This window comes from Ruegeria sp. CJ9 (assembly GCF_056536625.1).
In genome coordinates this window covers 56831-114501 of record NZ_JBQFPY010000009.1, presented here as the reverse complement: position 1 = coordinate 114501, position 57671 = coordinate 56831, and the positions used below count along the sequence as shown (strand labels likewise).

The following is a 57671-nucleotide window of genomic DNA, read 5'->3' as shown; positions in this document are numbered from 1 at the left end:
GGGGCGCTCAACACGGCCGGTTGGACCAGCGTGCAATCGACGCCGTTACCGTTGTTGTTCGTGTGCGAGGATAACGGGATCGGAATCTCGGTAAAGACACCGAAGGGCTGGATTCAATCGTCGATGGAGCATCGGCCGGGCGTCAAGTATTTCCAAGCCAATGGGTTAGACATATTCGAGACTTACGCCGTGGCCAAGGAAGCCGCTGATTACGTGCGAACCCGCCGAAAACCCGCCTTTCTGCACCTGAAAACAGTGCGCCTCTACGGTCACGCCGGGGCGGATGTGCCGACCACCTATCTGTCTAAAACCGAGGTCGAAGCTGATGAGGCCAACGACCCGCTGCTGCATACTGTGCGTTTGTTGGATCAAGCGGGCGCGTTGCAGCCGGATCAGGCGTTGAAGATTTACAATGACACCTGCGCCCGCACGGATCGCATCGCCGCCGAGGCCGCCACCCGCCCTCACTTGTCAGATGCCGCCGAGGTGGTGGCCAGTCTGGTTCCACCGAAACGTATCTGCAAACCCACCAACGGCCCAGATGCCGAGGCGCGCGCCAAAGCCTTTGGCGGCGATTTGCGGGCGATGAATGACCCCCAGCCCATGAGCCGCCTGATCAACTGGGCGCTGACAGATCTGATGCTGGAACACGGTGAAGTCGTCTGTATGGGTGAAGACGTGGGCCGTAAGGGAGGCGTCTATGGTGTGACGCAGAAATTGCAACAACGCTTTGGTCCGGATCGGGTGATCGACACGCTGTTGGACGAGCAATCCATACTTGGGCTGGCGATAGGAATGGGGCACAACGGCTTTATTCCGATCCCCGAAATTCAGTTCCTGGCCTACCTGCACAATGCCGAGGATCAGATCAGGGGCGAGGCCGCGACGCTGCCGTTCTTCTCGAACGGGCAGTTCACGAACCCGATGGTGCTGCGGATTGCGGGGCTGGGGTATCAGAAAGGGTTCGGCGGGCATTTCCACAACGACAATTCCCTGGCGGTGCTGCGCGACATTCCCGGCGTGATCATTGCCTGTCCGTCCTCTGGTGCAGATGCGGCACAGATGCTGCGTGAATGCGTGCGGTTGGCGCGGGAAGAGCAAAGGGTGGTGGTGTTTCTAGAGCCCATCGCGCTGTATCCGATGCGCGATTTGCACGGGGCGCAAGATGGCGGATGGATGACCACCTACCCTTCGCCGGATCAACGTATTTCGTTGGGTGAGGTTGGCGTGCATGGGGATGGCACCGATCTGGCCATCGTGACCTATGGCAACGGGCATTATCTGTCGCAACAGGCGCTGCCCAATCTGGACGCAGCCGGTATAAAGACGCGCATCATCGACATGCGCTGGCTGGCGCCTTTGCCAGTCGAGGCCCTGCGCGAGGCCACCAAGCCCTGCGCACATGTTCTGGTCGTGGATGAATGCCGCCGCACCGGCAGCCAGTCCGAGGCGCTGATGACGTTCTTCGCCGAAGAAAATCCCGCAACGCCAACCGCACGCGTTGTGGCCGAGGATTGCTTTATCGCCACGGGTCCGGCCTATGCCGCGCCACTGCCATCCAAGGGCGGTATCGTTGCCGCCGCGCTGAAACTGGCCGGAGGCCGCCAATGACCCGCACAGCCGTCGTCATCTGCCCCGGTCGGGGCACCTATAACAAGCCCGAGCTGGGTTATCTGCACCGCCATCACGCGCAGCGGATAGACCTGTTCCACAGCTTCGACGCCATCCGTGCCGAGACGGGGCAGGACGCCGTGACCGCCCTGGATGGTGCAGGCCGGTATACGATGTCCAAGTATTCGCGGGGCGATGTGGCCTCGCCCTTGATCTATGCGGCCTCGTTTGCCGATGCGCAGGCTTTGGCGGACGATATCGAGGTTGTCGCAGTCACCGGTAATTCGATGGGCTGGTATATTGCCCTGGCCGCTGGTGGTGCGCTGTCGCCGCAGGATGGTTTTCGGGTGGTGAACACGATGGGCACGCTGATGCAGGAACAGCTTATTGGCGGGCAGCTTGTCTATCCATATGCGGGCGACGATTGGCGGGATGCTCCGGCGCGCAAGGCCGAGTTGCTGGCGGATGTGGCGCGGATCAACGCAACCGACGGGTGTGATCTGGCGCTGTCCATTGATCTGGGTGGGATGTTGGTGCTGGCTGGGAACGAAGCGGGGTTGAAGGCGTTCGAAGCTTCTCAGCCTGTTGTACAGGAACGCTTTCCGATGCGGTTGGCGAACCACGCGGCGTTTCATACGTCCTTGCAGACTCCGGTCGCTGCAGAAGGGCGCGCGCGACTGGCACCGGATCTGTTTGCGCAGCCTGATCGCCCCTTGATCGATGGGCGCGGCAAAATCTGGTGGCCGGGCGCGACAGATACGCAGGCGCTGCGGGACTACACTCTGGGCCATCAGGTGACCGAGACCTATGATTTTACCCGCGCCATCCAGACCGCTGCGCGCGAGTTCGCCCCTGACCTGTTCATCGTCACCGGCCCGGGCGCGACCCTGGGGGGTGCCGTGGCGCAATCACTGGTTCTGGCCGATTGGAAGGGCATGTCGGACAAGGCGGCGTTTCAGGCGCGGCAACAGGTCGAGCCGTTTCTGATCGCAATGGGCCGTGATGATCAAAGGGCACTTGCAACCGGCTGAGTCCACCGCAATGATCCGCGCAAAATTCTGGAGCCCAGCGTGAGTGACCACGACCAATCCCTGTGGTTGAAAACCTGCCGCGAGCATGTGGAAGACCGCCCCCTAAGCGGTGATCTAACGGTTGATCTGGCCGTAATCGGCGGCGGCTATACTGGCTGTTCCGCAGCATTGACGGCAGCGCAGGCCGGGGCGTCGGTCTGCCTGTTGGAGGCGCAAGGCATTGGCCACGGCGGTTCAGGCCGAAACGTCGGTCTGGCGAATGCGGGGCTGTGGTTGCCGCCCGAGGATATCCGCGCGCATCTGGGCAAGCGGGCCGGGGATCGGTTGATCGATCTTTTGGCCGCGGCACCTGCGGATGTGTTTGACCTGATCGAGCGGCATGGCATCGACTGTGATCCTGTTCGCAATGGGACGTTACACTGCGCGCATTCCGCCTCGGGCCTGCAGGATTTGCAGAGGCGTCACGCCCAGTTGAGCGCCACGGGAGCCCCAGTTAAATTGCTGCCCGCCGATCAGGCCACGCAACGGACTGGCAGCGCGGCATTCCATGGCGCGCTGTTTGATCCGCGTGCGGGGACGATTCACCCATTGGGCTATGTGCGTGGTCTGGCCCGTGCCGCTGCCGAGGCCGGGGCGCGGATTGTCACCCAATGCCCGGTGCAGTCGATGAAGTACGACAATGGTCAATGGGTGCTGAAAACCCCGCATGGCTCGGTGCGGGCGAAATCGGTAATTCAGGCCACCAATGCCTATCATCAGGGTCTTCAAGATACCGCCCCGGACTATGTTCCGGTCTACTACTTCCAGTTCTTTACGGCTCCGCTGTCGGACAATCTGCGGGCCAGTATTCTGCCGGGGGGTGAGGGGTGCTGGGACACCGGGTTGGTCATGACCTCTTTCCGTATGGATGCCGAAGGGCGGCTGATCATCGGGGGCATGGGCGATCTGGGGCAGGCGGGCCGGGCGGTTCACGCGGCATGGTGCAGGCGCAAACTGGCCGAGTTGTTTCCTCAACTTGCAGATCAGCCGTTGACCGAGGGGTGGCATGGGCGCATCGCCATGACCTCGGACCACATCCCCAAGATCACGCAGATCGGTCCCAATGCCCTTTCAGCACACGGATATTCTGGACGGGGCATCGGTCCGGGTACGGTTTTTGGCCGCTTAATGGCAGAAAGCCTGCTGCAGGACGACCCGAGCCTGCTGCCTGTGCCTGCGGTTCCTGAATACCGCGAAAGCTGGACCGCCCTGCGACGTGCTTATTTCGAGACGGGCGCGACGTTGATGCATCTGATCAAGGCACGGTTCTGATCCGCGACCGCCCCGGTGATCAATTCTGCAGCGTCGTGGCAATGGCCTCGATCCGTGCGCGCAACCAGCGATGGGCCGGGTCATTGGCCGAGCGTTGATGCCAGACCATGTAGATCGAGACCGGCTCGCACTCGAACGGCAGTGGCGCGCAGTCCAGTGCCGCCAACGGCCCGTGTTTCATCAGCACAGTGTCCGTCGATATCAGGTCGCTGCCCTTCACAAAGGACGGAATCGCGTGGAAATGCGGCAGGGTGACGGTTGGTGGCCGGATCTGGCTTTGGTCCACACCACGCATCACAGCGCGGGAACTGCGTCCGTCGGTAAATCGCACTTCAATATGCTCAGACTGGCAATAGGCCTGCCAACTGTCTGGCGGATTGCGCTGATCGGCATCGTAGAAAATCATTAGCGGGCTGATCAGTACGCGTTTTTGAAAAATATCCGGCCCATCGGGCGGCAGCGGGGTCAGCATCAACTGACACCGGTCGCTGCGCAGCAGGTCGGGGTCGGGGACGCCGGACGGGATGAACCCCAGCCGCAGGCGCACGCCTTCGGCCCGAAGCGCGTGCAGCAATGGCGGAAAGATCAGGTCGCGCGGCATGTCGTTGGTGGCGATCTGGATGCTGATCTCATCGGCCAGCGGATCAAACGGACGCTCGTCAGTCAGCGCCCGCATGCCGTCCAGCACCTGTTGTACCGGCTCTTTCAGCGATAAGGCGCGCTCGGTCGGGGTCAGGCCCTGACCCGAGCGCACGAACAACGGATCCCCCAGAACCTGCCGCAGTTTGGCCAGCGTGTGGCTGATTGCCGATTGCGTCACACCCAACCGGTCGGCAGCCTTTGAGACCGAGCTTTCCTCGAGGATCGTCAGAAAGGTGCGCAAGACTTTGCCGTCCAGATCGGTGAAATCAGTTTTGCTCATATCATCTATGACTATTCATGAATGGATTTGCTGTCTACGGCGCATTAGGTGACAGTCAGCAACAGGAGGCGCGCAATGGGAATCCGCTTTTTCTCGGATAAGAACAGACCTGTCCATATGGGCCGGTATCCGCTGGAGCGGTTGGAGCGGCAGATCGAGATGCCGGATCTGTCTGTGGTGCCCCCGATGCCAAAGCTGAGATTTCGCCAACCGGACCAGCCCGAAAGCATCGTCAACGCGATGGGTGAGTTTCAGGCGATGATGGACGCCATCCGCGACGGGTTCGTGAATCCGGTGAGATCAGAGATTCCGGCGGACCCGTCCGAGCGCGCCAACCACCTTAAGGCATTTGGCTATTTCAATGATGCCTCGATGATGGGCTGCGGCCCGTTGCCGTCTGAGGCGTTGTTGTCTGAGCCACGTCGCAACCCCGATATCGACCGGTTGTCCCATGCGCTGAAGACGCGACAGACCAAGACGTTGGCTTCGGGAATCGACCTGATCATGGCGGACCTGAAGGAAAGCATGGAGGCCGCGCCCAAACCGATGGAAACGCATCGCCACGCCATCGTTTTTCTGTACGAACACAATCGTGATCCAGACCCGACCGAGCCAGGGGCCGAGTGGATCATCGACGCGCAGGATCATCGCGCCTGTCTGCTGGCGACCGAGAATGCGGTGGTGATTGCCAATTACATCCGCCTGCTGGGCTATGACGCGCGGGCGCATACCGCGATGTCGTCCGAGGTTGATCTGGGCCGGCTGGCAGTAGCGGCGGGTCTAGCCACGGTTGAGGGTGGCGACATAGTGGCCCCGTGGTTGGGCAAACGGTTCGGTCTGGCCGCCGTAACGACCGAGTTAGAGATCACGCATGACCAGCCTCTGATGCCCATGGCGCAACAGCCGTGGTTTCACACACAGGGTCCGGCCTGGTGGTTGGGCACCGGGTTTGCCAAGAACGCCTTGAACCGCGACGTTTACGCCAAACGGCGCTATGTGGACGGCGCACATCCGTTCGAAAAGCTTAAACGCGTTGAGAGCCCTACCACTTATATCGACGAAGAAAATGTCGCCCGCGTCCCCAAGCGTGCTGACATGTTCGCCCGTGCGTTGTTTGGCGATATGGGCAAACCGCTGCAGGACGCGGCAAAGGGTGGGCATTATGTCCGCAAATCTGCCCCCAGCTTTGCGCAGCGCCGGGCGCTTGGGGCCTTCGTGCTTTTGCAGGATGGTGAAAGTGCTGAGGTGTCGCAGCCTACCGATGCCGCGCGCAATGCCGCGAATATTAAGGCCGCAAGCTATTTTCTAAGTGCCGATGCCGTTGGCCTCAGCCGGTGCCCTGAATGGAGCTGGTATTCCCACGACGCTGCTGGAGAGGAAATCAACCCCCCGCATGATCAGGCGATCAGTATGATCATCGACCAGGGGCGTGAAACCATGGAAGGGTCCAGTGGTGACGACTGGATCGCGGTCAGCCAGTCCATGCGGGCTTACTTGCGGTTTTCCCTTCTTGGCGGCGTGATTGCGCAGCAAATCCGTAACCTCGGATACAAGGCCAGAGCGCATACCGTCATGGACGGCGAAGTGCTGCAACCGCCGCTGTTGCTTCTGTCTGGTCTGGGTGAGGTCAGTCGGATCGGAGAGGTGATCCTGAACCCCTATCTGGGGCCGCGCCTGAAGTCCGGTGTGGTGACAACGGATATGCCGGTTGGCCACGACAAGCCCATCGATTTCGGTCTGCAGAGCTTTTGTGAGGCATGCAACAAATGCGCGCGTGAATGTCCTTCGGGGGCGATCACGGCCGGGCCGAAGCTGATGTTCAACGGCTATGAAATCTGGAAATCCGACAGCCAGAAATGTGCCACGTACCGGATCGGCACGTCAGGTGGGGCCATGTGCGGGCGGTGCATGAAAACCTGCCCGTGGAACCTTGAAGGTATATTTCAAGAGCGGCCCTTTCGCTGGGCCGCGATCAACCTGCCGCAAGCTGCGCCTGTATTGGCAAAGCTGGATGATGCGGTCGGAAATGGCGGTTTGAACGACGTCAAGAAGTGGTGGTGGGATATCGAACTGCAGACTGATGGTGCCTATCGCCCCACCACTCACCCGCTGAACCGGCGTGGTCTGCAAACAGACCTTGACCTGAAATACGAAGATCAGACTTTGGCCGTCTACCCCGCCTATCTGGCGCCGCACCCGTGGCCCTATCCCTTTGCGATGGACCGCGAGGCCGGGATTGCTGCCTATCAGGCGATGGTCACGGCTGAGGAATACAAGGCCCGCAAAGCGGCCGGTGATGTGTCGGTAATCCACCGCTACACTATTGCGGGCGACGCGCCAGTGATGCGGGTTGAGCTGACCAAAGTCGACAAGATGACGGCGGATGTGACCAAGTACGAATTTGCGGCCATCGACGGCGCGCCCTTGCCCGACTGGACCGCAGGGGCGCATTTGGACGTGCTGGTCGCGCCGGAATTCCTGCGGCAGTATTCTATGTCTGGCGATCCGTCTGACCGGTCCTCCTATCAAATCGGAGTGCTGCGCGAGGATGACGGGCGCGGCGGCTCAGCCCTTTTGCACCGCATCTTTAACGAAGGGCGCAAGGTGTTCATCTCAAAACCGATCAACCATTTCGAATTGGATGAGACGGCCACCAAGACCTTTTTGATGGGCGGCGGGATTGGCATTACCCCCATGATCGCCTTTGCCCACCGCCTGCACGCGCTGGGCAAGCCGTTCGCGCTGCATTATTCAGCCAGAACCCGCGCCAGTGCGGGGTTTCTGGACGATTTGGCGGCGATGCCCTGGGCGGAACATGTACATTTTCATTTCTCGGACGAAGGCACCCGCGCCGATCTGGATGCGGTTCTGTCAGGCTACCAACCGGGTTGGCACGTTTATACCTGTGGGCCGGACCGCTACATGGACAGTGTGATACAAGCGGCCGAGGCGCAGGGCTTCCCCGAGGACGCGCGGCATCTGGAGTATTTCTCGGTCCCTGAACAGCCTGAATATGAAAACCATCCGTTCACCTTACGGCTGGCAAAATCGGGTCGGGAATTGATCGTACCTGTGGAAAAGGACGCCGCACAGGTGTTGACCGAGGCGGGGATTCACGTGGACGTCAAATGCTCAGACGGCATATGTGGGGTTTGCAAATGCGGTGTGATTTCGGGAGACATTGAACATCGCGATTTCGTTCTGTCGAACCAGCAACGCGCGGATGCGATGATCCTGTGCCAAAGTCGCGCGGCGCAGCCAGACGGCGTGATCGAGATCGACCTCTGACCTCAGGTCTGGAAACGACATCGGGTAACATGAAATTTGGTCGCTCCTGCCATGGACGCGGCCATGCTGCTGCACTAACGTCCCCTCTGAACCCAGTGAATCCTGATCAACAGGTGCGAGGTATTTCATGGATTATCACAGCCCCGCCAGCTTTGCCGAAGCTTCGGCACTGGCCGCAAACGCGACGGGCATCACACGGTTTCTGGCAGGCGGCACCGATGTTCTGGTGCAACTGCGATCAGAACTTGTGACGCCCGATACGCTGATCGACATAAAGAAGATCGACGGCGTGCGCGATATCAACAGCAACGCCGACGGCAGTTGGACGCTGGGCGTCGCTGCCACTGGTGCCGAGATGAGCGAACATCTGGAACTGGGTCGCGACTGGCCCGGCGTGGTCGAGGCGATGGATCTGATCGGCTCGACCCAGGTTCAGGGGCGCGCGACGCTGACCGGCAACCTGTGCAACGGCTCTCCGGCGGCGGATTCGGTGCCTGCCATGGTTGCGGCGGGTGTCACGGTCACGGTGACCGGCCCGGATGGCGACCGTGAGGTAGCGGTCGAAGACATCCCAACCGGACCCGGTAGAACGTCGCTGGCCAAGGGCGAGTTGATCTCGGCCGTCCACATCCCCGCACGGGGCGACAATGGCGGCGACGCATACCTGCGCTTTATCCCGCGCACTGAGATGGACATTGCCGTGGTTGGCGTTGGCGTCAGCCTGCGTCTGGACGGGGACACCGTCACCGAGGCGCGCGTATCATTGGGCGCTGTCGCGCCGACCGTGCTGCTGGTTGAGGACTGTGCCAAGGCCATCATCGGCAGCGCGCTGGACGACGCTTCATTGGATGCACTGGCCGCTGCGGCATCCGCCGCCTGCAACCCGATTGACGACAAACGCGGCACTATCGAATTCCGTACCGAGGTCGCCGGCGTTCTGGCCAAGCGCGCCGCGAAAATCGCCTATGCCCGCGCCAAGGGAGAGGTAGCATGAGCAAGTTCCACGTATCCACCACCGTGAATGGTGACGCGGTCGATTACCTTTGCGATCCGCGCGAAACCCTGCTGGATTGTCTGCGCGACAAGCTGAACCTGACTGGTGCGAAAGAGGGCTGCGGCACCGGCGATTGCGGCGCATGCTCGGTCACGGTTGATGGCCGTTTGGTCTGTTCCTGCCTGATGTTAGGGGTCGAGGCCGATGGCAAGCAGATCGAAACCGTCGAAGGCATCGCGGAGGGTGACGTTCTGCATCCGCTGCAGAAAAAGTTCATCGAGCATGCCGCCCTGCAATGCGGTATCTGCACGCCGGGCATTTTGGTCGCGGCCAAATCGCTGCTGGAGAAGAACCCCAACCCGACCGAGGAAGAGGCCCGGTACTGGCTGGCAGGCAACCTGTGCCGCTGCACTGGGTATGACAAGATCATTCGCGCCGTGATGGAAACGGCCGAAGAACTGCGGGAGGCTTCATAATGGCACTCGACGATCGTAAAACGCAATTCACCTTCGTCGGCACGCGCCCGGATCGGCCCGATGGTCTGGACAAGGTCACTGGTCGCGCCAAGTTCGGGGCGGATGTTTCTGCGCCAGGCATGCTGCACGGCGCGATCCTGCGTTCGCCCCACGCCCACGCACGGATTGTGAAGATCGACACCTCGCAGGCCGAAGCGCACAAGGATGTCAAAGCCGTCGTCACCCGCGCGGATTTTGCCGAAGTGCCGTTCAAACCCGGCCTTGAGGGTGAATTCTGGAATGTTCTGGAAAACGTCATGGCGGGTGAAAAGGCGCTCTATGACGGGCACGCAGTTGCGGCTGTGGCGGCGACCTCGGCTTTGGCGGCGCGCGATGCGCTCAAGCTGATCGAGGTTGAATACGAGGTGCTGCCGCACGTCACCGACGTAGACAAAGCGATGGAGCCGGATGCGCCGGTCTTACGCGAGGGTGCTGCGGATTATTCCGTACCCGAGGGGATGCACCCAAACGTCGTGCGGTACCACGAAAGCGGGCACGGCGATGTAGAAGCTGGCTTTGCCGAAGCTGACTTGATCATCGAAGACAGCTTTGTCACCGAGGCGACCCATCAGGGGTACATCGAGCCGCATGCCTGTTTGGGCATGTTGGGCAACGACGGCAAGGGTGAGCTGTGGTGTACCACTCAAGGCCACTGGATCGCGCAAAAGACCTGCGCGGCGCTATTGGGTATCGAAACCTCGCAACTGCGCGTGACTGCGTCCGAGATTGGTGGTGGTTTTGGCGGTAAAACCACAGTCTTCATCGAACCTGTCGCGCTGGCACTGAGCCGCAAGGCGAACCGCCCGGTTAAGCTGGTGATGACCCGGTCCGAGGTGTTCCGGGCCACTGGCCCGACATCCTCGGCGTCGATGGATATCAAGATCGGGATGAAGAAGGATGGCACCATCTCGGCAGCCCAAGGCGTGTTCCGCCTGCAGGGCGGGGCGTTTCCGGGCGCCCCGGGTGACATGACCGCCATGTGTGCCTTTGCACCCTATAACCTGACCAATGTCAGCCAGATTGGGTATGACGTGATGGCCAACCGCCCGAAACAGGCCGCTTACCGCGCGCCGGGTGCGCCGATGGGGGCTTTTGCGGTTGAATCGGTGATTGACGAGCTGTGTAAGAAGCTGGGCCTCGATCCGATCGAAGTTCGTCTAAAAAACGCCGCCCATGAAGGCACCAAAGCCAGCTATGGCCCGACGTATGAGCGGATCGGTTTGGTGGAAACGCTTGAGGCCGCGAAGGCCCACCCGCATTACTCAGCCCCGCTGAAGCCGGGGCAGGGTCGTGGGATTTCCTGCGGGTTCTGGTTCAACCACGGGGGTGAAACGTCGGTTTCGCTGGCGCTGTCCGAGGATGGCTCGGCACAGTTGATGGTGGGCACGCCCGATATCGGCGGCTCACGCGCGTCAATGGCGCTGATGGCGGCCGAGGTTCTGGGCATTCCGTATGAGAACATCCGTGTGACCGTCGCCGATACTGCGACGCTGGGGTATAACGACGTTTCGCATGGTTCGCGCGTGACCTATGCAAGCGGCTTGGCAACCATCAAGGCAGCAAAACACGCGGTTGAAAAGCTGTGCGAACGAGCTGCCGCCAGCTGGGGAATTCCGGCGGATGCGGTGAAATGGGAAAACGGCTGCGCTGTACCTTCGGGTCCAAACGCGGGTGATTTCGACCCGCGCCCACTGGCCGATATCACCGCCCACATGGGTCAAACCGGCGGGCCTATCTCGGGCCATTTCGAGGCCACGCCAGAAGGCGCAGGCGTATCCTTTGGCACCCATATCGTTGATGCTGAGGTCGATCCGGAAACAGGCAAGACTGCGATTACCCGCTATACGGTCATTCAGGACGCGGGTAAGGCGATCCATCCTACCTATGTGGAAGGCCAGTATCAGGGCGGTGCCGCGCAAGGCATCGGCTGGGCACTGAACGAGGAATATATCTATGGCGAGGATGGCCGCCTGCAGAACTCGATCTTCCTGGATTACCGTATTCCTGTCGCCAGTGACTTGCCGATGATCGACACGGTGATTGTCGAAGTGCCCAACCCTGGCCATCCGTTTGGCGTGCGTGGTGTGGGTGAGACGGGCATCGTGCCACCTTTGGCCGCCATCGCAAATGCGGTGTCGCATGCGGCGGGCGTTCGGATGAAGCAACTGCCGATGTCACCGCCCCGCATTCTGGCGGCGCTAAAGGACAATGGTTGAGGTTCACCTCTGGTCCAGCCTCCGGTCACTGACCGGGGGCCAGCAGGTGGTGGAGGTTGAGGCCAAGACCACAGGCGAGTTGCTGCGAGAATTGGTGAAGATCCATCCGCAATTGCAGGCCCCGATTGATGCGGGGGTGTCCATCGCCATCGACGGGCGGGTTATCGCCAGCGGGTTAACCGAACCGATCCCCGAAGGCAGCGAAATCTATCTGATGCAACGGCTGAGGGGTGGCTAACCCTTAGGCGACCACGGTTCGCGCCCGACCATGCGGTCGGCTTCGGCGGTGATGTCGTTCATGTGCTGCTCAAGGCTTTGGCGCAGGGTTTCGATCTGTTCTTCGGACGCTTTCCGCGGCACGGTTTCAGTCCATTCCCGGCACAGAAAGACACCCTTATTCCGCCAGGGGCGCGGCATCAAAAGGCGATCCCATGTCCCCGCCTCGCGGCCATGTTCTGCCGAAAAGGTGATGCCGAACACCCGCTTGCCCGAGGTGCGCGCCCAGACCAGAGGCACAGTGGACAGTACCCGTTCGGGACCGCGCGGACCGTCCGCGGCGATGCCTATGGAAATGCCCTGCTTAATCTTGCCGATCACTTGGCGCGATATGGCAATGTTATTTGCGTTTTTGCTGGTCATGGCGATGGTATCCATGCCGAACAGTTTCTGCACTCGGCCCACCATACTACCCGCTCTTGCGGATGAGGTGATCGAACAGATCGGCCCTTTTTCCAAAGGAAAGAAATAGGGGGATTGCGCCAGCCTTTGGTGCCACAGCACCACGATCACCGGCTCACCCTGTTCGACCAGATGGTCCAGTTCGTCGTACCCGATGCGTTGCCATTTGGTGTTGCGATTGACCATCCGGATATAGCTTGCGATGCGGCGCGCAGCCCAGTTCAGAACGGCTTCGCTGTCGGCGATCTTTTTGCGGATACTCACGGATGGGGTCCCTCGTACTGACCAAACCGTGTCTTATAGAACTCAACGCCGCACGCAACTTGTTTGTCGAATGCAATTGTCGCGCGGAATCTGAAAAAGCCTCTTGAGTCCGTCGCGCGGCTGGCATATCTGAGGCCCACCTTAGGGGTATAGCTCAGTTGGTAGAGCGACGGTCTCCAAAACCGTAGGTCGCGGGTTCGAACCCTGCTGCCCCTGCCATTCCACTCAATTCGCTGTTTCAATGGATGCGCATGAGTCGTGCGACCTGCATATGGGGTGTTGTGAGAAGTGACAGCCTGCAGAAGTCTTACGCGCACTCTTGCACGCCGATGCTTATCAGATATTCACCGGACACATACAGAAACTCATCCGGGCCCGCAAACCTTGCCTTGGACATGAACCAGTTTCTTATCGGTCGCGGGTAGTACGTGGCAAGCGAAGTGCTTTTCTGGTCGAATTCCTTTTCGGTCATCTTTGTCCGGTTTACACGGTACGGGCCGTGAAACCCGAAAAGCGTTTCGGAGGATACACACACATCGTCTGCCCCCAACAGCATGGTGCAGCTGGAGTTACAGTAATCCCCGACAATGTGTATGCGCGCGTTGGTCCTGTTGGCGATTTCGATCTGAACCTTGCGGTCCAGAATCCGCCCGCCTGGATCATTGCCAACCTGTATTTCTTTCGATGCCAATGGCGTGCTCATTGTCAAGAGCACTGCCAACGCTGCGGTTAGACCTCTCATCTGCTCGTCTGCTCAAGGATGTTTTTTTGTTTTGTTTTTGTTTAGCAGGAATTCGAAGAGGTAGATACACAGCGCCGAGATGCATCGGGATGAGCGGGTAAGGAGGACACACCTTGATCCGAATATAAGAGCCTCCAGAGGCATAGCACGCGTGAATCGGCCACGCCACAGTCTCGGGTTCAGCAAGCCAGGCCATTGCCGCGCTTTTCGTGGTGGTGACAATTGGCCAATCCCGGTTTCCTACAGCGACGGAATGACATAATGTCCGACCACCACGAACACACGTAAGAGGACCCATGTCGCGCTTTGATGGATATTTCCTGCGGCAATTGCTGATTCTGTTCGGCTTTTTCACCTTGGTTCTGGTCGGTGTGTTCTGGATCACCCGATCGGTTAGCCTGTTTGACCGAGTCATCAGCGGTGGCCAATCGGCCATGGTGTTTCTGGAATTCTCGGCGCTGACATTGCCAACGCTGATCCGCACGGTAATGCCGATGGCGGTGTTTGCCGCCGCTGTTTATGCCACCAACCGGCTGAGCCGCGAAAGCGAGATGACGGTGATGCTGGCCACCGGTTCCAGCCCATGGCGGCTGGCCCGTGCGGTATTCCTGTTTGGGTTGGTGGCCGGGCTGATGATGGCAGTCATCAGCGTCTTTTTGCGCCCCGCATCGGTCGAACAGCTTGAGCAGCGCCAGGCCGAGGTTGCAGGGGACGTCACCGCGCAATTGCTGAACGAGGGCGAATTCCTGCACCCGGCGCATGGCGTCACAGTCTATATCGGCAAGATTGATCTGGACGGCACGCTGTCTGAGGTCTTCGTCTCTGACCGGCGGGATGCGCTGAACCCGGTCAGTTATTCCTCGAAGACAGCCTATCTGGTCAACAATGAATCTGGGATCCACTTGGTGATGTTGGACGGGATCGCGTTGCGTTTGGATCAGGAGGGCAGAACCTTGTCATCGACGCTGTTCGAGGACGCCTCATATGACATTTCCGCGCTGACGAATTCGAATATCATGGCCGAGCGCAGTCTCGAAGCCATTCCCACCATTGAACTTTTGCGAGACCGCGCCGCCATCAGCGTCGCCGAAGGCTTTCCCATCGGAGAATTGGTCGACGAATTGCATCAGCGGTTTTCGTGGGTTGCCATTTGTATCGCCGTGGCAATGGCCGGGTATGCCACGTTGATGTTGGGTAGCTTTTCGCGATTTGGTCTGTGGCCGCAGATTCTGGGGGCGTTTTCGATTCTGGTCGTGCTGGAAGGCGTGCGGGGCTTTGTTTCACCCGTTGTAATCGAAGAACCGAAATTGTGGATACTGTTGTATCTGCCGGCGGTCATCGGCATCGCGGTCGCCTGTCTGTTCTTGCTGGTTGCCGGGCGGCCGTTGCTGCGCAGGCGCCACAGAGATGCCTCGAGCGCGATCTCTCAAGCCTAGGCTGCGCGCAGCTCGGTCAGGCAGGTCAGAACATCGTCGCTGGTTGTGCTGTCACGGCGGGTCACCAGATGCAGCGGCAGCAGCAGGTCAATGGCCCCGGCCACGGGTGTCAGTTGACCCGCGGACAGATGATCTCGGATGACGTATTCCGGGAAATACCCGGTTCCGCCCCGCCGCAGGACATAACGCAGGGCCATCAGGCAATTGCCCAGAAACACCGTTTGCCCCGTGGCCTGCCGCGCAGCCGAACGGACGTGGTCCTGATAGACCTCTCCCAGTTCCAGATTGACGAAAACTGGATCGTCCGTTTCCGGAGTTTTGACAAGCAACAGGCGTTCGGGGTTTAACTCGTGCGATTGCACGCGCGGATCGTTGGGTGTTTCGTGGGTCAATGCGGCGTCCAGAACATGGGTGGCGACCGCGTCGACCATGTTCAGATCGTGGTCATAGTTCAACGTCAGCAAAAGTTGCCCGAGGCGCTGTTCGAACTGAACGGCCAGATCGACTAGCAGCGGGTCCCAGATGCTCAGTTGCGCACCAAGACGCAGCGCGATCCGGTTCTGCGTTTGGGCTGGCAGCTCGCGCGATGCAAATGACCAAAGCGACAGCATCTGTTCGGCATATGGTCGGAACTGTTGCCCGAATTCAGTCAGGCTGGTGCCGCCTGCACCGCGGGTGAACAACGCCTTGCCGGTTTCTTCTTCGATCAGCCGGATACGGGCGCTGACGGCGGTTTGTGTCACGTTCAGTTTGCGCGCGGCGGCATGGAAGCCCCCGGTCTCGGCCACGCATAGAAAGGTCTCGATTGCTTTGAATTGCATGGCGATACTATTTTTTCATCGGATTGATAAAATCAATTCATTTTTTTGAGTAGGAGGGATGCGTTACTCTGATTCCAACAGATCAGCCAAAGGACCGCGCCATGCTGGACAAAAGCCACAAACCCACCTGGACCAGTTTCGAAGAGGCCACCAAGGCCGACTGGGACGCGGTCATGGAGTATGAAGAGGCATACAATGCCGCTTTGCCCGACCGCATTCTGGACGCGATCCGGTCGCTGGACGAAGACTGGACGCCCTATCCCGTGAACCGCTATCAGCACAGCCTGCAGGCCGCGACGCGCGCTTTTGAAGACGGCGCGGACGAGGAAATCGTGGTCGCAGCACTGATCCACGACACCGGCGATATTCTGTCACCCTATAACCATGGTGAGCTGTCAGCGGCGATGATGAAGCCCTATGTCAGTGAGAAAACTTATTGGATTCTCAAACATCACTGTGTGTTTCAGGGGTATTATTACAACCATCATCTAGGAGGCGACCGCAACGCCCGCGACAAGTATCGCGACAGCCCTTATTGGGAGGACTGCCGCTATTTCTGCCATGAATACGACCAAAAGGCGTTCGACCCGGATTACCCGACCAAACCGCTGGAGTTCTTCGAACCCATGTTGCGTCGTGTCCTGAACAAGGGTGAGGGGCACATGGAGTTGAACGAGACCGCCGAGGGTTAACAGGCAGCCATCAGGCGATAGACGATCTGCGCTGCGGTAAAGTCCCAGGCGGCATTGCCATTGGGGGCCAGTTCGACCACGTCGAAGCCCACGCATTTGCGGCCTTTCAGGGTATGTTCGACCAACCGCAGCGCTTGATAGTAGCCCAGCCCGCCGGGCACCGGTGTCCCGGTGGCGGGCATGATGGCGGGATCCAGCCCGTCCACGTCAAAACTGACGTAGACCAGCTCAGGAAAACCCTCGGGCAGGTCGACGGCGTGGATATTACCGGTGACCAATTCCTCAGCATCCACGTGGAAAACGTGATTTTTCAGGCGGCTTTGCACTTCTTCGGTCGAAAGGGCGCGCACGCCAAACTGGGCCAATCGGATACCTTCTTCAGCGAGCAGATGCATGACCGATGCGTGGGAGTGTTTTTCCCCCTGATAGGCATTGCGCAGGTCGGCATGGGCATCGATCTGGACAATGCCTATGGGTTGACCCAAGGCGCGAGCCACACCCATCACAGCGCCGTAACTCAGCGAATGTTCGCCCCCCAAAGTGACCGGCACCTTGCCCGCGCGGATGGCGGCCTCGGTGCGCTGGGCAAGGCGCTCCATGATCTCGGACAGGGACGCATCGCAATCTACGGGCTCTTCGGTGAAAATCCCCTCGACGCAGGGCTCGGCGTGGCCGGTGGTACGTTCCAGCTCATTGCTGGCCTCAATGATGGCCTCGGGGCCTTTGGCCGTTCCCGAACCGTAAGATACCGTGCGCTCCAGCGGTACCGGGATCACGCGGAACCGGGCATCTTCGGTGCGCTCAGTTGCGGTCAGTTCACTGTCGAGGAAAATGCTCATGAGAGTCGGTCCTTAAAGTCGTCATAGCCGAACTGTTTGATGATCTTCAACTCGCCCGTTTCGCTGTTCCACAGGGCGATGGTGGGCAGGGGTACGCCATTGAACGTGTTGGTTTTCACCATTGAGTAATGCGCCTGATCAAGGAAGGCAAAACGCTGGCCGATCTCCAGCGGTTTGTCCCATGTGTAGTCTCCGATCACGTCACCGGCCAAACAGGACGGGCCGCCCAGACGGTAGGTGTGACCTGCCTCGGCCTCGTCCATCAGCGCGGGGCGATAAGGGGCTTCGATCACGTCAGGCATGTGACAGGTGGCCGAGATATCGGTGATGGCAAGGTTCATTCCGTTGGTGGGCAGGTCGAGGATTTCGCCGACCAGAATACCTGCATCCAGAGCGACAGCCTCGCCGGGTTCAAGGTAAACGTCGATGCCATAGGTTTCGCGGATGCTCTTGATGAAGCCCACCAGTCCCTCACGGTCATAGTCGTCGCGCGTTATGTGGTGGCCACCACCAAAGTTCAGCCATTTGAGTTGATTGATATAGGGCGCAATTTTTGGTTCTACGGCGGCCCATGTCCGCTGCAAGGGATCGAACCCCTGTTCGCAGAGTGTGTGCATATGTAGGCCATCGATGCCGTTCATGGTCTCGGCGGTCAACTGGCTAATCGGGGTACCCAGACGTGAACAGGGCGCGCAGGGGTCGTATTTGGCAATCTCGCCTTCGGAATGCTCGGGGTTGATGCGCAACCCAACCTGCACGTTTGCGGCCTGTGCTTTGGCCAAAAACCGGTCCTTTTGTGCCGGGCTGTTAAAGATGATGTGGTCGGACAGCGACAGGATTTCGTCCATGTCGGCATCTTTGTACCCGGCGCAGAAAGTGGCGACTTCGCCGCCATATTCTTCGCGGCCTAACCGGGCCTCGTAAATGCCGCTGGCGCAGGTGCCACCGAGGTGCTGGCGCACCAGTGGGGCCAACGAGAACATGGAAAACGCTTTGAGCGCCGAAAGGACATGCGCGCCGGACAGGGTGCCGATAACGGAGAGGATGGTCAGGTTTCGCTCGACCGCTTTTTCATCGACCACAAAGCAGGGGGTTGGCACACGGTTCAGGTCGAAATTGCGGAAGGCTCCGGCGTCGCCAGCCTGTGTGGTCATCATGTCGGACATGTCCGGCGTTTCCTTGTGGTGGAGAGGCCGGGGGTTCCGCCCCCGGACCCCCGGAGTATTTGGCAAAAGATGAAATGAGTGGACTTAGAACTCGACCGGGCCGTCGAGTTCGTGGACTTGCCAAGGCAGGCCATGCTCATTCAGCATGTCCATGAAGTTGTCGGGGTCAAGCTGTTCCATGTTCCACACGCCGGGCTCGGACCAGTTGCCTTTGATCACCTGCGCCGCGCCGATCATGGCAGGGACGCCGGTGGTGTAGCTGACGGCCTGGCTGCCGACCTCAGCATAGCATTCCTCGTGATCGCAGATGTTGTAGATGTAATAGGTCTTCTCACCCGAGCCGTCCTTGGCCTGACCGGTAGCGATGTCGCCGATGCAGGCCTTGCCTTTGGTTTCGGCACCCAGATCGCCGGGATCGGGCAGCAGAGTTTTCAGGAATTGGATCGGGATGATTTCCTTGCCGTCATGCATGACCGGATCGATGCGTGTCATGCCGACGTTCTGCAGTACGGTCGCGTGTTTGATATAGGCGTCGCCAAACGTCATCCAGAATCGGGCGCGCTCGATCTCGGGGAAATGGGTTGAGAGCGATTCCAGTTCCTCATGGTACATCTGGTACATGTTTTTCCGCCCGATGGCAGGAAAGTCGTATTCGACTTTGTTGGTCAGCGCCGGGCTATGGTGCCATTCGCCGTTTTCCCAATGGCGCACTTCGGCCAGCACTTCACGCAGGTTGATCTCGGGGTTGAAGTTGGTGGCGAACTCCTGATCGTTCGAGCCTCCATTGGCATCCAGAACGTCGATCTGGCGGATGGTGTCCAGCTTGTGTTTCTTAAGCCATTTGGCAAAGACGCTGGTCACGCCCGGATCGAAGCCCGATCCAAGAATGGCGGTCAGCCCAGCCTCTTTGAACCGCTCCTGATAGGCCCATTGCCAGTGGTATTCGAACTTGGCCTCATCCTCGGGCTCATAGTTCGCTGTGTCGAGGTAGTGGATTCCGGCCTCAAGGCAGGCGTCCATCAGCACCAGATCCTGATAGGGCAGGGCGAGGTTCACGAGTAGTTCGGCCCCGGTTTCCTTGATCAGCTTGACGGTGTCTTCGACTTTGTAGGCATCCAACTCGGCCGTGGCGATATCAACACCCACGCGGTCTTTCACCGCTTTGGCGATGGCGTCGCATTTCGATTTGGTCCGGCTGGCCAGAGTGATTTCGGTGAAGATGTCCGAATTCATTGCCATCTTGTGCACGGCGGCGTGGGATACGCCGCCCGCGCCGACAACCAGTGTTTTGCCACTCAAAGTTCCCATGGGGGTAATCTCCTCTCTGGGGTTATTCGTAATAGGTGTAGCCGTTGATCGAGTCGCGATAGGCGCTCATCAGGGTTTTGCGGTCCTTGGCCATCAGAGTACCGGTCGAGATCGCCTCGTCCACCATTTTGCGGAAGGCGGCGACGCAATCATTGGGGTCGAACTCGACATAGGACAGGACCTGGCTGATGGTGTCGCCCTCTTGTTCGTGCAGCAGGTCAAAGCCACCGTCAGCGCGCAGGTCGATGGTTACGACATTGGTGTCCCCGAACAAGTTGTGCAGATCGCCCAGTGTTTCCTGATAAGCACCGACAAAGAACACGCCCATCAGGTATTCCTGGTCCTCGGGCAGGGTATGCACCGGCAGGCTGGGTGAGACACCGTCGGCCAGAATGAACCGGTCGATCTTACCGTCGCTGTCGCAGGTGATGTCGGACAGGACCGCGCGGCGGTCCGGAGTTTGGTTCAGACCTTGCAGAGGCACGATTGGATGCAACTGGTCAATGGCCCAGACATCGGGCAGCGACTGGAACAGCGAGAAGTTGCAGTGGTAGATATCGGCCACTTTTTCCAGTTGGTCGTCCACATCCGTTTCCAAATCATCGCTTGCTGCCAGCGCCTTGAGGCGGGCCATCAGCGATAAATAGATGCGTTCGGCGCGGGCCATCTGACGCAGATCGACATAGCCGCGGCGGAACAACGCGCGCAGCTCGTTGCGGTAAAAATTTGCGTCGTTCCAGCATTCTTGCAAACGCTCGGTACTGAGGTACCCGTTGATCGCGGCAAGGTCCGAGACCAGATGGTGATCGTCCGCTTCGACCTCGGGGCCGTTCGGTGCGTCATACAAGGTGCTTTCCAGCACATTGAACACCAGCATCGACGACGTCGCCACCACGGCGCGCCCGCTCTCGGTCACCAGCGTTGGATGTTCGACCTCGGCCTCGTCCATCGCGTAGGCCACGGTTTCAACCACGTTGGCGCAGTATTCCTCGACCGTGTAGTTGATCGAGTTCTCGGCAGCCTTTTTCTCACCCGTATAGTCCACACCCATGCCGCCACCGAGGTCCAGATGGGTCAACGGCACGCCCTCGCGCGTCAGTTCGGTGTAGTACCGGCAGGCCTCGCCAACGGCGCGGCGCACGTCGTTGACGTCCTGCACCTGAGAGCCCAGGTGTGAATGTTGCAGCTTCAAACAATGCAGCAAACCTGCCGCTTTCAGCTTGTCCACCGTGGCGACCAGTTGGTCAGTGTTCATGCCAAAGGCAGACCGGTCGCCCGAGCTTTCTTCCCACTTGCCGCTGATCTGATTGGTCAGTTTGACCCGCACACCAATCAGGGGTTCGATGCTCAGTTCGTTATAGACCTCGATCACCGTGTCCGCCTCTTTCGGGCTTTCCAGAACGATGACCGTGTTGAAGCCAATCTTACGACTGAGGATGGCCAGTTGGATGAACTCGGCATCCTTGACGCCATTGCAGACAATCAGCGCCTCGCGGGCCAGACGGTGCGCCAGTGCGACAACCAGTTCGGGCTTGGAGCCAGCCTCGAGCCCATAGTCGTACTTTTTACCGAACTCGACGATCCGGTCGACCACCTGGGCCTGCTGGTTCACCTTGATCGGGAATACGCCGCGATAGCTGCCTTTGTAGCCGACACGTGCAATCGCATCGTGAAAGCTTTCGTTGATATGCGCAATCTCGTTTTCCAGATACGAACTGATGCGCAGCAACATCGGTGCCTTAATACCGCGTTCATCCAGATCATGCAGGATACCTGGCAGGCTGATTGCCGCCGCCTCGGGCACTAGGGGATTGCGCAGACCGATCTCGCCCTGCTCCGTCACCTCAATGAGGCGTTTGCCCCATTTCTCTACCCCGTAGATGGAATGCGGTGCGTCGGGCGTCTGTTTCAATCAGGTCAGTCCTTGCGGTTAAAGTGCCGGTTTAGCGCCCGCCAATACGGCAGCATTTTGATTCTTCCAAGTGTAATCTATGTGGGGGGATTTGCCGAGTTTATGCAGGCTTGCGAATTGGGATCAGGTGATTGTCCCAATGACAGTCCGGCCAGGCTGAAATGCGGGGGGTGGATGTCAGCTCTCCGACTATCCCGGTGCCGGTGGTGAAAACGAACCCTTTGGGGCCGAAGCCAAGGCCACAGACGTCTTCCAACGGGAAATCCCCGTTCAGTTGGCCATTCGCGACGTCGAACCGGTGCAAGGCGTTGCCGCGTGGGCAGGTGATGGCAACCGTGGTTTCATCCCCGGCAAAGGCGACACTGCCCGCGTAGCCTTGCAATGTGCTTTGCGCGGCATCAGGCGCTGAAAGCAAACGCGGTGCTTCGCCCCGACGATGTAGGCCCAGCAGAGGGGGGTGATGCACCTTGTCCCCCTGCCACTGCATCGCAAATGCCACCATACCGTCGTGCCGTACAGCCAAATGGCGGATCGAATTCTTATGCAGCGCGCGTGGTAGTTCCACCTGCTCCAAAACCGTGCCGGATAAATCGAGATAGGTCAGCCGTGGCTGCATGGTTGGCAGGTTCAGCTTGGTGCGCCCTGTCTCGGGGTGGGTTTCGATGCCGCCATTGGCGATGACCAGCGTCTGACCATCGGGCATCAATCGCATGTCATGCGGACCGATCCCGCCCGAAGTGAACTCGCCTATGCGGGTGTAGCTGTCTGTGTTCCAGACGCCAATCACGCCGTCTCCGGAATCATAGTCGTTTTCAGTTGTGAACAGACGAGTGCCGTCGGGGGAAAAGACGCCATGGCCATAGAAATGGCGACCGTGTGGGGCGTTAAGTCGGGTGACTTCGGTGCCTGTGGCGCAATCGATGACCACCGCAAATGTGCCGGGACGACGGGCAAAAGCCACAGCCTTTGCGCGGTGCGGATGGGCTGCCGCCGCGTGGCCGCGCGCAGGTAGAGGTATGGAAAACAGGATGTTTCCACCCGTATCCAGCCCGGCTAGTCGATAGCTGCTATCCGGGAACAGGGCAGCGGCGAGATAGTCGGGCGAACCAACTGCGGCCCAGCTTTGTATCGGCGAAAGGCTGGTCGCGGCCAGACCGGCCAGAAAATGACGACGGCTGGGCAACAGGTCAGTCCCCGTCCAGTGAATTGAACCCGGCGCTGATGCCTAGCGTCGGACCCAGCTCGGCCGAGGCAATCGCACGGATATCGTTGATGGCTTGCTGCAACGCCTCGACCCTAAGGCGGCCCTGCGGAGTGGCGACCCCGGCCAGCACCGGGTCGTCCAGCGATTGCGCGCGGATGATGGCCTTGTCAAAGGCGCTGTCCAGATCGGCGGCAATCTTGGGGTGGTCCGCTGACAGGCGCGCGGCCAGATCGCGCAGGGCGGTCAGGGACAGTTCCACATGACGAAGCGCGCGTTCCGAACGGTGTGCCTCGGCCCGGTTGGGGCGCGGGCGGTCGAAGGTGCCCATCGGACGACCAAGGCGGGTGTCGCCAGTGAATTCAAGTCCGGTCACCAACGCCTTGTAAAGCTCTTGCATGGCCTCATCGTCGGACCGATAGGGGCTGTCGTCGCCCGGTTGGGTTAGGGCAGTTGCATAGCCGCCCCAATCTGCGTTTATCGCGCGGGCATTGCTGACGATATCGGTGGTGATGGCCTGTATCAACGCGCAGCGATATGTGGCGCTGCCCTGATCGGCAAAATTGGGCTCATAAAGCATCTGCTCTAACGCAAAAAAGCCACGTCCGGCGACGGATGTCTCGGCAAAACCTTCGGGGCTTTCCACAGCCGCATCCTCGGTCGCGATCAGGCTGGACAGGGCTTTGGGGGTGAACCCTTTGGTGTCGGGCCAGAAGGCCAGCGCAAAGGCGCGGTCGTCCACCTCGGACGGGCCAAAGCGCAGATGGCTGACCGAGATCCAGTCGTCAAAGGCCGCGTGATAGGCGCCCCGCAATTCGGGCGAGGTTTGGGTACAATCGGTTTGTGCTGTTTGGGCCAACACCCCGGTCGTTTCAGCCAGTGAGGCAAAGCCTGGAAGGATGTGCCCTTCGACCGCATCTGACAAGATCGGCCCATGGTCCTGCGCCAGCGCAGTTAGGGGCAGCGTCAATGCAACAGCAGCAACAAGGATACGCATGTTTCAGAGGCTTTCCAGAAAATGGATCAGGGCATCGCGGTCGGGTTTGGGCATGGCCACGACCGTATCGCGGGCTGCCTGTGCCTCACCCCCATGCCAGAGGATGGCTTCCAGCAAGGATTGCGCGCGACCATCATGCAGGAACTGGGTGTGGCCCGAAACCTGTTCAGTCAGCCCAACGCCCCAAAGCGGTGGCGTGCGCCATTCGCGCCCTGTGGCGCGACCCTCGGGGCGGTTATCAGCCAGCCCTTCGCCCATATCGTGCAGCAACAGGTCGGAATAAGGCCAGATCAGCTGAAAACTCTGTTCGGGCCGGTCTGACATGCGATGGGTGACAAAGGCAGGCGTGTGGCAGGACGCGCAGCCAGTGTCGTAAAACACCTGCTTACCGTGCAGCACCTGAGGGTCGTCCACGTCCCGCCGGGCGGGAACGCCCAGGTTGCGGCTGTAAAAGGCAACAAGGTCCATTCCGATCTGGTCGATCTCGAACTCGCGCACGTCACCGTCCCCGTGCGGGGCGGTCGCACAACCAATCTGAGCATCGGTGCAATCGCCGTGGCTGGCGGGGTAAAGTGGGCTTGATATGCCGATATCACCGGCAAAAGCCGCCGCCGATTGTTCCATGATCGTGGGCATCCCGGCCTTGTGCCCGAACCGACCCATCATCGGGGCGCTATATTCCATCGCCCAGACGATATTGGGACGCCCGGAAATCCCATCCCCATCGGCATCGTCGGGATCAGCGTTGGCCAGCAGATCCGCGACCGGGATCGCTTCGAGCAATCCAAGGCCGATCATTTGTGGCGCCACACGAGGACTGAGCATCGCCTCTGGATGCAGCGGCCCGTATCCAAGGTCAGCCGCCGCGTAGGTCGGTTTGCGTAAAGTGACGGTTTCGCCATCTGACAAAGTGACCGGGACGTCTTTGTAAGTGATATCCAGGCGATATTCAGCCGGATGACCGGGCAGTGCCAAATCCTGCATCTGGCCGCCGTAATTTGGTTCGGGCTGGGTGGCGATGTAATCCTCAATCTCGTCATATCCGCCGCCACCGGGGATCGAGACCCGCAGGAACATCGAAATTGCATTGTCATCCGGACCGTTGGGCGTGTGCCCGCGCCCGTCCTTGATATGGCAGCGCTGGCACGAGCGGGCGTTGTACAGCGGTCCCAGCCCATCCGAGGCCAGAGTTGAGGCCGGAGAAGACACCCAGATTTTCTTGAACAGCCCGTTTCCAACCTTAAAGTCAAGCTCTTGCTCAAAGCTCAGGTTGCCCGAGGGCTGCGAAAATGCATCAGCGTCGGCACGGGTGCGAACGGTTGCGGCACCGGCGGGCAAGTCCTCGAACCTTTGGAGCGTGCTGAAATCGGTGGGCGCAGCGGTGACACGGGCGATGCGCGCACGCTCATCCTCGGTTCTGGGTTCGAAATTCAGGTGATAGTCCCGCAGCTCGGCGGCTGGGGTTTGGGTGGCCGCAAGGGCGACCACCGACAGGATGAAAAGGCTACTCGCCCTCGTCCATTTTCGATGCGTTGAGTTGCGCATAATTGGCGTCGCCAATCCTTTCGTACAGGTCGAGCTGCGTTTCCAAAAAGTCGATATGACTTTCTTCATCGCGGATCAATTCTTCGAACAGCGACATAGAGGCATAGTCTTGTGCTTCTCTACAGTAATCCCGCGCTTCTACGTACAACGCGCGCGCGTCCTGCTCGGCTGCCAGGTCGCATTCCAGTGTTTCCTTGGGGTTCTGACCAATTCTCAGCGGGTCCAGTTTCTGCAGGTTGGGATGGCCTTCCAGAAAGATGATCCGTTCGATTAGCTTGTCGGCATGCCCCATCTCTTCGATGGATTCTTCACGGCTTTTCTTGGCCATGTGGCCAAGGCCCCAATCTTCCTGCAGGCGGTAATGGAGCCAGTACTGGCTGACGGCTGTCAGCTCATGCCGCAGAGATTTGTTGAGGTATTCTATTACCTTGGGGTTGCCCTTCATCTGCTTTCTCCTGAGTTGCTCTGGTGCGTAGGGCACGGAGCTGCATGGGGACTTCCAGATTATCGTTCGATCGCATTGTGTCCAGAAAAAGCGGCATGCAGCCGCCACAATCCGCTGATTTTCCAAGGGCGTGGTAGACCTTGCCGGGGGTGATGATCGTGTGTGCATCTGCTGTCCGCATCCAATCGATCGCGGCGCGGATATCATGGTCAGTTATATTTGTGCAGTGACATACGATCATAGCGAATCTGTGCTCGATAGATTTCTTACTTAATTAGTAAGTTATTTGTTTCGGGTCCAGCTGAAAGTCACAATTTTGCGTGACAGGAAAGCCGGGGGCGTGAATTTGCGCACGCCCCGATCCGGGGTTTGCTTAGTGGAAAACCGCGTCAGGGTTATCCAGGCTGTCGGAGCCTTCAAACTCGATCTGATCCAGTTCCAGAGCGGTCACGATACGCTCGATCGTCTTGGTCTGATCGACCAGACCGTTGACGCCGCCCATGATCAGTTGCTCGCCGCCCTCATTGCCGCGTTCCAGCATCTGGTCATAGGCGAAACCGGCCTCGGCGGTCGACTTCAGGCGGCCCAGGGCCTGCATGGTTTTGGCCAGCTTGACCTTCATCTCGGCGTCCAGCGACGGATCGAACGAGATCACCAAGTCCGATAGCGAAGCGCCCGAAACCGGGGTGCCGTCGATGCGGGTATAGCTGCCCAGATACACGTTCTGAATGCCCAAGCCGTCGTAATAGTGGCTGTTGTGGGTGTTGTCCGAGAAGCAATCATGCTCTTCTTCGGGGTCGTTCAGCATCAAGCCAAGGCGCATACGTTCACCTGCTTGCTCGCCATAGGACAGCGAGCCCATGCCGGTTAGGATCGCGCTGACGCCAGCGGTTTCATTCGCGTTCAGTGCAGCGCGCGCCTCACCACCTTCGGCCCATTGTGCGGCCATCCATTCCAGGTCGCTGACCAGCAGGGCGGTCGCGGCGCTCAGATACTGGGCGCGGCGATCACAGTTGCCGCCGGTGCAGGCGTTACCTTGAACATAATCGGTATACGGGCGATTGCCCGCGCCCGCGCCGTGACCGTTCAGGTCCTGACCCCAAAGCAGGAATTCGATGGCGTGGTAACCGGTGGCGACGTTTGCCTCGATCCCGTCAGCCTCGTGCAGGGTTTCGCCCAGCAGATTGGGGGTGATTTCGCTGGCGTCGATGGCCTCGCCCGACAACTCAAAGCTTGGATTGGCGATCACATTCAGCGCGGCAAACTCGTTTTCATCAGTGGGTCCGCTATAGGAGGCATCGACATAATCAATCAGGCCTTCGTCCAGCGGCCAGGCGTTCACTTTGCCTTCCCAGTCATCAACGATAGCGTTTCCAAAACGGTAAACCTCGGTCTGTTGATAGGGCACACGGGCGGCGACCCAGGCGGCGCGGGCCGCGTTCAGGGTGGCATCGGATGGGTCGGCCATCAGCGCGTTTACGGCCTCTTGCAGCACTTTGGCAGCGATCAAGCTATCGTCATATTTGGCTTCGGCGATGTTTGCGTAGGTATTCAGAACTTCGGCTTTCGAGGGTGCGTCAGCTGCAAAAGCTGCGGAGGCAGCACCAATTGTAAGGATGCTGGTGGCGGTGAAAAATCGGGTCATGGGGGTGACACTTTCCAGTCAGAAAAAGGTTTTCATACGCCGGTTATGTGGCGCGTATGATGTAATAACTGAGTGAATTAGTCACCTATGTCAACCTGAGTTTTATAGTCGGATAATATTGGTCACCCCGATACTCCCCAATATTGGTGGGGCGCGATGCGTGGGGCCAAGATTGCACGGGAATTGAAACATATTAGAATAATCCGGGTGATTCTTTGTTTAGTGGTGCCTGTTTATGAAAAGCGCAGCTTTCGCCCTGATCCTGATCTCTGCGGTTTTTGTGTCGCAGGCTCATACCGCTGTCGCGCAGGATCATGCCGCGGGTGACCTGGACATTGTGGTTTCCGGGGCCGAGTTCACCTTGTCACTGGCAGTCCCCGCCGCCGGCATTCTTGGCACCGAGAAGCCTGCACAAAACGATGAAGGGCGGGACTCTATTGCCGTCGCCATTTCCGACCTGTCCAAACCTCTGGAGTTGTTTGTTGTGCCCGAAGAGGCCGAGTGTTTTGCCGCGATGGCCAATGTCACACTTTCGGCCATAGGTTTGGGGCAAGACACAGACACCACGCGGACGGATGGTGATGACACAAACGAATTTCAGGCTGAATACCTGATAAGATGCAAGAATATCGACGTGATTGAGGCCATCCACTTTGCATATTTCGAACGATTCCCGACGGCTGAAAATCTGGCCGTGCGGGTTGATCAAGCTGGTAAAAGCCGCACGCAAAATGTCACGCGCGGCGCACCTGATCTGACGTTCAAGTAAGGTGGGTTATGTCAAAACGCCCTGACATAACCTAATCTTCGAACTGCAGGGATAGCTCCTTTTGTGTTGCGACGCTTTGACAACACAGGATCAACCCCTTCTCGACGTCACGATCCTCCAGAGCCATCCGGTTGCGCATATGAACGGCGCCGTCCTCAAGCTGGGCGACGCAGGCACCACACACACCGGATTGGCAGCTGAACGGTGGGTTCAGACCGGCTGCAATCGCCGCGTCAAGGAGGGTTTGCCCAGCAGCAACAGGCACCTCCGAGACCTTGCCGTCAAGCCTGATCCGGGCGGTTGCGGCCATGCCGGGTTCGCTCAGGTCGTCTTGGGCGTCTCCGCCGAAGCTTTCCATGTGGATGCGATCGTCTGGCACATCCAGATTCCGCAGCGCCGCCCGGATATCCGTATTCATACTGCCGGGGCCGCAGATCCAATAGTGAGTGTCTTGCGCCACCGGAGGCGTTTCAGTGATTGCCGCCTGAATGACATCTGCGTCCAACCGCCCTGTGCGCCACGGTGAAAACCAGCTGAGCATGGAGGGGTGCGACAGGACATGGCGTAGGGTGAACTGGTTCGGATGTTGTTCCAGCAACTGCTCAAGCTCATCCTGGAAAATGATGCTGTTCGCATTGGCATTGCCAAAGACCAGATGGGCCGAAGAATGGGGTTCATCGGTCAGAACGGAATTGATCATCGCGTAAAGCGGCGTGATACCGCTGCCGGCTCCAAAGAAATAGTGGGTGCGGCGTTTCAGGGCTCCGGGCTGTAAGGTGAAATGCCCGAATGGGGGCATGACCTCGACCGTGCCACCGGGCGACAGGGTGTCGCCTATGTGGTTGGAAACGATCCCATCCTTTACGCGCTTGACCGTGATACGCAGCGCCGATCCCGGCGGGTTCGAGATGGTATAGCTGCGCCTTTGCTCCGCACCGGCAATCTGAAACCTGAGCGTCAGATGTTGCCCGGCCGTCCATTGAAACAGATCGGTCAGATCGGGCGGGACGTCGAAAGTTACACTGGTGGCCGCGCCGCCGATCTCTCGGCGAGTGTCGGACACGGTCAGGGTATGAAAGTCACGTTGCATAACAAGGTCCCGTCATCGGTAATCATAGGTCGTGGTCAAGGACTGGATCACCGTCCCGCCAAGATAAGGCGCAAAGACAAAGTTGTCTGTCTGACGCATTCTGCCGCTGTATCCCTGCCAATCATAATCGACATCGGTCACGGCTGTGACGTGCGACACGCCATCCTCGGTGTGCGATGAAATCACGGGCGCTGATCGGGCTGTTTCTGAGTAACCTTCCAACGCCTTCGCGATCTCGGGGTCTTCCGCGTCGGTGTCATCCCCGACACGGTACGAGAACACGTCGTCCGGCTGCCCCATCCCGTATTTGAGGATGATCTGATGCGTGGCATCGGGGTGCCAGTCGCTCCAGGTGGCAAGCAGGCTTTGTTCATCCTGCGCTTGTAGGATACGCGTGGCAATGTCTTCCGGTGCGTCAGCTTGCGCCGTCAGCACCAGAGCCGATGCAAGCGCAACTCCGATCAGGGTGGCTTGGATTGGTTTCATGATCAATCTCCGGGGCATTCAGCTGTCTTGCATGAAATCCAGCACCGCTTTCTGGTGCTGCGTGATCGGGCTTTCGCCAATCCCAGCGGGGCCGATTTCCAGATACGGACTTTTCAGCGATTTCTGTTGCTGTTCGCAGGCATAGATATCTTCGGTCGTGAAATCGCCCGATGCCATCGGATCATCTGCGCCTGCTGCATCGTCGCCTTGATATTTCGGGCCGCCAAAATCCCTCCAAAAGCCCGCGCTTTTCCACTGTTGCTTCTGGAACTCCCAGTTCGAAGCGTTGGCAACCTTTGTGCGGTTCTCGATCCGTGTCAGATCGGGGGCCAACGGTGTGATGATGAACAGATTCCAGCTTTCTTCGCTGGCCCCGATACCAATGCCGGGAAACAGCATCGGAACCCACGCACCGGTATGAGGTTCAGCGATCACACGCGGCATCGGAAGTTTGGCTTCGTGGTCCTTCGCGTAGGCCTCGGACGGGGGTTCCCAAAAGTGGTAATGCGGCCCCTTCCATCCGTATTCCGCCTTGGCATGGTCATACATATGCAGCGTATTCGAATGCAGATGGCTCAAGTGGTAGACGTCGATGTAATTCTCGACAACGATCTTCCAATTGGCCTTGATTTCATAGGTGTTGCGCCCGTCGGTATACTCGACCAGTTCCTCGGGCTTGTGCGGGCCCAACAGGGGATCGACCTCTCCGAACCATTCGGCAAGGGTGGGGGCGTCAGGGTCCGGATGCACGAACAGCATCCCGCGCCAGACATCCACGCTGGCCGGTTTGAGGCCAAGGCAGGATTTGTCGACGCCGCCGGGAAATTCAGAGGCCTCATCCGGGACCGAGATCAAGTTGCCCTCAAGATCATAGGTCCAGTCGTGATAAGGGCAGGTCAGCGCTTTTTGTGTCTTGCCGACCGCGCGGATCAACTGGGTACCCCGATGCCGGCAGATGTTGTGAAAGGCGCGCAGCCGGTGATCGCGCCCCATGACGATGAACAGATTGTTCAGCCCGGCCTGAACCGACAGGTAATGGCCCGGTCCTTCGATATCTTCGACCAGCCCGGCAAAACGCCAAGTGCGCGAGAAGATCTGGCGCTGTTCGCGGTCGAACCAGTCCTGCGAGGTGTAAGCTTCAACCGGTAGATGGTGATACATTTTGGTCATCAGAGTACCTCAGGCAAGAAGATGGGCATATTGGGGAAACAGGCTGGCGGCGATCATCATCAGACCCAGCACAGCCCAGAGGCCGACGATGGCCCAGTACAGAACAGGGTCATCGTCGCGGTTGATTTCGAACACCAGAAAGGCTTGTCCGTTCATGATGGTTGGGACGATCCACCAGACAAAGAGCAGCCCCCAAACCCAGTAGAGACCAAGCACAGTGGCCACCAACAGGATGGGCAGGGCAATGTAGTTCACCGTTCGCGTCGGGGTCATACTTTAGCCTCCAGTGTCGATGCCAGCAGAGAGGCGGCCAGTTTCAATTCGGCGCGCCATGCTTCGGGCGGGTCCAGAGGGGAAAGGGCGTCCATACTGACAAAGATTGCCGAAATGCCCTGTGTTGCTGCGCGTAAGGTTGCGTCTGGTGCCATTGGTGCCGCGCGCCGCAGGATTGCTTCGACCACGTCGAAGAAATCCGTGAGGCTGTCCATTAGACCTTTGCGCAGATCGGGGCGATCGGGCACTGTGGTGACCAGTGCCTGATAGGCCAGCATCAGCCGTGGATCGGTTCCGCTATCTTCGGAAAACAAGGTGTCCACCAGGTCCGAAGGTGTCGCCGTGTCTGGCAAAGCCTGACGCAAACCGTCCAATGACGCGGTAAATCCGGCAATCACGTATTCGGCCAGCGCGGTTATCATTTCGTCCTTGTTTCCAAGGTAATGGCGTAAGAGCGGTCGCTTGACGCCGGCTTCATCGGCGATCCGCGCCTGGGTCGCGCCTTCCAGCCCGAACCGCGCCACGCAGGTTAGATAGGCGTCGAGTATTTCGTACGATCTTTGGTCTTTTAGCGAAGGTCTGGGCATCAGGATCTCGTTTATTGTCACGAATGACAAATAATCGAGAAATATACTTTGTCAACCATGACAATTTATTTTTCGAACTGAGAGCGGTGAAAGCCCGACCTCGGTTAGTAATGATGAAAAGCGGAAAGGATCGTTAGTTGCGCCGGGCCGCATCGGGCTGCACCGGCAGTTCGTTGAAATGCTTGGCCGTTAACCGGTCACGGAACGGCCAAACACAGGTCAGTTATCATTTACGCGGGATCGAACGCAAAGTTGGTTTCGGAGGTTTGGCCGGTCACAGACTTGCTGGGCGTACCTGATACATAGACCTCTTCAACAGCGCGATCGTCTCCCATCATCTGCAGGACGAACAATTCTTCTGCAAGACTGCCAACGCGATCCATACGCAGGGCCATGGCGGAGGTGCTGCGGGCGTTCAGAACAACGACATCCGCCTCGGTTCCGGGGTCGAGGTTTCCGATTTTGTCTTCCAGACCCAGAACGCAGGCATTACCGCGCGTAGCCCAGTGGAAGGCCTGCAGGGGATGCAGAGCCAGCCCTTGCAATTGCAGAATCTTGTACCCTTCGTTCAAGGTTTGCAGCATCGAGTAGCTGGTGCCAGCACCGACATCCGTTGCGATCCCGTTTGAGATACCGCGCGCGCTCAGCCCGCCATGATCAAAGAGGCCGCTGCCCAGGAACAGGTTCGAGGTCGGGCAAAACACGGGATGTGCACCGGTTTCTGCAAGCGCGTCGATCTCGCGTGCCTCCAGATGGATCGAGTGCCCCAACAGAGTCTTTTGCCCCAGCAGACCAAAGGATTGGTAGACATCCAGATAATCTCGCGCCTGCGGATAAAGCTGCTTGGTAAAGGCAATCTCATCTTTGTTTTCCGACAGATGCGTCTGGACGTGACAATCCGGATGCTCCTGCGCCAAGGCCTGCGCCATGGCCATCTGTTCCGGCGTCGATGTGATCGCGAACCGAGGTGTGATGACATAGCCGTTGCGGCCCTTGCCATGCCAGTCGGTGATCAAGGCTTTGGTGTCATCGTACCCGGTTTGCGGCGTGTCCTGCAGACCTTCTGGCGCATTGCGGTCCATCAGGACCTTACCACCAAGCATGCGCATGTTTCGTCTGGTTGCTTCTGTAAAGAACGCATCCGCCGATGTCTTGTGAACCGAGCAATAGGCCACCGCGGTCGTGGTGCCATGCGTGACGAGCTGATCGTAGAATGCCCGCGCCATGTTCGCGCTGTGTGCATCCGAGGCAAAACGGGTTTCTTCCGGGAAGGTGTAATTGTTGAGCCAGTCCAAAAGCTGTGCGCCCCATGAGGCGATCACCTGCACTTGGGGGAAGTGAATATGCGTGTCGATAAACCCGGCCATCATAAGGTGTGGGCGATGGTCTGTCACAGGCACATCCCCGGCTTTCGCGCTGATCTCGGCGAAGGGTCCGGTATCCTGAATGATTCCGTCCTGGATCAGCAGGGCGCCGTCCTCAAGATAGGTATACGCGCCGGAATCTTCGCCGCTTAGGGGTTCGCGATGAAAGGTCAGCAGACGACCGCGAAGCAATCTCTGTGTCATGAAAGGTCTCGTTTGTAGGATAGGGAAAGAGTAGGGGGCAGCCCTGCGACTGCCCCGCTATGGATCAGGCCTGTTGTGCAGGTGAGTCGTCGTCGATCAGATCAGGCTCATCCGGTACGATTACACGATGCTCAAGATCCTCTTTGGGTGCGAACATCGGATAGACATAGAGGAACGCGCCGATGATCAAGTAACCAATGGTGATCCCGTCGAACTGAGGCACCTGCAACGTGTAGGAATGGATGATCCCGACAGAGGACATCAGCCCACCAGCGACAGCAAACGCGCCCGCCATCCGGAACCGACCGTCGATTACGTCGGCCACAATGGCACCCCAGACCAGACCCGTGATGATCGCACCTTGGCTCAGGGCAAGGTGTCCTTCGTAATGGGCACCTTCCATCAGTAGTGCTGCGGTCAGGCCTTCGTCACCCAGCGAGGGCAGTCCCTCGACACCGGTGCTGCGCAGAGCGTTCATCAGAGACCCCCACTTGACCATCAGGAAGGCCGAGATGTGAGGCAGGATCGCAAAGGATACGGCAGCCATGTGCATCGGCTTTACAGCCCAGGCCGTGTTGGTGATCAGGCTGACCGACACAAAGACCAGGACCGGAGCCGCGGCCGCAATCGGGATCAGGCCCGCAAGGAAGGACAAGAAGCCCAGGAAAGCGGCGGCAGCGATCACAACAGCCACACCAACGATGTAACCGGCATGTGCATCAAGCCGCTTGTAGGCAGGGTGCCCGATGTAAACGGTTGTCGGGAAGGGCGAACCAAAAAGCGCACCCAACATTGTGCCTGCGCCGTCCGTTACTTGGCACAGTCCAACCGGGTAGTGGTCGCCTGCAGCCTCGGCCGATTCCACGTTGTTCATGGTTTCGATGAAGTTGTAGATTTGTACCGGGATCAGTACCAGGAACAGCTCAGGGTTGGCGAATAGGTATTGCACACCGGCGATGAGGTCACCGAAATAGGGGACCGGCGGGTAAAAGCCGATGCCGCTGACGTCGATTTTGGATTCACCAAGGATGATAGCAATCACCGTACCGGCAGCAATTGCGACCAGACCGGCCGGAACATTGCCCGGCAGGCGAAAACGTCCGATCAGACCCCACAGGATAAACAGCAGCGACGTGAAGCCGATGATGGGGTTTTCGAACACCTCGGCCAACGGAACGGAACCGATAAAGACCAGCGCAATACCACACAGCGTGCCCAGCATCCCGGCGCGCGGCGTGATCCGCTTCAGATAAGGCCCGACAATGGCACCCAAGGCCGCAACGATGCCGCCCATGAACCCGGCGCCAATGCCCACTTGCCATGCCAGCATGGGATCATTGGTCGCCCAGTAGATGGGTCCGATCACACCGAACAAGTAGACGAACATAACCGGCGTCGAGATGCCGTAGGGCAAGGCGGTGACGTCCTCACCCCGTTTGTTTGCGGCCCATTTGGCGAGGTACGTATAAACGGCAACACCGGCCAAAATCGCGACGGCGGCACCGGGAACAATGCGGCCAAACACGATTTCGGCGGGCATCTGAAACACGAACTGGCAGACCCCGGAAAGGATCAGCAGATTCACGAGGTTGTCAGTAAACAGCGCCCAGAAAGCGCTGAAGTCGCTGCGGGTAAACAGCTTGTATTCGTAGGTCCTCCCGTCCATGACGGTCTCCTCCTCTGATGTGACCGGAATGGCCCGACAGATGTCAGGCCGATCTCCCTTTCCGGTCGTGATGGTGGCCCCGCAGGGGCGCCTGGTTTGCCCCGGTCGGGGCGGTCGCGGCAGTTTCAGAGGTCAATTCAGCCATCACCTCGGCCACCACGAAGGTGGCGATGACGCTGGGCCGCTTGTCGCGGCTACCGCTTGCCCCGATAGGGCATTTCAAGTGTTCGATAGACTGTCCGTCACAGTGTTTGTGCGCCCAGTTCTTAAGTTTCACTCGCTTGGTGGCGGATCCGATCATCCCCACATAAGCGGTGTCCTGACGTTCCAGCGCGGCGGATGTCAGCAGGAAATCAAGCCCGTGATCGTGAGTCAGAACGATAAAGGCGCTGCCCGCAGGCGCACCCCAGATATCCGTCTCGGGGATCGCGCTGACGCGGGTTTCGACATTGGCTGTGCAAAGCTCGACCTCTTCGGGTCGGGTGTCGACGAGGATGCAGCGCACCGGCAGATGCTGAAACTGATTGGCCAAAGCGCGCCCCACGTGACCTGCGCCCATGACATAGACGTGTGGCAAAGCCTCGTCGCGCTGGGTCGCGCGTTCTGCGGCGGCCCATTTGTCGGACGCACGCATGCGGGTCAGTTTCATCTCGACCCGCCCACCGCAGCACTGGCCGATTTCCGGGCCAAGCGGCACATCCAGGTCCTGATGCAACACCCCGTCGCGCAGCATGTCGCGGGCGGCGTTGATGGCCATGAACTCCAATTGGCCACCACCTATGGTTCCCCACAGCGCCCCGGGTGCCACGAACATCTCTGTCCCTTCATTGCGCGGCGACGACCCGCGCACACGCGTCAGTGCTACGCGGATCACGCTGTGCTGCGTGGACAGGAATTCGCTAAGGGAACCGGGGGCAGTCATGGCTCAGGGCCCCGCTTGCAGCCGCGCAACTGCCATTAGCACACGTTCGGGGGTGGCTGGCGCGTCAAGGCGCGGGCATTCGCGGTAATCAGCGACAGAGGCCACGGCCATCGACAGCGCCTCGAACACCGAAATGCCCAGCATGAACGGCGGTTCTCCGACAGCTTTGGAGCGTTTGATGGTCAGCTCGCGGTTTTCCGACCAGTCGGCAAGGTTCACATTGAAGATGCGCGGACGGTCGGACGCGAGCGGAATTTTGTAGGTCGACGGCGCATGGGTGCGCAGACGGCCCGCGTCGTCCCACCAAAGCTCTTCGGTGGTCAGCCACCCCATGCCCTGAATAAACGCGCCTTCGACCTGGCCCTTGTCCAGCACAGGGTTCAACGAGCGTCCAACATCGTGCAAAAGATCAGTACGCTCTACCCGGTACTCACCAGTCAGGGTGTCAATTGTCACTTCCGAACAGGACGCGCCATAGGAGTAATAGTAGAACGGGCGGCCTTGTCCTTTGGCCCGATCCCAGTGAATTTTCGGCGTCTTGTAGAACCCGGCCGCCGAAAGTTGCACACGTGCTAGATAGGCCTGTTTGATGAACGTGTCGAAAGGCAGAACTTCGTCGCCGATATGCACCTGATTGGCGTGGAAGGCCACGTTCTCGGGTGTAACATCCCAGTTCTCAGCGGCAAATTTCACCAGACGCGCTTTGATCTGTTCGACCGCGTTCAACGCAGCCATGCCGTTCAGATCAGTCCCGCTCGAAGCAGCCGTGGCTGAGGTGTTGGGAACCTTCTCGGTGGTCGTTTTGGTGATCTTGATCCGGCTGAAATCGACCTGAAAGGCTTCGGCCACGACCTGCGCGACCTTGGTGTTCAGGCCTTGCCCCATTTCGGTGCCACCGTGGTTTAGGTGGATCGAACCGTCATTGTAGACATGCACCAGTGCGCCAGCCTGATTGTACCAAGTCGCTGTAAAGGAAATGCCGAATTTGACTGGTGTCAGCGCGATGCCTTTTTTCAGGATCGGCGACGTCTTGTTGAATTCGATGATCTCCCGACGGCGCTTGCGATATTCCGATGTCTCTTCCAGCTCTCCGATTAACCGGTCGAGAATGCTGTCTTCGACCTCTTGGTGGTAGGGGGTGATGTTGCGGTCCGTGGTGCCGTAGAAGTTGGCCTTGCGTACATCCAGCGGGTCCTGCCCGGTGGCATAGGCAATCTCTTCGATCATCCGCTCTGCCGCGATCACACCTTGGGGGCCGCCAAACCCACGGAATGCGGTATTCGAAACCGTGTTGGTTTTCATCGGGTGGCTGTTCAGGCGCACGTTCGGATAGAAATAGGCGTTGTCTGCGTGGAATAGCGCCCGGTCGGTCACGGGCCCCGAAAGGTCTGCTGAAAACCCGCAGCGCGCGGCAAAGCTGCCTTCGACAGCCTGAATGCGGCCATCATCGTCAAAGGCGACGTCATAATCGATCACAAAGTCATGGCGTTTGCCGGTCGCCGTCATGTCCTGATCCCGGTCGGGGCGGATTTTCACGGCGCGGTTCCACTTTTTGGCAGCCATGGCAGCAACCGCGCAGAACAGGTTCATCTGGCTTTCCTTGCCGCCAAAGCCACCGCCCATACGGCGCACGTTGACCACAACGGCGTTGGACGGCACGCCCAGGACATGCGCCACCATATGCTGCGCCTCGGACGGGTGTTGGGTTGAGCAATGCACGACCACATCGTCGTCTTCGCCCGGAATGGCAAAGGCGATGTGACCCTCGAGGTACATGTGATCCTGGCCGCCAACGCTCATGCGGCCCTTGATCCGGTTGGGGGCGGTAGCCTGCGCCGGGGCGACATCTCCGCGCTCCAGCTTGAGCGGTGCCGTGACATGCGGGTAACCGGCCTCCTGCGCGGCAATCGGGTCCAGCGCATGGGGCAGAGTTTCGTAGTTGATTTTTGCCAGATCCGCGGCCCGGCGCGCGATGTCGCGGGTTTCGGCAACAACGGCAAACAAAGGCTGCCCATGAAACTGAATGGCATCGGTCGGGAAAACCGGTTCATCGTTCAGATGTGTCGGGCTGATATCATTGGCCCCCGGCACATCATCCGCGGTCAACACTCCGACAACGCCGGGCGTGGCCAGAACGTCGGTGAAGTCGATGCCCAATAGCTTGGCGTGCGCTACGTCCGAGACGCCGAGATACGCGTGCAGCGTGCCTTCGGGCTGGGCAATATCGTCGGTGTAATCGGCCCGTCCGGTGACATGCTTGATCGCGCTGTCATGTTTGACATTGGTGTGGGCCGCCCCGGTGATGGAAACGTTATCTTTCATTTTTTGTCTCCTTATCAGGCGCAAGCCAGTTGAACGGGGGCGTCGGTTTGGGCGTCGTTTTCAAGGTAGAAGCGACGCAGCAGGTTTTGGGCGGATAGCATTCTGTAGTCAGACGATGCGCGCCAATCGGTGAGAGGGCTGAAATCTTCAGCCAGCGCCTCGGCGGCGGCCTCAAAGCTTTCCCGCGACCAGGATTGACCGTTCAGCGCCGCCTCGGCAGCAGTGGCTCGCTTGGGCGTGGCAGCCATACCGCCGAATGCGATGCGCGCATTGCTGATGGTGCCGTCCTTGACCGTAATGTGAATGCCAGCAGCGACCGAGGAGATGTCCTCGTCACGACGTTTGGAAATCTTGTAGGCCGCATTCAGATCATCGGGTCCGGGCAGGGGCACATGGATGCTTGCGACGAACTCATCGGGTTGGCGGTCTTGCTTTCCGTAGTCGATGAAGAATTCAGCGAGAGGCAGCGTCCGGCTTTCGGAACCGCGCCGCAGCGTGATTTCCGCTCCAAGCGCGATAAGAACCGGCGGCGTATCCCCGATGGGCGAGCCATTGGCGATATTTCCGCCGACGGTTCCCATATTCCGCACCTGCCACCCTGCGATGCGATCCCAGTAGGAGGACAGGTGTGGCAGGTGTTCAGACAGAAGTTCCTGGCAATCGGTGTAGCTGGCGCCAGCACCGATCAGGAGGAGGGAACCCTGTCTTTCGACTGTTTTCAGGTCTTCGAGATGACCGGTGAAGATGGCAGGCCCGATGTTACGCAGGAATTTGGTGACCCAAAGACCCACATCCGTGGCACCGGCCACGATCGTGGCCTTGGGATAGTTCTGCAGGCAATCGGCAAGGTCATCAACGCTGGAGGGGATAATGCTCAGGTTGTCTTCCGGTCCGGATACAACGCGCCGATCGTCCTTGAGCGCGGCCAGACGTGCGGTCATGGTTTCACGTTCGGTATTCAGGTGGTCCGATGCCGGGGTGCCATAGCGGCTGACGGCAACGGCGGCACGGATGATTGGCTCATACCCGGTGCAGCGACACAGGTTGCCCTGCAGCGCGGTTTCAACCTGCGCTTTGGTCGGCTCGGGCGTTTGCATCCACAGTGCATATAGCGCCATGACGAAGCCCGGCGTGCAGAACCCGCACTGGCTGCCGTGGTGATCAATCATCGCCTGTTGTACCGGGTGCAGACGACCGTCCGGGCCGGACAGGTGTTCGACCGTCACGACATGGCAGCCATCGACCGAGGCAAGAAACCGGATGCAGGCATTCACGGGAACATAGGCCAGACCTTCACCGCCAAGCCGTCCAACAAGAACGGTGCACGCGCCACAGTCGCCCTCGGCGCAGCCTTCTTTTGTGCCTGTCAGCCGACGCTCCAACCGCAGGAAATCCAGAAGCGTCTGGTCTGCGGATACGTTTGGAACGGACACATCCTTGCCATTCAGGACAAATTGGATGTCGGTGCGATGCGTCATGGTATTCTCCCTATGCCCCTGCCTTTCAGGTGGGTGATCGGGGGGACCATAGGCGCAACGATTGAGTCTTAAAATCGCCGGAAACGGCAAATACTTTCAACAGATCGTTGAAAAATAAAACGCCATGGCGCAGTCTTTCCGCAAGGAGAGGATCGAATGTCGTACATCGAAAGCCTGCGTGTTTTTGTCAGAGTGATGGAGCTGGGCAGCATTACATCCGGCGGGCGCGACCTGCGGTTAACCCCGGCGGTGGCCAGCAAACGATTGAAAGAGCTTGAGAACCATTTGGGTGTGCGGCTGTTCAACAGAACGACCCGGTCGATGACCCCAACCGAAGTCGGATCAGTTTTCTACGATGAGGCCAAAGCCGTTCTGCTGGCGATCGATCACGCCGAAGCGCGCGTTGCGAGCTTTTCCGATGCCCCGCGAGGTGCCATTCGCATCACCGCGCCGCTGGGTGTCGGGCGTAGAATCGTCGCGCCTCTGGTGCCGGAATTCTCGGAACTCTACCCCGAAACAGAGATTCGCATGCGTCTTTCGGACCGCAAGGTGGACATGATGGCCGACGGATTGGACATCGCGTTCTTTATCGGTGAGCCCGGCGATTCCACCATGAAACTGCGGAAGTTTGCGGATTGCGATCGCGTGCTGTGTGCGTCTCCGGAATATCTGTCGAACTTTGGCGTGCCCAATACGCCGGATGACCTTCTGCATACGCCCCATAACTGCCTTTTGCTGCGGTATCCCAGATCGCCCGAATACTTCTGGACCCTCAACACCGACATGGGACCGCGAAAGCTGGAAGTTCACGGTAAATACGATGCGGATGATGGGGACGTGCTGACGGACTGGGCGCTGGCGGGCAAAGGGATCGTTAACAAACCACGCTTTGACGTGCGGGACTATCTTGAGGACGGTCGACTGGTCGAGGTCCTACCGAAGACACCCCCAGTGCAGACGATTTTCGGGTGCCTTTATCCGCATAAAAAGCTTCAGGACCCCAAGGTGCGCCTGTTCGTCGAACATATCGCGCAGCACAGCAAACGCTTTTTCGCGCCGGGCTGAAAAACAAAAAACTGGGTATGAAAACCCAGTTTGCCTGTCACCAATTTCTCTGTTGGTGCTATTGATCTCTGACTTCGTTGATCCACGCAACAATGGTCTGGCGTGCTTCTTCATCCATCTGAACCGCCGATGGTGGCGGCATCGCGTGGCTGATCCCGGCCTGCAGATAAATCTGGTCGGCCTGCCGGGCCACGTCACCGGGTGTTTCAAGGTAAACCTTCTTGGGTGCCCATTTCATTGTGCCATAGACCGGCTCGCGCGCATGACACATGGAGCAATTGCCCAGCACCGTGTCATACGCGGCCTCAAAACCGGCGGCTGACGCATATTTCTGTTCATATGGCGTCAGCTCGCGGGCTTCGGCGTCTTCCCATGTTTCTGTTGGCCTGACCGAAGACAGCCAAGCGATTATGACCATGAGAATGACCGTGACAGCCCAGGTCCAGTGCGGGCCTTCCCCGGTCGAGTGCATGGTGTTGAAGTAATGCCGGATGGTCACGCCTGTCAGGAAGATCAGGCTGGCAATGATCCACGAATACTCGGTTCCGAAAGCCAGAGGGTAGTGGTTCGACAACATCAGGAACACGACCGGCAAGGTCAGATAGTTGTTGTGCGTCGAACGCACCTTGGCGATCTTGCCGTATTTCGCGTCGGGCGTCCGACCGGCCTTGAGGTCTTCGACCACGATCCGCTGGTTCGGCATGATCTGAAAAAACACGTTGGCCGTCATGATCGTTGCCGTGAACGCACCAAGGTGCAAGAGCGCAGCGCGGCCAGTGAAGATCTGGTTATAACCCCAAGACATGATCACCAGGATCACGAATAGCAACAGCATCAACACGGTCGGGTGGTCGCTGAGCTTGGATTTGCACATCTGATCGTACAGCAACCATCCGATAGTCAGTGAACCGCCAGAGATCAGGATGCCTTGCCACAGCGCCAAATCCACCTTGGTTGGATCAAGCAGGAACAGCTCACCGCCGACCCAGTAGATGATCATCAGAAGGGCCGCTCCAGATAGCCAGGTCGTATAGCTCTGCCATTTGTGCCAGGTCAGATGTTCGGGCATCCGGGCAGGCGCCACAAGGTACTTGACGGTGTGATAGAACCCGCCGCCATGTACTTCCCATTCCTCGCCGTAAGCCCCGTCCGGTAGGGCAGGGTTTGGCTTAAGCATGAGGTCCAGCGCGATAAAATAGAATGACGCGCCAATCCACGCCATCGCGGTGATCACATGCAGCCAGCGGACAGAAAAGGCGATCCACTCCCACATTACGGCCAAGTCGTACATGGCATTGCTCCTAAAGTTCAAAGTTCCTGTGCACTCTATGCGATAGAGGTTTGTTCTGGTATTGCTGCGAAAGACCAAGCAGTATCAAAAAATGCAAAAAAATGTCCTACTTCGATAACATCCGCACTTTTGTCCGTGTCTATGAATTGGGCAGCATGTCTGCTGCGGGCCGCGATTTGCGGGTTTCACCGGCTGTAACCTCGGCTAGGATTTCCCAGCTTGAAGAACATCTTGGTGTACGTCTGTTTCAACGTACAACGCGCAGCCTGACGCCGACAGAACAGGGAAAATCGTTTTATCGGGGGGCGACGGAAATTCTTGAAGCCGTCCAGAACGCCGAAGCGCAAATCGTCAATATCACAGAGAACCTCAAGGGATCGCTGTATATCGCCGCCCCCTTGGGGGTTGGTCGGCGTCTGATAGCGCCGCAGGTGCCAAAATTTCTGGCTGAATACCCTGAGGTGAATGTTCGGCTACGGCTGACTGATCGAAATGTGGATATCACGACCGAAGGCCTGGATTTGGCTTTCTTCCTTGGTCAGCCCGAAGACAGCAATTTGCGCATTCGAAAGATTGCTGACGTGGAACGGGTTCTGTGTGCATCCCCGAAATACATCAAGAAACATGGGATGCCAGAAAGTGGCGACGATATTGTCGCCAACGGGCATGAATGCCTCAGCCTGCGGTTTCCCGGTGCAACTGAATTCCAGTGGCTTTTGAGAACCGAAACCGGACCAAAGCGATTCCGTGTTTCAGGGCGGTACGAGTCAGACGATGGCGACGTGTTGACGGATTGGGCCCTGGCCGGGCACGGCATCGCGTTGAAGCCGGTATTTGAGATTTCAAAGTACCTCAACGCCGGTACCTTGGTTCCGGTTGCGGTTAAAACACCACCGGAACCGATTCAAATGGCGTGTTTGTTTACCCACCGTCGTATGCAGGACCCCAAGACACGCCTGTTCATGGAGTTCATAATCGAGCGTATTGGTTCAACGATTGCTGAGACAAACACGCCCTAAAAGGCGGCTCAGCTGCCGCGATAGGTTGAGTACCCGAAGGGCGAAAGAAGCAGCGGCACATGGTAATGCGACTGTTCGGACATCCCGAAGCGGATTGGGATTACGTTCAGAAAACGTGGATCCTCGGGCGGAGTGCCAGATGCGTCCAGGTATTCCCCGGCGTAGAAGATCAGTTCGTATTCGCCCAATGAAAACTCGGCTTCGGGCAGGATTTGTTCATCCGTGCGGCCGTCGTCATTGGTGACCAGGGTTTTCAGCAATGTACGGCCAGTCCCCTCAATTCGAAAAAGTTCGATTTTCAGACCCTCGGCAGGGCACCCCCGCGCCGTGTCCAGAACATGTGTAGTTAGGTAACCTGACATTTGCGCCTCTCTATAAAACTTGGAAATTACTAATCCGAATACTCCTCAAGAGGCAAAGGCTGACTGGCCGAAACTCTTTGTTGTATTTTTTGAAAAACATCGTCGATTATCTGGGGTATTCATCATTTCAAGAAGAAGGAAATTGATGTGACGCGTTATCCACGAGATATGACCGGCTATGGTGGGCAAGTGCCAACAGCCAATTGGCCCAATGATGCCAAAATCGCGGTTCAGATTGTGCTGAACTACGAAGAGGGCGGTGAAAACAACATCTTACATGGTGATGCCGCGTCCGAGGCTTTTTTGTCCGAGGTCACCGGTGCCGCCCCTTGGCCCGGCCAAAGACACTGGAACATGGAGACGATCTATGAATACGGCAGCCGTGCCGGATTCTGGCGCGTTCACCAGCTTTTGCAGGACACTCCTATAACCGTTTATGGCGTTGCCACCGCGTTGGCCCGTGCGCCGGCGCAGCTTGCAGCGATGAAACACGCAGGGTGGGAGATCGCCAGCCATGGCCTGAAGTGGATCGAACACAAAGACATGAGCCCAGACGAAGAACGCGCGCAAATCCGCGAAGCGATCCGTCTGCATACCGAGGTCACGGGCCAACGGCCGCGCGGTTGGTACACGGGCCGCTGTTCGATGAATACAGTCGATCTGGCTGCCGAGGAAGGCGACTTTGCCTATATCGCAGACAGCTATGCCGACGATTTGCCCTATTGGACAAAGGCCGGTGGCAAAGATCAGTTGATCATGCCCTATACGCTGGACTGCAACGACATGCGCTTTGCGATTCAGGCGGGGTTCACCACTGGCGACCAGTTCGAAAGTTATCTGAAAGACAGCTTCGACATGCTGTATGCCGAAGGCGAAGCCGGTGCGCCCAAAATGCTCTCAATTGGTCTGCATTGTCGGTTGATTGGCCGGCCGGGCCGCGCCATGGCGCTGAAACGCGCGTTGGAGCATTTCATGAAACATGACGGTGTCTGGTTCGCGACGCGCGAACAGATTGCCGATCACTGGGCAAAGGAACACCCCCCGATGCAACGCCTCACCCCGTCCGAAATGGACCAGCCCACCTTTGTTGCCGAATTCGGCGGCATATTCGAACACAGCCCGTGGATTGCCGAAGGCGCGTATGATCTGGAGCTTGGGCCGACCCATGACAATGCTGCCGGAGTTCACAACGCGCTGGCGCGGGTGTTCCGTACGGCCTCTGCCGAAAAACGTCTGGGTGTTCTGACTGCCCACCCGGATCTGGCGGGCAAGCTTGCCGCGGCAGGTCGTCTGACCAAGGAAAGCACGGCTGAACAGGCCGGGGCCGGTCTGGATATGCTGACGGACGAAGAACGCGCGAATTTCACAGCGCTGAACGAGGCATACACAACCAAGTTCGGCTTTCCCTTCATCATTGCGGTCAAGGACAACACGAAAGCCAGCATTCTAGACGCCTTCAACCGCCGTATCGACAGCGACCGCGACACCGAATTTGCCGAAGCCTGCCGCCAGGTCGAACGGATCGCGGAACTGCGCCTGATCGAGAAGTTCGCGGGATGACGGCTGTCCTAAATCTTCTGCCCCTGACGTCCGAGGCCTTTGCGCCATTCGGCGATGTCATCGAAGTGGCTGGTGATGTGGACAAATACATCAATCAGGGCAAGTGCGCGCGGTATCATGACCGCGCCGCACTGGATTTCAACGACGGGCGCGCCGGGATCAGCGTGTTTCAATCCGAGGCGTTCAGCCTGCCGATCAAACTGGACATGGTCGAACGTCACCCGGATGGAAGTCAGGCCTTTCTGCCCTTGTCGGACAAACCCTTTGTTGTGGTCGTGGCGCCCGACGAAGATGGAGTCCCCGGACAGCCTATCGCATTCAAAACAGCACCGGGGCAGGGCGTGAATTACCACCGCAACACGTGGCATGGGGTTTTGACCCCTCTTCACGCGCCCGGGCTTTTTGCAGTGGTCGACCGAATTGGAACCGGGCCCAACCTTGAGGAGCATTGGTTCGAGGAGCCCTTCACAATCACAGAATGAGAAACCTAGCCGTAAGAGGAGCCGGTTAACGTCTCTCAAGGGAGGAAAGACAAAATGTCAGATGCAACCATCGGAACGCCGGAGCAGCTCCGCGATCCGAATTACTCACCACCACTTATCAAAGCGGTCCCACTGGGCATTCAGCACGTGCTGGCGATGTTCGTCTCGAACGTTACGCCAGCCATTATCGTTTGTGGCGCGGCCGGATTTGGGTTCGGCTCGAACAGTCCTGATTTTCCGCAGATGATCTACATGATCCAGATGTCGATGTTCTTTGCGGGCGTCGCCACGTTGTTCCAGTCCATTGGTGTGGGTCCTGTCGGAGCCCGTTTGCCCATCGTGCAGGGGACATCGTTCGCCTTCATCCCGATCATGATCCCGCTGGTGGTTGGAAAGGGCGTTGATGCCATTGCTGTCCTGATGGGCGGCGTTGTTGTTGGTGGGCTGTTCCATGCGTTCTTGGGGCTGTTCATCGGACGTCTTCGATTTGCGCTGCCGCCACTGGTGACAGGTCTTGTGGTGACCATGATTGGTTTGGCGCTTGTGAAGGTCGGCGTTCAATACGCCGCTGGCGGTGTGCCCGCCATTGGTACCGAGGAATACGGATCGGGCCTGAACTGGTTTATGGCCAGCACCGTGATCGTGGTCACGCTTGGTCTGAAGTTCTTTGCGCGGGGTATGTTGTCTGTGTCGGCGGTGCTGATCGGCCTGTTGGTCGGGTACGCGGTGGCATTTGCACTTGGTCAGGTGAATCTGGGCAATGTTGGCAACGCCGCTTCCTTCGCACTGCCGAACCCGCTGCATTTCGGCATTGAATTTTCGGTCGCGGCGATCATTGGCTTCTGCGCGATGTCCTTTGTATCAGCGGTCGAAACGGTGGGCGACGTGTCCGGTATCACCAAGGGCGGCGCTGGACGAGAAGCGACCGACAAGGAAATTCAGGGCGCGACCTATGCCGATGGTGTCGGCACCGCAATCTCGGGCCTTTTTGGCGCGTTGCCGAATACATCGTTCAGCCAGAACGTCGGTCTGATTGCCATGACCGGTGTCATGAGCCGCATGGTTGTCACCATCGGTGCGCTTTTCTTGATCATTTGTGGTCTGATCCCGAAAATTGGTGCGATTATCTCATCCATCCCGATCGAAGTGCTTGGGGGTGGCGTAATCGTTATGTTCGGCATGGTGGTCGCGGCGGGTGTCTCGATGTTGTCGGACGTGAACTGGAACCGTCGCAACATGGTGATCTTTGCGATTGCGCTGAGCCTTGGCCTTGGATTGCAGCTTGAGCCCGGTGCTTTGCAGTATCTGCCCGGCACATTAAAGGTTCTGGCCACCTCGGGCATCCTTCCCGCCGCCGTCATCGCGATTGTTTTGAACCTGGTTCTGCCCGAGGAACTTTCGGACGAGGCAACCGAAGAGGTTTCAGGTGGTATGGCGGGTCACGGTCAGGGGTCGATTGGACATGACGATCACGTCTAATGATGCCTGAATTGGCATTCCACATGACACAGTAAAAAAAGCGGCGTGCCGAGGTACGCCGCTTTTGTTTGTTCCTAAATCCTACTGTCAGGATCAGATTTGAGGAACCAGAGGCTGAACGACCAAGCCGCCCCGAAATCGAGGCGGCCCATCGTATGTTCCTGGCTATATAGTTGCTATTTAGCCGCCGTACTGAGGCGCTTTTGCTGAGGGTAGGCAACCGATCCCGGTCTCAGTGCCATGTGTCGATTTACATCCTTGTAAAGAAGATACCGGAACTTGCCCGGACCACCTGCGTAACAGGCCTGGGGGCAAAACGCGCGCAACCACATGTAATCGCCGGCCTCAACCTCGACCCAGTCATTGTTCAACCGGTAAACAGCTTTTCCTTCGAGGACATAGAGCCCGTGCTCCATTACATGCGTCTCGAGGAATGGGATGACTGCACCCGGCTCAAACGTGACAATCGTGACATGCATGTCGTGACGCAGGTCACTTGGGTCGACAAACCGTGTTGTGGCCCATTTGCCGTCTGTGCCGGGCATGGTTGTCGGCTCAATATCGTTTTCGTTGAGGATCAGAACATCGGGCTTGTCCAGCCCTTCGACCGCCTCATAGGCTTTTCTGATCCAGTGGAACCGCAGCGTTTCTTCAGCGTGGTTGTGCAGCGTCCATTCACTTGCACAAGGCAAATAGGCATAGCCACCATGGGTCAATTCGTAGGTTTCGCCTTCGACGTTCAACGTCGCTGTTCCTTCGACAACGAACAAAACGCCTTCGGCCTCGGGGTCGACCTCAGGCCGGTCAGAACCCCCGCCCGGCTGCACCTCCATTATGTATTGCGAGAATGTTTCGGCAAAGCCGCTCAGCGGGCGCGAGATTACCCACAAGCGCGTGTCGTCCCAAAACGGCAAAAAGCTGGTCACGATGTCCCGCATTGTGCCTTTGGGAATGACGGCATAAGCGTCCGTAAAAACAGCGCGGTCAGTCAACAGTTGGTCCTGCGCGGGATGGCCCCCGTGCGGCGCGAAATACTTGGCGTTCATGTATGCTCCTGAAGAATAACCGTTTGCTCTAAAATATGCGCCGGTGACATCCATCGACCACCCACAAAGAGGCGACAGCTCTATTCGAAAAGATTTGAAAGTGCCCGTTGATGCACTGCCAGGACCAAGCAGTATTGCTGAGCGACCCTGAAGGGTTGGCTATTCTGGCGGCCATGACAATTGATCTTCCGGTTGGGGTAGGTCCAACCCGCAACCGTTTCATGGTTATCATCACGGTTGTTATCTTTCTAAACAAAATGGACAAAGTTATGCCAGAAGCCTTCATGCAAAAAATTCAGACGTCACAGCCATTCGATTTGCAAAAAAGCGAAACTAACCTACGATAATGTCGTATTAAGGAATTTGTCGCGCGAAGCTCTTGATGGGCGGCGTGCTGGCATGTTTGAATTTTCGGGCAATCCCGGAGTAGCAAGTTGTTTACCTAAGAAGACAGGTAATTCGGCTTTCCGGCATTTGTTCGAAAGGTGCGTCTCGGTCAGACCGGGGACAACAATAAGCACTAAAGACGACCAACATGGAGATATCAGATGAAAAAATTTGCAACGCTACTGGGAGGCGCATCAATGGCGATCGCCGGGCCTGCTATGGCCGCGGACATCGTGATCGGTGTGCCGAACTGGCCATCGGTGAATGCGACAGCGCATATCCTGAAGGTAGCGATTGAACAGAACCTCGGGCTTGAGGTCGAACTGCAGAACGGTACCAACCCAATCGTTTTTGAGGCGATGGATTCGGGCGCGATGCATGTTCACCCCGAAGTTTGGATGCCGAACCAGCAGAACCTGCACGACACCTATGTGACCGACAAAGGCACCGTTGCGTTCAACCCCAATGGTGTTGAAGCGTTCCAGGGCATGTGTGTCGACAAGGCGACAGCGGATGCCAACGACATCCGTTCGATCGACGATCTGACCAACCCCGACATTGCCGCGCTGTTCGACAGCAATGGTGACGGCCAGGGTGAAGTATGGATCGGTGCGCCGGGTTGGGCCTCGACCAATGTCGAAAAAATCCGGGCCAAGTCCTACGGCTACGATCAGGTTATGGAGCTGACCGAGATTGACGAGACCGTCGCCTATGCGAACCTCGACAATGCGATCAAGGCAGGCGACCCATGGGTCGGGTTCTGCTACACGCCGCACTACGTGTTTGCCCTGCACGATATGCAGATTCTGGAAGAGCCGGCCTATGACGCGTCCAAGTGGAATGTGCTTCAGCCCACCGACGATCCGGATTGGCTTGAAAAGTCCGAGGCCGGTGTAGCCTGGGATCTGGCCTATCTGCACCTGCACTATGCAAAGGCGCTTGAGGATGAATATCCCGAAGTTGCCCAATTGCTGGCCAACATGAAGCTGGATACCGATTCGGTTTCCGCCATGACCTATGCGCTGGTGATCGAAGGCAAAGAGCCTGCTGCCTATGCGGAAGAGTGGGTGGCAGCCAACGAAGATGCCGTTTTGGACTGGATGTCACAGTGAGTGACGCCAATCAGGGCTGAAACTCGGACAGGCCGCCGGAGTTGACCGGCGGCCTGTTCTGCATCGAAGGGACAAAAATGACAGAAACAGTCGTAAAACTGACGGATGTCTGGAAGATCTTTGGCGCACGGGCCGAAGAAGCCATGACCGCAGTGCGGAACGAGGGCATAGGAAAGCCCGAAGTTCTGGAAAGATTTAATTGTGTCGTGGGTGTGCAGGGTGCCACCTTCGAAGTGCCTCGGGGAGAGATTTTCTGCATCATGGGCCTATCGGGCTCGGGCAAGTCGACGCTGGTGCGGCACGTGAACCGCCTGATCGAGCCGACCGCAGGCAAGATCGAAATTCTGGGGCACGACGTGTCCAAGATTTCCGAAAATGAACTGCGGCGCATTCGGGCACAGCAGATCGGGATGGTGTTCCAACATATGGCGCTGATGCCGCACCGTTCGGTGCGCGATAACGTGGCCTATCCGCTGGAAATTCGAAAGGTTTCCAAATCGAAACGCTGGGCGGTTTCCGATCACGCGCTGGGTCTGGTGGACCTGACTGGATATGAGGATCGCCTGCCCAAAGAACTGTCGGGCGGTATGCAGCAGCGGGTGGGGATTGCCCGCGCGTTGGCTTCGGACCCGGAAATTCTGCTGATGGACGAACCGTTTTCGGCCCTTGACCCGCTGATCCGCTTGCAATTGCAGGATCAGTTCAAGGCGTTGGTGGCGCAGTTGCAGAAGACGACATTGTTTATCACTCACGATCTGGATGAGGCCATTCGCATCGGTCACCGGATTGCGATCATGAAAGACGGCGTGATCGTTCAGATCGGCACGCCGGAAGACATCGTCATGAACCCGGCGGACGACTATGTGCGCGAGTTTGTACAGGGCATCTCCAAGCTCAAACTGGTCAAGGCGCATTCGATCATGGAACCCATGGAAAGCTATTCCGGCCCGACCGAGGGCGCGCCACGTGCAGACGAAGGGGCGGATCTGGATCAGTTGATCGACCTGGCCGTCAATACGGATATGCCAGTGATCATCACTGACGCGGGTGCCGATGTGGGCGTTGTGACCAAACCGCGCCTGCTGCGCGGAATTCAGGGGGGCAAAAATGACTGATGCAACCACAGAGGTCAAAGTAACGGCCGCCTCAGATATCGAGGTCGACCGCGAGGCGCTGGACCAGTCCATTCACGATTTCGTCGGGCCGAGCGGTGATTACTATGTCAACGCGTTCCACAAAATCCATGACGCAACCAGCCCGGTTCCGAACACGTTCAACCTGTGGGCAGCGGTGCTTGGGCCTTTCTGGTCGGCGTCGCGCGCAATCTGGGGCATGTTCTGGACCTTCCTGATCCTGGAAATCATCGCGTGGGTTCAGATCGGTAGAGGTGCCTGGGGTAACCCCGGGGCCGACTTGGCCGAGCGTGCCGAGCGCCAGCAGGCCCGCGCGAACGAGTTGCTGGAACGGGCTGGGGAAGCCACGGAAAAGGCCGACATAGACCGATTCACCAAACTGGCTGAAAACATCCAAAAGGCCGCCGATTCCAGCTTTGAAAAGGCTGCTGCTGCACAGTCCGAGGCTGTGGGTATTATGGTCACTGGCCTGCTGATGCTGCTGGTGTTCAAACTGGTGCAGGGGTTTTACGCGGATCGGGTCTATGAAAAGCAGTATTCGAAATGGCGGACGGATCCGGCCAGTACGGAAAGCGGCCGTTCCACGCGCAACACAGTGATGGGTGCCATTCTGGTGGCCGCGATTGCGCCATTGATCGTCTATAAGTTCACGGTGAACGCTTCGTTGCCCCTGTTGGATGCCTTCCCCGAGGAACAGGTGTCCGAGATCATTTTGGGCCCGGGCGAGGGAACGCTGTTTTCTAACCTGGCCAGTTGGATGGAGGCGAGGATTGACGCTGCTGCCGCTGCTGGGGGAGACGTCTTTGACGGGATTGTCGCCGGTGTCCGTTCGGTTCTGGATGCGTTGACGGTGGCGTTGATCGGGTCGCCGTGGCCGGTTGTGATGCTGGTCATCTGCGTGACCGCATGGCGTGCGGCGGGTCCGCGCGTGGCGATCTTCACCGCGTCTTCGCTGGCCTATATCGCCTTGCTGGGCTACTGGGATGTGGCGATGGAGACAGTGGCCCTGGTTGGGGCTGCGGTTCTGCTGTGTGTTGTGTTCGGCATCCCGCTGGGCATCTGGTTTGGCAAGTCCAAACGCGCCTATCGCGCAGCGGAACCTGTGCTGGACTTGATGCAGACGCTTCCGGCCTTCGTCTATCTGATCCCGATCATTGCCTTCTTTGGCACGGGTAACCCGCCGGGCATTCTGGCCACGATCATCTTTGGCATGCCACCGGTGATCCGTCTGACTGCGCTGGGTATGCGCGGGGTTCCGGAAAGCATCAAGGAAGCGGCCGTCGCCTTTGGCGCGTCCAAATGGCAGTTGCTGAAAGATGTGGAAATCCCGCTGGCCTTGCCGTCCATCATGACCGGGGTGAACCAGACCATCCTGATGTGTCTGTCGATGGTGGTGATCATCTCGCTGATCGGCGGTGGTGGTTTGGGCAAGGAAATCCTTGAGGCGCTGCAATACGCCGCCAAGGGTCCGGGCCTGCTGGGCGGCTTTGCAATCCTGTTCCTGGCCATGGTCATGGACCGGATCGTGCAAGGGGCCTTCCGGCGAGAAGACGAGAAACTCTGAACATACTCGCCCCCGGTTTCCGCCGGGGGCGTTTTTCTTTTACCGGGGACAACAATGACAGACCGTTATGAACAATCCATGATGGAAAACCTTTACTGGTGGGGGGTGCCCACCCTGTTCCGCTGCCCGAATGTCGGGCCTGAAGGGCAGGATATCGCGCTGGCTGGCGTGCCCCATTCCACCGGCAATGGCACGACCGAGCGGGATCAGCATCTCGGTCCGCGCGCCTTGCGCCATGTCTCGGCCGTGCAGCGCCGTGTTCATTCGCTGTTTGGGATCGATCCCTGGAACACTGCGCGGATTGCCGATGTGGGCGACGTGCCGTTCCCCAGGGCCAATGACAACGAGGACTGCATCGAGCGCATCACGCAGTTTTACAAAGATATCGATGCAGCTGGTGCGCGGCCTGTTTCGGTGGGTGGCGATCACTCCATAACGGGCGGAATCGTGCAAGCGTTGGGCCGGGGCAAGCTGGCGGGCGGTGAGCCGATTAGCTTTCTGCATCTGGACGCCCACACGGATGTGTTCACCAAGGTCGATCACTTTCTGGGTGCCAAGAAATCTGCGGCGCATTGGGGGGCTTATCTGGCCGATCAGGGGCAGGTCGACCCGACACGATCCATGCAGATCGGTCTTCGTGGCCATCCGCGCAGTCTGGACTGGCTGCAACCCTCATACGACTATGGCTATAACATCGTCACCATGCGCGAATTCCGCCAGCGCGGGCTTGCAGATGTGGTGGCGCAGACTAAAGAGGTTCTGGGTGATCGTCCGGTCTATATCACCTTTGATCTAGATTGCCTCGACCCGACGGTTGCGCCTGCGGTGTCCAATCTGGAGCCCGGTGAGAAGGGCTTCGACATAGACGAAGCCGTCGGCATTCTGCACGCCGCGCGCGGGTTGAACATTGTGGGCGGCGACGTCGTCTGCATGATGCCCACCAAGGACAGCCCCAACAACATCACCGCCCTGACAGCAGCGGCGGTGATGTTCGAGATGATCTCGATGATCGCTGAGAACGTCAGCGCGGCCTAAGACCGCCGCGCATCCACTGCCTGTGCCAGCACGCAGAGCAGTTCGAACATCAGCGAAATACCAAGCCAGGCTGTGCCGCCCTCGGGATCGAAAGGCGGCGCGACCTCGACCAGATCGGCCCCGACCAAATTGACGCCAGCCATCTTGCGAATGACCTGCTGCGCCTGAAAACTGTTCGGCCCGCCGATTTCGGGCGTGCCGGTGCCGGGCGCATAGGTCGGGTCGACGAAGTCGATGTCATAGGTGCAATAGGTCGGTGCCGTTCCGACAATACTACGCACTTCGGTCATGACGTCGTCGATGCCGCGATCGAACAGTTCCTCGATGCGGATGATGCGGATGCCCTGCGCCTCGCCCCATTCGATGTCTTCCGTGTTATAGGCGGTACCGCGAATGCCGACCTGAACAAAACGTTTCGGGTCGACCAGTCCTTCTTCGACCGCGCGGCGGAACGGGGTGCCGTGGGTGAACTTATGACCACCGAAATAGGTGTCGAACAGGTCGGTATGGCTGTCGAACTGGATCAGGCCAAGCGGGCCGGATTTGGCCATCGCGCGCAGGACGGGCAGGGTGGTCAGGTGATCCCCTCCAGCGGTCAGGGGGGTGATGCCGCGATCCTGCAAATCCGAGTAGAACGCGGTCACCCGCTCCAGCGTATCCCCGATATCCACCGGGTTCGGCGCGACGTCGCCGAGATCGGCGCAATTGACCATTGAGAATGGCGCGACCCCGGTCACCGGGTTCATCGCGCGGATCATTGTCGAAAAATCCCGCAGCTGACGCGGACCATGCCGCGCGCCTGGGCGGTTGGTGGTGCCGCCATCCCAAGGAATGCCAACAAGACCCAGTTCAACCTCGGCAATGCGGTCGTGATCCAGTGTCATGCTGGGCAGCCGCATGAAGGTGGGAATGCCGGCGAACCGGGCAAGCTCCATCGCCGAGACCGGCTGAAAAAACGAATTGGTCATGAGGTCCCCATTCTCTGTCGGTTGCGGGTGAGCCTAGCGGCAGAATTGTCGATTGAAAATGGTTTGGCGCGTTCAGATCAGAATGCGAAAGCGTTTGCGGATTTCGGCATCCTGAGCGTCGGTCAGATACTTCGGATGATGCTTGGCCAACACCTCTTTGGCCTTTTCGCGTGCCGCCGACCAAGCGTCTGGTGCGCCTTCTTCCTGCCACGTGCGCGGCTCGTTCCTATCGGCCAGGTCCGGGTAGAAGTAATCCCGCTCCATCGCCGCGTACGTATGCGAACTGCCCAGAAAATGACCGTCTCCCAGAACCGAATGGCAGATCGCGTCGAAGCCCAGGTTTTCCTCAGTCACTTCGATCCCACGCAACGCCCGGTAGGTGTGCGAGTGCATTTCGTTATCCAACACAAAAGCCTCGAAACTGACACCCAATAGCGAGGCAGTCATGCCCGAGCTTTCATAGATCAGGTTGCCCCCGGCCAGTGCGGCAGCCAGCGATGTCATCCCCTTTTCCGCGCCGTATTGCGCGTCGATGGCCTTTGCGTCGGCCATCGACGCCGCCACACCCGAGGGCAGACCCAGCCAGTTGGTGATCTGCGCCGAAGCGGCGTTCAGGATGGCGGTTTCACCGCTGCCCCCGGCAAACGAGCCGGTGCGCAGGTCCACGATGAAGGGCCAGTTGGAAAACACCATCGGAAAGCCGGGCTGGATCGCGTTGACCATGACCAAACTGGCGAGTGTCTCGGCCAGCGATTGCGCCAGAAACCCCGCGAGTGTTGCAGGGGCGGTTGCACCTGCTTGCGCTGCGGTGATGCAGGACATGGGTATGTTGTTTGCGATACATTCATAGACCACGTCCACAGCATCTTCGCCGTAACGCAGCGGAGATATTACCGGGCTGATATGGGCCTTCAGAAAGGGGCGTTTTGCGAACTCACCCGGCCCGCCGGCCACGATATCCAGCATCTCGACAATCGGGGCGACATTCTCGGCCAGCGTGAATGAAGTTGCCACTGGTTTGGTCGTGTTGCGCACCAGCGCATAGACCGTGTTGACATCCAGATCACGTACATCCGGCAGGTCGGTTGCCACACAACAGCGAGTGAACCAGCTGACATTGGCCAACGTGTCCTGCAACCGCGCGAAATCATGCAGATCAGCCAATGTCGAAGGCCGGTACAGACCGGTATCCATGTCCAGGGTCTGTACGGCGGCTCCTCCGGTGCCAAAGAACACGCGGTCGCCGCCAACCTGAATGGATCGGGTTTCGTCCCGACCGTGGAGGGTGAATGTCTTGGCGGCGCCCTGGATTACGCGCTCTACCATTTCTCGTGGAAACACCAACCGACCCTGTTCACCCGGCTGCGCACCAGCCGCCCGCAGATCTGTGGCCAGCCGATCCGGCACCTCGCCCATGCCCAATGTTTCCAGCAGGCGCAGGGCGGTGTCGTAGATTTGTGTGATCTCGGGCTGCGTCAATGGCTTGAACGCGCCGCCCTTTTGACCGGGCGGACAGGGATCGATCACAGGCTTGGCCGCGCGCTGCGCATGCCGGGCCCGCCGACCGCTTCGTTTAGCACCTTCCGAGGACATCCCTTTCCTTTCCCGCGCGTCTTTCGGAAACCCTAATCGGCAAATCCAGTCTACGGCAAAGGGGATTTGCGAATTTCAAAATCCTCAATCGCAGTTTCGATTTTTCAATACAGTCGATGCCTCTGTTGTCGGCTCAGCCCTTTTTTCCGCAAGACTTGTCGGGGACAAGAGGGAGCAGAGCCATGAAGTCGCGCACCAAGGTCGTTGTCATCGGCGGCGGGATCGCCGGATGTTCGACGCTGTACCACCTGACGCAAGAAGGGTGGACGGATGTGGTTTTGGTCGAGCGGAACGAGCTGACCTCGGGCACGACATGGCATTCGGCGGCACAGGTTACGAATTTCGGCATGAACCAGACAATGGTCGGTCTGAAATCTCATTCGATCCGGTTGTATAAGGAACTGGCCGAGGACCCGGATTATCCGATCAACTATCATCATGGCGATGGTGGTATCCGTCTCGCCAACACGCAGGCCCAGATGCAAGGCTATCGCCATTTCGCATCGATGGCACGCGGGATGGATGTGGAATTCGAAGTGATCGACGCCGAGGAATGCGCCCGCCGCCACCCTTTGATCTCGACCGAGAACCTGATTGGCGGGCTGTGGGATCCCATGGATGGAGACATCGACCCGGCCCAGCTGTGTCAGGCGCTGGCGCGCAGGGCGCGCAAAGCCGGGGCCGAGGTGTATCGCAACACCCCCGTTACGGCCTTGACACAACACAGCGACGACACTTGGACCGTGCATACCGAACATGGCGACATCGACTGCGATGTTGTGGTGAATGCCTGCGGCTACAGGGTTAACGAGGTTGGCGCGATGATGGGGGTTCACCATCCGGTCGCGTCGATGGAGCATCAGTATTTCCTGACCGAAGAAATCCCGGCCATCCGAGATGCGGGGCACCGGATGCCTCTGCTGCGCTGCCCGATCAGCGACTATTACTGCCGACAGGAAAAAAACGGGCTGCTGCTGGGGTTTTATGAGCAGGATTGCAAGACCTGGGGGATGGACGGGATCGACCCAAACTTCGTCAACGCCTTGTGCCCGGATGATCTGGACCGGGTGACTGACGTGCTCGAAGGCGCGTTTGCCCGAATGCCCGCACTGATGGAGGTCGGGGTTCATACGATTGTCAACGGGCCGATCACTTATACCATTGACGGCGCGCCTTTAGTTGGGCCGATCCCCGGCAAACGCAATGCGTTCTGTATCATCGGGTTGCGTGCGGGGTTGGGTGAAGGGGGCGGCCACGGTTGGCTGCTGGCCCAGCAGATCGTGCATGGAGAGGCCTGTTATGACACTTGGTGTCTGGACCCGCGCCGATTCACGGGTCATGCGAATGTGGAACTCACGGCGCTGAAAGCAATTGAAGACTATCAGAACGAATTCCGGTTTCACTTCCCCCATGAACACCGCCCTGCCGGACGACCGGCCAAGACGACGCCGTTAACGCCGGTGTTGGCGGCAGAAGGGGCGGAATTCACCGTGGTCAACGGGTGGGAAAGGGTGGAGTACATCAAGCCTTCCCCCAGCTTTTCTCCGACGCTTAGTTTCGATTTTGACGAAACCTTTGATCTGGTCGCGGCAGAGGTGGCAAATGTGCAAACCGGCGTCGGGCTGGCCGAGGTGAATGGTTTCAACCGGATCGAAATCACGGGTG

General features: G+C 58.6%; 51 protein-coding genes and 1 tRNA gene (2 of these 52 running past the window's edge). 23 read left to right on the top strand and 29 right to left on the bottom strand.

Translation table 11 applies throughout. The features are described 5' to 3' along the window. The 3 genes in view from ACR0AJ_RS17370 to ACR0AJ_RS17360 are tightly spaced (at most 39 nt apart) and all read left to right on the top strand, a layout consistent with a single transcriptional unit that may run on beyond the window. Positions 1-1611, top strand: partial view of a dehydrogenase E1 component subunit alpha/beta gene (locus ACR0AJ_RS17370; RefSeq protein WP_480741455.1) — the 3' portion only. The gene continues 582 nt to the left of window position 1, outside the view; only the last 1611 of its 2193 coding nucleotides appear in the window; its start codon lies beyond the left edge, outside the window; it ends in the stop codon at positions 1609-1611. After that, positions 1608-2642, top strand: a complete 1035-nt coding sequence (locus ACR0AJ_RS17365; RefSeq protein WP_480741453.1) for an ACP S-malonyltransferase — start codon at positions 1608-1610, stop codon at positions 2640-2642. The genes ACR0AJ_RS17370 and ACR0AJ_RS17365 overlap by 4 nt, the downstream gene beginning before the upstream one ends. Positions 2643-2681: 39 nt before the next feature. After that, positions 2682-3953: an NAD(P)/FAD-dependent oxidoreductase gene (locus ACR0AJ_RS17360; RefSeq protein ID WP_170350855.1), complete on the top strand. Its 1272-nt coding sequence runs from the start codon at positions 2682-2684 to the stop codon at positions 3951-3953. A gap of 19 nt (positions 3954-3972) precedes the next feature. On the opposite strand, the gene ACR0AJ_RS17355 is transcribed toward ACR0AJ_RS17360, so the two are convergent. Continuing rightward, positions 3973-4875 carry a LysR family transcriptional regulator gene (locus ACR0AJ_RS17355; RefSeq protein WP_170350856.1) on the bottom strand — a complete coding sequence of 301 codons (903 nt, stop codon included), beginning with the start codon at positions 4873-4875 and terminating at the stop codon, positions 3973-3975. Positions 4876-4950: 75 nt separating this feature from the next. On the opposite strand from ACR0AJ_RS17355, the gene ACR0AJ_RS17350 reads away from it, so the two are divergent. The 5 genes from ACR0AJ_RS17350 (at position 4951) to ACR0AJ_RS17330 (ending at position 12126) form a co-directional block, all read left to right on the top strand. Continuing rightward, on the top strand, positions 4951-8163 hold the full coding sequence (locus ACR0AJ_RS17350) for a 2Fe-2S iron-sulfur cluster-binding protein (RefSeq protein WP_480741452.1): 3213 nt from the start codon (positions 4951-4953) through the stop codon (positions 8161-8163). 127 nt (positions 8164-8290) lie between these two features. Then, a complete protein-coding gene (locus ACR0AJ_RS17345; protein ID WP_480741450.1) occupies positions 8291-9157 on the top strand; it encodes an FAD binding domain-containing protein in 867 nt (288 codons plus the stop codon). After that, the gene (locus ACR0AJ_RS17340; protein WP_170350859.1) at positions 9154-9633 is read left to right on the top strand and encodes a (2Fe-2S)-binding protein; all 480 of its coding nucleotides are present in this window, start codon (positions 9154-9156) and stop codon (positions 9631-9633) included. Before ACR0AJ_RS17345 ends, ACR0AJ_RS17340 begins: the two co-directional genes overlap by 4 nt. Then, complete coding sequence (locus ACR0AJ_RS17335) at positions 9633-11888, top strand: xanthine dehydrogenase family protein molybdopterin-binding subunit (protein WP_170350860.1); 2256 nt, start codon at positions 9633-9635, stop codon at positions 11886-11888. The genes ACR0AJ_RS17340 and ACR0AJ_RS17335 overlap by 1 nt, the downstream gene beginning before the upstream one ends. Continuing rightward, a complete protein-coding gene (locus ACR0AJ_RS17330) occupies positions 11881-12126 on the top strand; it encodes a MoaD/ThiS family protein (RefSeq protein ID WP_170350861.1) in 246 nt (81 codons plus the stop codon). The genes ACR0AJ_RS17335 and ACR0AJ_RS17330 overlap by 8 nt, the downstream gene beginning before the upstream one ends. Here ACR0AJ_RS17330 and ACR0AJ_RS17325 read toward each other — a convergent pair. After that, entirely contained in the window at positions 12123-12830 is a 708-nt protein-coding gene (locus ACR0AJ_RS17325; protein ID WP_170350862.1) for a lysophospholipid acyltransferase family protein, read from the bottom strand. The genes ACR0AJ_RS17330 and ACR0AJ_RS17325 overlap by 4 nt on opposite strands. 143 nt (positions 12831-12973) lie before the next feature. Here ACR0AJ_RS17325 and ACR0AJ_RS17320 point away from each other — a divergent pair. Further along, positions 12974-13049 (top strand) — tRNA-Trp (locus ACR0AJ_RS17320). 88 nt (positions 13050-13137) lie between these two features. On the opposite strand, the gene ACR0AJ_RS17315 is transcribed toward ACR0AJ_RS17320, so the two are convergent. Then, positions 13138-13533, bottom strand: coding sequence for a hypothetical protein (locus ACR0AJ_RS17315; RefSeq protein WP_480741449.1), 396 nt, complete (start codon positions 13531-13533; stop codon positions 13138-13140). Positions 13534-13868: 335 nt separating this feature from the next. On the opposite strand from ACR0AJ_RS17315, the gene lptF reads away from it, so the two are divergent. Continuing rightward, entirely contained in the window at positions 13869-15008 is a 1140-nt protein-coding gene (gene lptF / locus ACR0AJ_RS17310) for an LPS export ABC transporter permease LptF (protein ID WP_170413523.1), read from the top strand. On the opposite strand, the gene ACR0AJ_RS17305 is transcribed toward lptF, so the two are convergent. Continuing rightward, the gene (locus ACR0AJ_RS17305; RefSeq protein WP_170413520.1) at positions 15005-15829 is read right to left on the bottom strand and encodes a LysR family transcriptional regulator; all 825 of its coding nucleotides are present in this window, start codon (positions 15827-15829) and stop codon (positions 15005-15007) included. The genes lptF and ACR0AJ_RS17305 overlap by 4 nt on opposite strands. 101 nt (positions 15830-15930) lie before the next feature. On the opposite strand from ACR0AJ_RS17305, the gene ACR0AJ_RS17300 reads away from it, so the two are divergent. Beyond that, on the top strand, positions 15931-16521 hold the full coding sequence (locus tag ACR0AJ_RS17300) for an HD domain-containing protein (RefSeq protein WP_170350866.1): 591 nt from the start codon (positions 15931-15933) through the stop codon (positions 16519-16521). Here ACR0AJ_RS17300 and speB read toward each other — a convergent pair. From speB to ACR0AJ_RS17250, 10 genes are all read right to left on the bottom strand, one after another. Beyond that, positions 16518-17360, bottom strand: coding sequence for an agmatinase (speB, locus tag ACR0AJ_RS17295; protein ID WP_170552792.1), 843 nt, complete (start codon positions 17358-17360; stop codon positions 16518-16520). The genes ACR0AJ_RS17300 and speB overlap by 4 nt on opposite strands. Further along, positions 17357-18526 (bottom strand): carboxynorspermidine decarboxylase, encoded by a 1170-nt coding sequence (nspC, locus tag ACR0AJ_RS17290; protein WP_170350868.1) that lies wholly within the window; start codon positions 18524-18526, stop codon positions 17357-17359. Before nspC ends, speB begins: the two co-directional genes overlap by 4 nt. An 84-nt stretch (positions 18527-18610) precedes the next feature. Further along, positions 18611-19834 carry a saccharopine dehydrogenase family protein gene (locus tag ACR0AJ_RS17285; RefSeq protein ID WP_170350869.1) on the bottom strand — a complete coding sequence of 408 codons (1224 nt, stop codon included), beginning with the start codon at positions 19832-19834 and terminating at the stop codon, positions 18611-18613. A 22-nt stretch (positions 19835-19856) separates the two neighbouring features. Further along, positions 19857-21746 (bottom strand): biosynthetic arginine decarboxylase, encoded by a 1890-nt coding sequence (gene speA, locus ACR0AJ_RS17280; RefSeq protein ID WP_480648533.1) that lies wholly within the window; start codon positions 21744-21746, stop codon positions 19857-19859. A 100-nt stretch (positions 21747-21846) separates the two neighbouring features. After that, positions 21847-22929: a DUF1513 domain-containing protein gene (locus tag ACR0AJ_RS17275; protein WP_480648532.1), complete on the bottom strand. Its 1083-nt coding sequence runs from the start codon at positions 22927-22929 to the stop codon at positions 21847-21849. A 4-nt stretch (positions 22930-22933) separates the two neighbouring features. Continuing rightward, positions 22934-23944 carry an imelysin family protein gene (locus ACR0AJ_RS17270; RefSeq protein WP_480741448.1) on the bottom strand — a complete coding sequence of 337 codons (1011 nt, stop codon included), beginning with the start codon at positions 23942-23944 and terminating at the stop codon, positions 22934-22936. 3 nt (positions 23945-23947) lie between these two features. Next, positions 23948-25489 (bottom strand): di-heme oxidoreductase family protein, encoded by a 1542-nt coding sequence (locus ACR0AJ_RS17265; protein ID WP_480648528.1) that lies wholly within the window; start codon positions 25487-25489, stop codon positions 23948-23950. After that, on the bottom strand, positions 25449-25934 hold the full coding sequence (bfr, locus tag ACR0AJ_RS17260) for a bacterioferritin (RefSeq protein ID WP_170350874.1): 486 nt from the start codon (positions 25932-25934) through the stop codon (positions 25449-25451). The genes ACR0AJ_RS17265 and bfr overlap by 41 nt, the downstream gene beginning before the upstream one ends. Then, entirely contained in the window at positions 25882-26175 is a 294-nt protein-coding gene (locus ACR0AJ_RS17255) for a (2Fe-2S)-binding protein (RefSeq protein WP_170350875.1), read from the bottom strand. Before ACR0AJ_RS17255 ends, bfr begins: the two co-directional genes overlap by 53 nt. A 132-nt stretch (positions 26176-26307) precedes the next feature. After that, complete coding sequence (locus ACR0AJ_RS17250) at positions 26308-27579, bottom strand: imelysin family protein (protein WP_480741446.1); 1272 nt, start codon at positions 27577-27579, stop codon at positions 26308-26310. Between the two features lie 235 nt (positions 27580-27814). Here ACR0AJ_RS17250 and ACR0AJ_RS17245 point away from each other — a divergent pair, with 235 nt between their 5' ends. After that, the gene (locus ACR0AJ_RS17245; RefSeq protein ID WP_170362081.1) at positions 27815-28348 is read left to right on the top strand and encodes a ZrgA family zinc uptake protein; all 534 of its coding nucleotides are present in this window, start codon (positions 27815-27817) and stop codon (positions 28346-28348) included. A 31-nt stretch (positions 28349-28379) separates the two neighbouring features. Here the strand turns inward: ACR0AJ_RS17245 and ACR0AJ_RS17240 are convergent, their stop codons facing one another. The 10 genes from ACR0AJ_RS17240 to xdhA form a co-directional block, all read right to left on the bottom strand. Beyond that, a complete protein-coding gene (locus ACR0AJ_RS17240; protein WP_170362082.1) occupies positions 28380-29438 on the bottom strand; it encodes a ferredoxin--NADP reductase in 1059 nt (352 codons plus the stop codon). A gap of 12 nt (positions 29439-29450) precedes the next feature. After that, positions 29451-29924, bottom strand: coding sequence for a hypothetical protein (locus ACR0AJ_RS17235; RefSeq protein ID WP_170362083.1), 474 nt, complete (start codon positions 29922-29924; stop codon positions 29451-29453). Positions 29925-29942: 18 nt separating this feature from the next. Then, positions 29943-31094: an aromatic ring-hydroxylating oxygenase subunit alpha gene (locus ACR0AJ_RS17230; RefSeq protein WP_170362084.1), complete on the bottom strand. Its 1152-nt coding sequence runs from the start codon at positions 31092-31094 to the stop codon at positions 29943-29945. 9 nt (positions 31095-31103) lie between these two features. Next, entirely contained in the window at positions 31104-31367 is a 264-nt protein-coding gene (locus tag ACR0AJ_RS17225) for a hypothetical protein (protein ID WP_480648519.1), read from the bottom strand. Further along, the gene (locus ACR0AJ_RS17220) at positions 31364-31954 is read right to left on the bottom strand and encodes a TetR/AcrR family transcriptional regulator (RefSeq protein ID WP_480741444.1); all 591 of its coding nucleotides are present in this window, start codon (positions 31952-31954) and stop codon (positions 31364-31366) included. Before ACR0AJ_RS17220 ends, ACR0AJ_RS17225 begins: the two co-directional genes overlap by 4 nt. Before the next feature lie 230 nt (positions 31955-32184). Then, positions 32185-33522: a guanine deaminase gene (guaD, locus tag ACR0AJ_RS17215; protein WP_480741443.1), complete on the bottom strand. Its 1338-nt coding sequence runs from the start codon at positions 33520-33522 to the stop codon at positions 32185-32187. Between the two features lie 64 nt (positions 33523-33586). Then, on the bottom strand, positions 33587-35188 hold the full coding sequence (locus ACR0AJ_RS17210) for a xanthine/uracil/vitamin C permease (RefSeq protein WP_170350884.1): 1602 nt from the start codon (positions 35186-35188) through the stop codon (positions 33587-33589). A gap of 43 nt (positions 35189-35231) precedes the next feature. Next, positions 35232-36110 (bottom strand): xanthine dehydrogenase accessory protein XdhC, encoded by an 879-nt coding sequence (gene xdhC, locus ACR0AJ_RS17205; protein WP_480741441.1) that lies wholly within the window; start codon positions 36108-36110, stop codon positions 35232-35234. A 3-nt stretch (positions 36111-36113) separates the two neighbouring features. Next, positions 36114-38432 (bottom strand): xanthine dehydrogenase molybdopterin binding subunit, encoded by a 2319-nt coding sequence (xdhB, locus tag ACR0AJ_RS17200; RefSeq protein ID WP_480648513.1) that lies wholly within the window; start codon positions 38430-38432, stop codon positions 36114-36116. Between the two features lie 14 nt (positions 38433-38446). Then, positions 38447-39910, bottom strand: coding sequence for a xanthine dehydrogenase small subunit (xdhA, locus tag ACR0AJ_RS17195; protein ID WP_480648511.1), 1464 nt, complete (start codon positions 39908-39910; stop codon positions 38447-38449). A 156-nt stretch (positions 39911-40066) separates the two neighbouring features. Here xdhA and ACR0AJ_RS17190 point away from each other — a divergent pair, with 156 nt between their 5' ends. Then, positions 40067-40975, top strand: a complete 909-nt coding sequence (locus tag ACR0AJ_RS17190) for a LysR family transcriptional regulator (protein WP_480648509.1) — start codon at positions 40067-40069, stop codon at positions 40973-40975. Positions 40976-41033: 58 nt separating this feature from the next. Here ACR0AJ_RS17190 and ACR0AJ_RS17185 read toward each other — a convergent pair whose 3' ends face one another. Next, positions 41034-42266 carry a urate hydroxylase PuuD gene (locus ACR0AJ_RS17185; protein WP_170362091.1) on the bottom strand — a complete coding sequence of 411 codons (1233 nt, stop codon included), beginning with the start codon at positions 42264-42266 and terminating at the stop codon, positions 41034-41036. Positions 42267-42367: 101 nt separating this feature from the next. Between ACR0AJ_RS17185 and ACR0AJ_RS17180 the strand changes: the two genes are divergently transcribed. After that, positions 42368-43285, top strand: a complete 918-nt coding sequence (locus ACR0AJ_RS17180) for a LysR family transcriptional regulator (protein ID WP_170350890.1) — start codon at positions 42368-42370, stop codon at positions 43283-43285. Positions 43286-43293: 8 nt separating this feature from the next. Here the strand turns inward: ACR0AJ_RS17180 and uraH are convergent, their stop codons facing one another. Then, the gene (gene uraH / locus ACR0AJ_RS17175; protein ID WP_170362092.1) at positions 43294-43647 is read right to left on the bottom strand and encodes a hydroxyisourate hydrolase; all 354 of its coding nucleotides are present in this window, start codon (positions 43645-43647) and stop codon (positions 43294-43296) included. Positions 43648-43794: 147 nt separating this feature from the next. On the opposite strand from uraH, the gene puuE reads away from it, so the two are divergent. From puuE to ACR0AJ_RS17160, 3 genes are read left to right on the top strand one after another with little or no spacing between them, the layout of a single operon-like run. Continuing rightward, positions 43795-45207, top strand: coding sequence for an allantoinase PuuE (puuE, locus tag ACR0AJ_RS17170; protein WP_480741439.1), 1413 nt, complete (start codon positions 43795-43797; stop codon positions 45205-45207). Next, positions 45204-45689 (top strand): ureidoglycolate lyase, encoded by a 486-nt coding sequence (locus ACR0AJ_RS17165; RefSeq protein ID WP_480741437.1) that lies wholly within the window; start codon positions 45204-45206, stop codon positions 45687-45689. Before puuE ends, ACR0AJ_RS17165 begins: the two co-directional genes overlap by 4 nt. Positions 45690-45743: 54 nt before the next feature. After that, positions 45744-47168, top strand: a complete 1425-nt coding sequence (locus ACR0AJ_RS17160; protein WP_170350894.1) for a uracil-xanthine permease family protein — start codon at positions 45744-45746, stop codon at positions 47166-47168. A gap of 176 nt (positions 47169-47344) precedes the next feature. Here the strand turns inward: ACR0AJ_RS17160 and ACR0AJ_RS17155 are convergent, their stop codons facing one another. Further along, entirely contained in the window at positions 47345-48214 is an 870-nt protein-coding gene (locus ACR0AJ_RS17155) for a bifunctional allantoicase/(S)-ureidoglycine aminohydrolase (protein WP_480741436.1), read from the bottom strand. Between the two features lie 110 nt (positions 48215-48324). Here ACR0AJ_RS17155 and ACR0AJ_RS17150 point away from each other — a divergent pair, with 110 nt between their 5' ends. From ACR0AJ_RS17150 to ACR0AJ_RS17130, 5 genes are all read left to right on the top strand, one after another. Further along, positions 48325-48561, top strand: a complete 237-nt coding sequence (locus tag ACR0AJ_RS17150; protein WP_425082068.1) for a hypothetical protein — start codon at positions 48325-48327, stop codon at positions 48559-48561. 201 nt (positions 48562-48762) lie between these two features. Then, the gene (locus tag ACR0AJ_RS17145; protein ID WP_170350897.1) at positions 48763-49713 is read left to right on the top strand and encodes an ABC transporter substrate-binding protein; all 951 of its coding nucleotides are present in this window, start codon (positions 48763-48765) and stop codon (positions 49711-49713) included. A 77-nt stretch (positions 49714-49790) separates the two neighbouring features. Next, on the top strand, positions 49791-50828 hold the full coding sequence (locus ACR0AJ_RS17140; protein ID WP_170350898.1) for a quaternary amine ABC transporter ATP-binding protein: 1038 nt from the start codon (positions 49791-49793) through the stop codon (positions 50826-50828). Then, on the top strand, positions 50821-52410 hold the full coding sequence (locus tag ACR0AJ_RS17135; protein WP_170362101.1) for an ABC transporter permease: 1590 nt from the start codon (positions 50821-50823) through the stop codon (positions 52408-52410). The genes ACR0AJ_RS17140 and ACR0AJ_RS17135 overlap by 8 nt, the downstream gene beginning before the upstream one ends. A gap of 54 nt (positions 52411-52464) precedes the next feature. Next, positions 52465-53445: an arginase family protein gene (locus ACR0AJ_RS17130; RefSeq protein ID WP_170350900.1), complete on the top strand. Its 981-nt coding sequence runs from the start codon at positions 52465-52467 to the stop codon at positions 53443-53445. On the opposite strand, the gene ACR0AJ_RS17125 is transcribed toward ACR0AJ_RS17130, so the two are convergent. Next, positions 53442-54413, bottom strand: coding sequence for an agmatinase (locus tag ACR0AJ_RS17125; protein WP_170350901.1), 972 nt, complete (start codon positions 54411-54413; stop codon positions 53442-53444). The two genes, ACR0AJ_RS17130 and ACR0AJ_RS17125, sit on opposite strands and share 4 nt — an antisense overlap. A gap of 72 nt (positions 54414-54485) precedes the next feature. Beyond that, positions 54486-56006 (bottom strand): trimethylamine methyltransferase family protein, encoded by a 1521-nt coding sequence (locus tag ACR0AJ_RS17120; protein WP_480648503.1) that lies wholly within the window; start codon positions 56004-56006, stop codon positions 54486-54488. A 182-nt stretch (positions 56007-56188) separates the two neighbouring features. On the opposite strand from ACR0AJ_RS17120, the gene ACR0AJ_RS17115 reads away from it, so the two are divergent. After that, positions 56189-57671, top strand: partial view of a GcvT family protein gene (locus ACR0AJ_RS17115; RefSeq protein ID WP_480741434.1) — the 5' portion only. Its footprint extends 953 nt past the window's final position; 1483 of the gene's 2436 nt are visible here — the first part of the coding sequence; it begins with the start codon at positions 56189-56191; the stop codon falls past the right edge of the window.

Excerpts from the sequence above, each read along its gene's own strand:
- ACR0AJ_RS17250 (WP_480741446.1), bottom strand. The coding sequence starts at position 27,579 with ATGACCCGATTTTTCACCGCCACCAGCATCCTTACAATTGGTGCTGCC.
- ACR0AJ_RS17130 (WP_170350900.1), top strand. The coding sequence starts at position 52,465 with ATGACAGACCGTTATGAACAATCCATGATGGAAAACCTTTACTGGTGG.
- ACR0AJ_RS17285 (WP_170350869.1), bottom strand. The coding sequence starts at position 19,834 with ATGGGAACTTTGAGTGGCAAAACACTGGTTGTCGGCGCGGGCGGCGTA.
- ACR0AJ_RS17255 (WP_170350875.1), bottom strand. The coding sequence starts at position 26,175 with ATGATCGTATGTCACTGCACAAATATAACTGACCATGATATCCGCGCC.
- ACR0AJ_RS17190 (WP_480648509.1), top strand. The coding sequence starts at position 40,067 with ATGTCGTACATCGAAAGCCTGCGTGTTTTTGTCAGAGTGATGGAGCTG.
- bfr (WP_170350874.1), bottom strand. The coding sequence starts at position 25,934 with ATGAAGGGCAACCCCAAGGTAATAGAATACCTCAACAAATCTCTGCGG.
- ACR0AJ_RS17300 (WP_170350866.1), top strand. The coding sequence starts at position 15,931 with ATGCTGGACAAAAGCCACAAACCCACCTGGACCAGTTTCGAAGAGGCC.
- ACR0AJ_RS17150 (WP_425082068.1), top strand. The coding sequence starts at position 48,325 with ATGCACTGCCAGGACCAAGCAGTATTGCTGAGCGACCCTGAAGGGTTG.
- ACR0AJ_RS17245 (WP_170362081.1), top strand. The coding sequence starts at position 27,815 with ATGAAAAGCGCAGCTTTCGCCCTGATCCTGATCTCTGCGGTTTTTGTG.
- ACR0AJ_RS17180 (WP_170350890.1), top strand. The coding sequence starts at position 42,368 with ATGTCCTACTTCGATAACATCCGCACTTTTGTCCGTGTCTATGAATTG.
- ACR0AJ_RS17120 (WP_480648503.1), bottom strand. The coding sequence starts at position 56,006 with ATGTCCTCGGAAGGTGCTAAACGAAGCGGTCGGCGGGCCCGGCATGCG.
- ACR0AJ_RS17135 (WP_170362101.1), top strand. The coding sequence starts at position 50,821 with ATGACTGATGCAACCACAGAGGTCAAAGTAACGGCCGCCTCAGATATC.
- ACR0AJ_RS17350 (WP_480741452.1), top strand. The coding sequence starts at position 4,951 with ATGGGAATCCGCTTTTTCTCGGATAAGAACAGACCTGTCCATATGGGC.
- ACR0AJ_RS17165 (WP_480741437.1), top strand. The coding sequence starts at position 45,204 with ATGACGGCTGTCCTAAATCTTCTGCCCCTGACGTCCGAGGCCTTTGCG.
- ACR0AJ_RS17140 (WP_170350898.1), top strand. The coding sequence starts at position 49,791 with ATGACAGAAACAGTCGTAAAACTGACGGATGTCTGGAAGATCTTTGGC.
- xdhA (WP_480648511.1), bottom strand. The coding sequence starts at position 39,910 with ATGACGCATCGCACCGACATCCAATTTGTCCTGAATGGCAAGGATGTG.
- guaD (WP_480741443.1), bottom strand. The coding sequence starts at position 33,522 with ATGACACAGAGATTGCTTCGCGGTCGTCTGCTGACCTTTCATCGCGAA.
- ACR0AJ_RS17315 (WP_480741449.1), bottom strand. The coding sequence starts at position 13,533 with ATGAGCACGCCATTGGCATCGAAAGAAATACAGGTTGGCAATGATCCA.
- xdhB (WP_480648513.1), bottom strand. The coding sequence starts at position 38,432 with ATGAAAGATAACGTTTCCATCACCGGGGCGGCCCACACCAATGTCAAA.
- ACR0AJ_RS17125 (WP_170350901.1), bottom strand. The coding sequence starts at position 54,413 with ATGACCAATTCGTTTTTTCAGCCGGTCTCGGCGATGGAGCTTGCCCGG.
- ACR0AJ_RS17265 (WP_480648528.1), bottom strand. The coding sequence starts at position 25,489 with ATGCGCAACTCAACGCATCGAAAATGGACGAGGGCGAGTAGCCTTTTC.
- xdhC (WP_480741441.1), bottom strand. The coding sequence starts at position 36,110 with ATGACTGCCCCCGGTTCCCTTAGCGAATTCCTGTCCACGCAGCACAGC.
- ACR0AJ_RS17210 (WP_170350884.1), bottom strand. The coding sequence starts at position 35,188 with ATGGACGGGAGGACCTACGAATACAAGCTGTTTACCCGCAGCGACTTC.
- ACR0AJ_RS17235 (WP_170362083.1), bottom strand. The coding sequence starts at position 29,924 with ATGAAACCAATCCAAGCCACCCTGATCGGAGTTGCGCTTGCATCGGCT.
- nspC (WP_170350868.1), bottom strand. The coding sequence starts at position 18,526 with ATGTCCGACATGATGACCACACAGGCTGGCGACGCCGGAGCCTTCCGC.
- speB (WP_170552792.1), bottom strand. The coding sequence starts at position 17,360 with ATGAGCATTTTCCTCGACAGTGAACTGACCGCAACTGAGCGCACCGAA.
- ACR0AJ_RS17240 (WP_170362082.1), bottom strand. The coding sequence starts at position 29,438 with ATGCAACGTGACTTTCATACCCTGACCGTGTCCGACACTCGCCGAGAG.
- ACR0AJ_RS17220 (WP_480741444.1), bottom strand. The coding sequence starts at position 31,954 with ATGCCCAGACCTTCGCTAAAAGACCAAAGATCGTACGAAATACTCGAC.
- ACR0AJ_RS17305 (WP_170413520.1), bottom strand. The coding sequence starts at position 15,829 with ATGCAATTCAAAGCAATCGAGACCTTTCTATGCGTGGCCGAGACCGGG.
- ACR0AJ_RS17340 (WP_170350859.1), top strand. The coding sequence starts at position 9,154 with ATGAGCAAGTTCCACGTATCCACCACCGTGAATGGTGACGCGGTCGAT.
- ACR0AJ_RS17365 (WP_480741453.1), top strand. The coding sequence starts at position 1,608 with ATGACCCGCACAGCCGTCGTCATCTGCCCCGGTCGGGGCACCTATAAC.
- ACR0AJ_RS17230 (WP_170362084.1), bottom strand. The coding sequence starts at position 31,094 with ATGACCAAAATGTATCACCATCTACCGGTTGAAGCTTACACCTCGCAG.
- ACR0AJ_RS17335 (WP_170350860.1), top strand. The coding sequence starts at position 9,633 with ATGGCACTCGACGATCGTAAAACGCAATTCACCTTCGTCGGCACGCGC.
- ACR0AJ_RS17225 (WP_480648519.1), bottom strand. The coding sequence starts at position 31,367 with ATGACCCCGACGCGAACGGTGAACTACATTGCCCTGCCCATCCTGTTG.
- ACR0AJ_RS17185 (WP_170362091.1), bottom strand. The coding sequence starts at position 42,266 with ATGTACGACTTGGCCGTAATGTGGGAGTGGATCGCCTTTTCTGTCCGC.
- ACR0AJ_RS17345 (WP_480741450.1), top strand. The coding sequence starts at position 8,291 with ATGGATTATCACAGCCCCGCCAGCTTTGCCGAAGCTTCGGCACTGGCC.
- ACR0AJ_RS17160 (WP_170350894.1), top strand. The coding sequence starts at position 45,744 with ATGTCAGATGCAACCATCGGAACGCCGGAGCAGCTCCGCGATCCGAAT.
- ACR0AJ_RS17145 (WP_170350897.1), top strand. The coding sequence starts at position 48,763 with ATGAAAAAATTTGCAACGCTACTGGGAGGCGCATCAATGGCGATCGCC.
- ACR0AJ_RS17270 (WP_480741448.1), bottom strand. The coding sequence starts at position 23,944 with ATGCGTATCCTTGTTGCTGCTGTTGCATTGACGCTGCCCCTAACTGCG.
- ACR0AJ_RS17330 (WP_170350861.1), top strand. The coding sequence starts at position 11,881 with ATGGTTGAGGTTCACCTCTGGTCCAGCCTCCGGTCACTGACCGGGGGC.
- lptF (WP_170413523.1), top strand. The coding sequence starts at position 13,869 with ATGTCGCGCTTTGATGGATATTTCCTGCGGCAATTGCTGATTCTGTTC.
- uraH (WP_170362092.1), bottom strand. The coding sequence starts at position 43,647 with ATGTCAGGTTACCTAACTACACATGTTCTGGACACGGCGCGGGGGTGC.
- ACR0AJ_RS17155 (WP_480741436.1), bottom strand. The coding sequence starts at position 48,214 with ATGAACGCCAAGTATTTCGCGCCGCACGGGGGCCATCCCGCGCAGGAC.
- ACR0AJ_RS17355 (WP_170350856.1), bottom strand. The coding sequence starts at position 4,875 with ATGAGCAAAACTGATTTCACCGATCTGGACGGCAAAGTCTTGCGCACC.